The sequence below is a fragment of the Corynebacterium hindlerae genome, from assembly GCF_014117265.1.
GTDB lineage: Bacteria > Actinomycetota > Actinomycetes > Mycobacteriales > Mycobacteriaceae > Corynebacterium > Corynebacterium hindlerae.
On sequence record NZ_CP059833.1, the window covers coordinates 1,608,607 to 1,664,974 of the forward strand.

Annotated in this window: 53 protein-coding genes, 3 tRNA genes and 1 pseudogene (2 of these 57 running past the window's edge); 31 read left to right on the top strand and 26 right to left on the bottom strand. The window is 57.9% G+C overall.

Translation table 11 applies throughout. The features are described 5' to 3' along the window. Both HW450_RS07900 and HW450_RS07905 read right to left on the bottom strand, forming a co-directional pair. Positions 1 to 331, bottom strand: partial view of an HAD-IIB family hydrolase gene (locus HW450_RS07900; RefSeq protein ID WP_182385110.1) — the start only. Its footprint begins 443 nt before the window's first position; the window shows 331 of its 774 coding nt (coding positions 1-331); it begins with the start codon at positions 329 to 331; its stop codon lies beyond the left edge, outside the window. Positions 332 to 496: 165 nt separating this feature from the next. Further along, positions 497 to 757, bottom strand: a complete 261-nt coding sequence (locus HW450_RS07905) for a hypothetical protein (protein WP_182385111.1) — start codon at positions 755 to 757, stop codon at positions 497 to 499. A 355-nt stretch (positions 758 to 1,112) separates the two neighbouring features. Between HW450_RS07905 and HW450_RS13000 the strand changes: the two genes are divergently transcribed. Continuing rightward, complete coding sequence (locus tag HW450_RS13000) at positions 1,113 to 1,337, top strand: hypothetical protein (RefSeq protein WP_220463893.1); 225 nt, start codon at positions 1,113 to 1,115, stop codon at positions 1,335 to 1,337. A gap of 43 nt (positions 1,338 to 1,380) precedes the next feature. Here the strand turns inward: HW450_RS13000 and HW450_RS07910 are convergent, their stop codons facing one another. Beyond that, positions 1,381 to 1,584 carry a CopG family transcriptional regulator gene (locus tag HW450_RS07910; RefSeq protein WP_407926219.1) on the bottom strand — a complete coding sequence of 68 codons (204 nt, stop codon included), beginning with the start codon at positions 1,582 to 1,584 and terminating at the stop codon, positions 1,381 to 1,383. Between the two features lie 141 nt (positions 1,585 to 1,725). Here HW450_RS07910 and gyrA point away from each other — a divergent pair, with 141 nt between their 5' ends. From gyrA to HW450_RS07935, 5 genes are all read left to right on the top strand, one after another. After that, entirely contained in the window at positions 1,726 to 4,266 is a 2,541-nt protein-coding gene (gene gyrA, locus HW450_RS07915; protein ID WP_407926306.1) for a DNA gyrase subunit A, read from the top strand. Positions 4,267 to 4,269: 3 nt separating this feature from the next. Next, a complete protein-coding gene (locus HW450_RS07920) occupies positions 4,270 to 4,608 on the top strand; it encodes a DUF3566 domain-containing protein (protein WP_182385114.1) in 339 nt (112 codons plus the stop codon). Between the two features lie 79 nt (positions 4,609 to 4,687). Further along, positions 4,688 to 4,761, top strand: a tRNA-Ile gene (locus tag HW450_RS07925). An 11-nt stretch (positions 4,762 to 4,772) separates the two neighbouring features. Continuing rightward, positions 4,773 to 4,845: transfer RNA gene (locus HW450_RS07930), tRNA-Ala, on the top strand. A gap of 524 nt (positions 4,846 to 5,369) precedes the next feature. Beyond that, positions 5,370 to 5,573: a hypothetical protein gene (locus tag HW450_RS07935; protein WP_182385115.1), complete on the top strand. Its 204-nt coding sequence runs from the start codon at positions 5,370 to 5,372 to the stop codon at positions 5,571 to 5,573. Here the strand turns inward: HW450_RS07935 and HW450_RS07940 are convergent. Then, positions 5,570 to 6,880: pseudogene (locus HW450_RS07940) on the bottom strand (ISL3 family transposase). The gene HW450_RS07935 and the pseudogene HW450_RS07940 sit on opposite strands and share 4 nt — an antisense overlap. A 210-nt stretch (positions 6,881 to 7,090) precedes the next feature. Here HW450_RS07940 and HW450_RS07945 point away from each other — a divergent pair. Next, a complete protein-coding gene (locus tag HW450_RS07945) occupies positions 7,091 to 7,552 on the top strand; it encodes an ankyrin repeat domain-containing protein (RefSeq protein ID WP_220463894.1) in 462 nt (153 codons plus the stop codon). Here the strand turns inward: HW450_RS07945 and HW450_RS07950 are convergent. Further along, entirely contained in the window at positions 7,543 to 8,460 is a 918-nt protein-coding gene (locus tag HW450_RS07950) for a cation diffusion facilitator family transporter (RefSeq protein WP_182385116.1), read from the bottom strand. The two genes, HW450_RS07945 and HW450_RS07950, sit on opposite strands and share 10 nt — an antisense overlap. Positions 8,461 to 8,840: 380 nt before the next feature. Here HW450_RS07950 and HW450_RS07955 point away from each other — a divergent pair, with 380 nt between their 5' ends. Further along, positions 8,841 to 9,299 carry a CAP domain-containing protein gene (locus HW450_RS07955; RefSeq protein ID WP_182385117.1) on the top strand — a complete coding sequence of 153 codons (459 nt, stop codon included), beginning with the start codon at positions 8,841 to 8,843 and terminating at the stop codon, positions 9,297 to 9,299. Between the two features lie 42 nt (positions 9,300 to 9,341). Here HW450_RS07955 and HW450_RS07960 read toward each other — a convergent pair whose 3' ends face one another. Continuing rightward, positions 9,342 to 10,355: an ABC transporter substrate-binding protein gene (locus HW450_RS07960; RefSeq protein ID WP_232843217.1), complete on the bottom strand. Its 1,014-nt coding sequence runs from the start codon at positions 10,353 to 10,355 to the stop codon at positions 9,342 to 9,344. Between the two features lie 47 nt (positions 10,356 to 10,402). Between HW450_RS07960 and HW450_RS07965 the strand changes: the two genes are divergently transcribed. Genes HW450_RS07965 through HW450_RS07975 form a run of 3 tightly spaced genes read left to right on the top strand, consistent with a single transcriptional unit; the run spans position 10,403 to position 13,181 of the window. Then, positions 10,403 to 11,407 (top strand): iron chelate uptake ABC transporter family permease subunit, encoded by a 1,005-nt coding sequence (locus HW450_RS07965; protein ID WP_182385118.1) that lies wholly within the window; start codon positions 10,403 to 10,405, stop codon positions 11,405 to 11,407. Next, complete coding sequence (locus tag HW450_RS07970; RefSeq protein WP_182385119.1) at positions 11,407 to 12,378, top strand: FecCD family ABC transporter permease; 972 nt, start codon at positions 11,407 to 11,409, stop codon at positions 12,376 to 12,378. The genes HW450_RS07965 and HW450_RS07970 overlap by 1 nt, the downstream gene beginning before the upstream one ends. Further along, positions 12,375 to 13,181 carry an ABC transporter ATP-binding protein gene (locus tag HW450_RS07975; RefSeq protein ID WP_182385120.1) on the top strand — a complete coding sequence of 269 codons (807 nt, stop codon included), beginning with the start codon at positions 12,375 to 12,377 and terminating at the stop codon, positions 13,179 to 13,181. The genes HW450_RS07970 and HW450_RS07975 overlap by 4 nt, the downstream gene beginning before the upstream one ends. On the opposite strand, the gene HW450_RS07980 is transcribed toward HW450_RS07975, so the two are convergent. Next, a complete protein-coding gene (locus tag HW450_RS07980; protein ID WP_182385121.1) occupies positions 13,178 to 13,870 on the bottom strand; it encodes a hypothetical protein in 693 nt (230 codons plus the stop codon). The two genes, HW450_RS07975 and HW450_RS07980, sit on opposite strands and share 4 nt — an antisense overlap. Before the next feature lie 95 nt (positions 13,871 to 13,965). Here HW450_RS07980 and HW450_RS07985 point away from each other — a divergent pair, with 95 nt between their 5' ends. Together HW450_RS07985 and HW450_RS07990 are read left to right on the top strand one after the other, a co-directional pair. Then, positions 13,966 to 14,487, top strand: a complete 522-nt coding sequence (locus HW450_RS07985; RefSeq protein ID WP_182385122.1) for a peptidylprolyl isomerase — start codon at positions 13,966 to 13,968, stop codon at positions 14,485 to 14,487. 78 nt (positions 14,488 to 14,565) lie between these two features. Further along, complete coding sequence (locus HW450_RS07990) at positions 14,566 to 15,240, top strand: rhomboid family intramembrane serine protease (protein ID WP_182385123.1); 675 nt, start codon at positions 14,566 to 14,568, stop codon at positions 15,238 to 15,240. Positions 15,241 to 15,748: 508 nt separating this feature from the next. Here the strand turns inward: HW450_RS07990 and crgA are convergent. From crgA to HW450_RS08030, 8 genes are all read right to left on the bottom strand, one after another. Further along, complete coding sequence (crgA, locus tag HW450_RS07995) at positions 15,749 to 16,015, bottom strand: cell division protein CrgA (protein ID WP_182385124.1); 267 nt, start codon at positions 16,013 to 16,015, stop codon at positions 15,749 to 15,751. Between the two features lie 79 nt (positions 16,016 to 16,094). Next, positions 16,095 to 18,080, bottom strand: a complete 1,986-nt coding sequence (gene pknB, locus HW450_RS08000; protein ID WP_407926220.1) for a Stk1 family PASTA domain-containing Ser/Thr kinase — start codon at positions 18,078 to 18,080, stop codon at positions 16,095 to 16,097. 34 nt (positions 18,081 to 18,114) lie between these two features. Then, positions 18,115 to 19,518, bottom strand: a complete 1,404-nt coding sequence (locus HW450_RS08005; protein ID WP_182385125.1) for a serine/threonine-protein kinase — start codon at positions 19,516 to 19,518, stop codon at positions 18,115 to 18,117. A 15-nt stretch (positions 19,519 to 19,533) separates the two neighbouring features. Continuing rightward, positions 19,534 to 20,964 carry a penicillin-binding transpeptidase domain-containing protein gene (locus tag HW450_RS08010; RefSeq protein ID WP_182385126.1) on the bottom strand — a complete coding sequence of 477 codons (1,431 nt, stop codon included), beginning with the start codon at positions 20,962 to 20,964 and terminating at the stop codon, positions 19,534 to 19,536. Then, the gene (locus HW450_RS08015; protein ID WP_182385127.1) at positions 20,965 to 22,329 is read right to left on the bottom strand and encodes an FtsW/RodA/SpoVE family cell cycle protein; all 1,365 of its coding nucleotides are present in this window, start codon (positions 22,327 to 22,329) and stop codon (positions 20,965 to 20,967) included. After that, entirely contained in the window at positions 22,330 to 23,679 is a 1,350-nt protein-coding gene (locus HW450_RS08020; RefSeq protein WP_182385128.1) for a PP2C family protein-serine/threonine phosphatase, read from the bottom strand. Next, on the bottom strand, positions 23,680 to 24,135 hold the full coding sequence (locus tag HW450_RS08025) for an FHA domain-containing protein FhaB/FipA (protein ID WP_182385129.1): 456 nt from the start codon (positions 24,133 to 24,135) through the stop codon (positions 23,680 to 23,682). A gap of 2 nt (positions 24,136 to 24,137) precedes the next feature. Then, entirely contained in the window at positions 24,138 to 24,839 is a 702-nt protein-coding gene (locus HW450_RS08030) for a DUF3662 and FHA domain-containing protein (protein WP_182385130.1), read from the bottom strand. Positions 24,840 to 25,003: 164 nt separating this feature from the next. Between HW450_RS08030 and HW450_RS08035 the strand changes: the two genes are divergently transcribed. The 12 genes from HW450_RS08035 to HW450_RS08090 all read left to right on the top strand — a co-directional run bounded on the left by HW450_RS08035 (position 25,004) and on the right by HW450_RS08090 (position 40,290). Further along, a tRNA-Leu gene (locus tag HW450_RS08035) sits at positions 25,004 to 25,086 on the top strand. Between the two features lie 843 nt (positions 25,087 to 25,929). Then, complete coding sequence (locus tag HW450_RS08040; RefSeq protein WP_182385131.1) at positions 25,930 to 26,529, top strand: MptD family putative ECF transporter S component; 600 nt, start codon at positions 25,930 to 25,932, stop codon at positions 26,527 to 26,529. Next, positions 26,526 to 27,227, top strand: coding sequence for an energy-coupling factor transporter transmembrane component T family protein (locus tag HW450_RS08045; protein WP_182385132.1), 702 nt, complete (start codon positions 26,526 to 26,528; stop codon positions 27,225 to 27,227). Before HW450_RS08040 ends, HW450_RS08045 begins: the two co-directional genes overlap by 4 nt. Beyond that, positions 27,224 to 28,672 carry an ABC transporter ATP-binding protein gene (locus HW450_RS08050; protein ID WP_182385133.1) on the top strand — a complete coding sequence of 483 codons (1,449 nt, stop codon included), beginning with the start codon at positions 27,224 to 27,226 and terminating at the stop codon, positions 28,670 to 28,672. Before HW450_RS08045 ends, HW450_RS08050 begins: the two co-directional genes overlap by 4 nt. Then, positions 28,665 to 30,356 (top strand): ABC transporter ATP-binding protein, encoded by a 1,692-nt coding sequence (locus HW450_RS08055; RefSeq protein WP_182385134.1) that lies wholly within the window; start codon positions 28,665 to 28,667, stop codon positions 30,354 to 30,356. The genes HW450_RS08050 and HW450_RS08055 overlap by 8 nt, the downstream gene beginning before the upstream one ends. Then, on the top strand, positions 30,349 to 32,097 hold the full coding sequence (locus HW450_RS08060; protein WP_182385135.1) for an ABC transporter ATP-binding protein: 1,749 nt from the start codon (positions 30,349 to 30,351) through the stop codon (positions 32,095 to 32,097). Before HW450_RS08055 ends, HW450_RS08060 begins: the two co-directional genes overlap by 8 nt. Positions 32,098 to 32,107: 10 nt before the next feature. Further along, positions 32,108 to 32,722, top strand: coding sequence for a TetR/AcrR family transcriptional regulator (locus HW450_RS08065; protein WP_232843380.1), 615 nt, complete (start codon positions 32,108 to 32,110; stop codon positions 32,720 to 32,722). Between the two features lie 224 nt (positions 32,723 to 32,946). Then, positions 32,947 to 33,735 (top strand): YhfC family intramembrane metalloprotease, encoded by a 789-nt coding sequence (locus HW450_RS08070; protein ID WP_182385136.1) that lies wholly within the window; start codon positions 32,947 to 32,949, stop codon positions 33,733 to 33,735. Positions 33,736 to 33,810: 75 nt separating this feature from the next. Continuing rightward, entirely contained in the window at positions 33,811 to 35,283 is a 1,473-nt protein-coding gene (locus tag HW450_RS08075; protein WP_182385137.1) for a DUF3375 domain-containing protein, read from the top strand. Then, complete coding sequence (locus HW450_RS08080) at positions 35,284 to 35,871, top strand: DUF4194 domain-containing protein (RefSeq protein WP_182385138.1); 588 nt, start codon at positions 35,284 to 35,286, stop codon at positions 35,869 to 35,871. Continuing rightward, positions 35,868 to 39,212 (top strand): ATP-binding protein, encoded by a 3,345-nt coding sequence (locus HW450_RS08085; RefSeq protein ID WP_182385139.1) that lies wholly within the window; start codon positions 35,868 to 35,870, stop codon positions 39,210 to 39,212. The genes HW450_RS08080 and HW450_RS08085 overlap by 4 nt, the downstream gene beginning before the upstream one ends. Next, a complete protein-coding gene (locus HW450_RS08090) occupies positions 39,199 to 40,290 on the top strand; it encodes a Wadjet anti-phage system protein JetD domain-containing protein (protein ID WP_182385140.1) in 1,092 nt (363 codons plus the stop codon). Before HW450_RS08085 ends, HW450_RS08090 begins: the two co-directional genes overlap by 14 nt. A gap of 4 nt (positions 40,291 to 40,294) precedes the next feature. Here the strand turns inward: HW450_RS08090 and HW450_RS08095 are convergent, their stop codons facing one another. The 4 genes from HW450_RS08095 to HW450_RS08110 all read right to left on the bottom strand — a co-directional run bounded on the left by HW450_RS08095 (position 40,295) and on the right by HW450_RS08110 (position 42,209). Beyond that, a complete protein-coding gene (locus HW450_RS08095) occupies positions 40,295 to 40,693 on the bottom strand; it encodes a hypothetical protein (RefSeq protein ID WP_182385141.1) in 399 nt (132 codons plus the stop codon). A 67-nt stretch (positions 40,694 to 40,760) separates the two neighbouring features. After that, positions 40,761 to 41,360 (bottom strand): anti-sigma factor, encoded by a 600-nt coding sequence (locus HW450_RS08100; RefSeq protein WP_182385142.1) that lies wholly within the window; start codon positions 41,358 to 41,360, stop codon positions 40,761 to 40,763. Further along, positions 41,357 to 41,914 carry a sigma-70 family RNA polymerase sigma factor gene (locus HW450_RS08105; RefSeq protein ID WP_182385143.1) on the bottom strand — a complete coding sequence of 186 codons (558 nt, stop codon included), beginning with the start codon at positions 41,912 to 41,914 and terminating at the stop codon, positions 41,357 to 41,359. The genes HW450_RS08100 and HW450_RS08105 overlap by 4 nt, the downstream gene beginning before the upstream one ends. A gap of 34 nt (positions 41,915 to 41,948) precedes the next feature. Beyond that, positions 41,949 to 42,209, bottom strand: coding sequence for a hypothetical protein (locus HW450_RS08110; protein WP_182385144.1), 261 nt, complete (start codon positions 42,207 to 42,209; stop codon positions 41,949 to 41,951). A gap of 176 nt (positions 42,210 to 42,385) precedes the next feature. Here HW450_RS08110 and HW450_RS08115 point away from each other — a divergent pair, with 176 nt between their 5' ends. Further along, positions 42,386 to 44,014 (top strand): cytochrome c biogenesis protein CcdA, encoded by a 1,629-nt coding sequence (locus HW450_RS08115; protein ID WP_182385145.1) that lies wholly within the window; start codon positions 42,386 to 42,388, stop codon positions 44,012 to 44,014. A 2-nt stretch (positions 44,015 to 44,016) separates the two neighbouring features. Here HW450_RS08115 and HW450_RS08120 read toward each other — a convergent pair whose 3' ends face one another. Further along, on the bottom strand, positions 44,017 to 45,663 hold the full coding sequence (locus HW450_RS08120; RefSeq protein ID WP_182385146.1) for an FAD-binding dehydrogenase: 1,647 nt from the start codon (positions 45,661 to 45,663) through the stop codon (positions 44,017 to 44,019). A gap of 70 nt (positions 45,664 to 45,733) precedes the next feature. Between HW450_RS08120 and HW450_RS08125 the strand changes: the two genes are divergently transcribed. Then, complete coding sequence (locus HW450_RS08125; RefSeq protein WP_182385147.1) at positions 45,734 to 46,030, top strand: XRE family transcriptional regulator; 297 nt, start codon at positions 45,734 to 45,736, stop codon at positions 46,028 to 46,030. Positions 46,031 to 46,033: 3 nt separating this feature from the next. Here the strand turns inward: HW450_RS08125 and HW450_RS08130 are convergent, their stop codons facing one another. The 3 genes from HW450_RS08130 to HW450_RS08140 are packed head-to-tail and all read right to left on the bottom strand — an operon-like array spanning position 46,034 to position 49,221. Beyond that, on the bottom strand, positions 46,034 to 47,029 hold the full coding sequence (locus tag HW450_RS08130) for an App1 family protein (protein ID WP_182385148.1): 996 nt from the start codon (positions 47,027 to 47,029) through the stop codon (positions 46,034 to 46,036). Positions 47,030 to 47,046: 17 nt separating this feature from the next. Continuing rightward, positions 47,047 to 48,399 carry an L-aspartate oxidase gene (locus HW450_RS08135; protein WP_182385149.1) on the bottom strand — a complete coding sequence of 451 codons (1,353 nt, stop codon included), beginning with the start codon at positions 48,397 to 48,399 and terminating at the stop codon, positions 47,047 to 47,049. 42 nt (positions 48,400 to 48,441) lie between these two features. Then, the gene (locus tag HW450_RS08140) at positions 48,442 to 49,221 is read right to left on the bottom strand and encodes a CoA transferase (RefSeq protein WP_182385150.1); all 780 of its coding nucleotides are present in this window, start codon (positions 49,219 to 49,221) and stop codon (positions 48,442 to 48,444) included. Between the two features lie 47 nt (positions 49,222 to 49,268). Between HW450_RS08140 and HW450_RS08145 the strand changes: the two genes are divergently transcribed. The 3 genes from HW450_RS08145 to HW450_RS08155 all read left to right on the top strand — a co-directional run bounded on the left by HW450_RS08145 (position 49,269) and on the right by HW450_RS08155 (position 51,164). Continuing rightward, the gene (locus HW450_RS08145) at positions 49,269 to 49,868 is read left to right on the top strand and encodes a flavin reductase family protein (protein ID WP_182385151.1); all 600 of its coding nucleotides are present in this window, start codon (positions 49,269 to 49,271) and stop codon (positions 49,866 to 49,868) included. Positions 49,869 to 49,927: 59 nt separating this feature from the next. After that, entirely contained in the window at positions 49,928 to 50,632 is a 705-nt protein-coding gene (locus tag HW450_RS08150; protein ID WP_182385152.1) for a hypothetical protein, read from the top strand. Between the two features lie 82 nt (positions 50,633 to 50,714). Further along, entirely contained in the window at positions 50,715 to 51,164 is a 450-nt protein-coding gene (locus HW450_RS08155; protein ID WP_182385153.1) for a MauE/DoxX family redox-associated membrane protein, read from the top strand. A 95-nt stretch (positions 51,165 to 51,259) separates the two neighbouring features. Here the strand turns inward: HW450_RS08155 and HW450_RS08160 are convergent, their stop codons facing one another. From HW450_RS08160 to HW450_RS08170, 3 genes are all read right to left on the bottom strand, one after another. Further along, entirely contained in the window at positions 51,260 to 51,718 is a 459-nt protein-coding gene (locus tag HW450_RS08160; protein ID WP_182385154.1) for an endonuclease domain-containing protein, read from the bottom strand. A gap of 605 nt (positions 51,719 to 52,323) precedes the next feature. Further along, entirely contained in the window at positions 52,324 to 53,202 is an 879-nt protein-coding gene (locus HW450_RS08165) for an LLM class flavin-dependent oxidoreductase (protein WP_182385155.1), read from the bottom strand. A gap of 129 nt (positions 53,203 to 53,331) precedes the next feature. Then, positions 53,332 to 54,363: an alpha/beta hydrolase gene (locus HW450_RS08170; protein ID WP_182385156.1), complete on the bottom strand. Its 1,032-nt coding sequence runs from the start codon at positions 54,361 to 54,363 to the stop codon at positions 53,332 to 53,334. A gap of 653 nt (positions 54,364 to 55,016) precedes the next feature. Between HW450_RS08170 and HW450_RS08175 the strand changes: the two genes are divergently transcribed. Next, positions 55,017 to 56,368 carry the 5' portion of a DUF5979 domain-containing protein gene (locus HW450_RS08175; protein ID WP_182385157.1) on the top strand. 1,213 nt of this gene lie beyond the right edge of the window, so only the first 1,352 of its 2,565 coding nucleotides appear in the window; its start codon is at positions 55,017 to 55,019; its stop codon lies off the right edge, out of view.

Consider the following 56,368-nt stretch of genomic DNA (forward strand, 5'->3'; position numbering starts at 1 on the left):
CCCGGCTATCCAACGTGCAAGCAAAAACCGCTACATTGGACAGACCCTGCGCCAGGTCGACGAGGTCGCGTACACAGTCAGTCGGAATACTGCTGTGGTGGAGATAGGTGCCAGTGGCGTCGTAAAGCGCTGCCCCCGTGGAGGCTATGACATAGTCGCATTGGAGTGGTGTCCCGTCCAGCGCGTCACGCACGCCAGCTGGTGATTTTCCGGTGGCTATGACAGCTAGGTGCCCTGCGCGACGCCATTGTTCTACGGCCGTGCAGATGTGCTGGGCGAGCTGACGCTCAAAGTAGATTGTTCCATCGAGATCAAAGACTGCTACGGCCATATCCTTGACTTTAAAACACAAATCCCCTTGGGACACCGCTCTTGACGTCAAAAAACGGTCGCCGAAGGGGATCGGAAATGTTGTAACTCTTCCGCCACAGTAGTTAACTGCAATCACAACAGCCACAACTGTAACACAGCACTAAAGGGTAACGATAAAAGAAACTCATAACCTTTCGGTAACGGCGGCGCACAGCACATGAGCGAACACCTCATTACTGGAGGTCAGCGGTTGCAGTGCGCTGCAGCACGACGAAATGTAGTCACACTGCGCCTGGGGGGAGCTAAACACCGAAATTCCCGCGATGTGGGGGCGAGTGAGACTCGCTAACGCCACAATTGCACCAAGAGAACGGACCGAGGCGCCAGTTTCGGCGCACACGGCGTCGGCAAGTAGCAGCGTTTCCTCAGCGTCCACGGTTTCCATCAGCCTCTCTATTTAATCCGAATGAGATAAGTACCCTTGAGTGTTGGATGGGGCACGCAAGTCCCGACACCGCTGAATGATAATGCGAGACGGGCTGCCTCTTTCATGCAGGAGTAATAGCTGCCGATGAAGGATACAACGTGCTCTCCTACATTCTGTGTTTCTACGAAATCGGAAGTGATGACTGGACTGTGGGGCTCCGCTTGGACCGGGGTAGCAACAGCCGGTGTTGAACCTGTGATGATGGTGCAGGTCAATGCAGTTAACAACTTCTTCTTTGAAAGTGAAAAGATTCACATAACTGGTAAGTTAACTGATTAAAGTAAACATATATATACGTCTGGACGAATAACGAATGGCAAGACAGCAAAAATTATCAGACAAACTGAAAACACTTTCCATGCTCGTAGGGCACGAGGAATGTAGCGATACAGCGGCTTGGCTGGAGCTGTTTCATGTAAACGCACTCAACTCCGAAGACGAAAACGGTGAACTTTGCCAAGCTGTCCTTGTTGCGACACTAGTTTCAATCATTGCTCAGTTAGAAAAACGGATCTTTGAATTAGAGAAACAACGGTGAACCAGTTTCGGCGCACAGGACGTCGGCAAGCAGCAGCGTTTCCTCAGCGTCCACGACGCACCCGCCCGTGCAAGGCCGCATACGACGCGACTTCGCGCCGGGCAAGTTCCTGCAGCTCAGCAGATCGAACCGTGCGCGCCGCCTTTTCCACGATCGCCCGAGCGGCGGCCTCTTGCTTAGACACCCCGAGGGAATTTGCCAGCAGAGTGAGCGCGGCGTCTTGTTCTGCTGTGAGTCTTAACGTCATTGCCATGGTATCGGAATGATACCAGAGGCAGCGGTGCAACGGCTTAAAACGTAAACTAGAGGGGTCCCAACGAAGAAAAGGTGAAAAGTGAGCGACGAGAATCTCTTTGATCGCGTGCAACCGATCGACATCAACGAGGAGATGCAGTCGAGCTACATCGACTACGCCATGTCCGTTATTGTCGGCCGTGCACTCCCGGAGGTCCGCGACGGTCTGAAGCCCGTCCACCGCCGTATCCTCTACGCAATGTTCGACAATGGCTTCCGCCATGACCGCTCCTACGTGAAGTCCGCGAAGCCAGTCGCCGAAACCATGGGTAACTACCACCCACACGGCGACGTCGCCATTTACGACACCCTGGTGCGCCTCGCCCAGCCGTGGAACATGCGCTACCCGCTTGTCGACGGCCAAGGTAACTTCGGCTCCCGCGGTAACGACGGCCCGGCAGCCATGCGCTACACCGAATCCCGCATGACGCCACTGGCCCTGGAAATGGTCCGTGACATCCGCGAAAACACCGTGGACTTCGTGCCAAACTACGACGGCAAAACCACCGAACCCACCATCCTGCCGTCGCGCGTGCCGAACCTCCTGATGAACGGCTCCGGCGGTATTGCCGTTGGTATGGCCACCAACATCCCGCCGCACAACCTGAACGAGGTTGCCGAGGCCATCTACTGGATGCTGGACAACCCAGAGGCCACCGAAGCGCAGCAGCTCGAGGCCTGCATGGAGCGCATCAAGGGACCTGACTTCCCGACCGCCGGTCTGATCGTTGGCACGGACGGCATCAAGGACGCCTACACCACCGGCCGCGGCTCCATCCGCATGCGTGGCGTGACCTCCATCGAGGAAGAAGGCTCCCGCCAGATCATCGTCATCACCGAACTGCCGTACCAGGTCAACCCGGATAACCTCATCTCCAACATTGCGGAGCAGGTAGCGGCCGGAAAATTGGCGGGCATTTCGCGTATCGACGACGAATCCTCCGATCGTGTCGGCATGCGCATCGTGGTCACCCTCAAGCGCGACGCCGTGCCACGCGTAGTGCTGAACAACCTGTACAAGCACTCCCAGCTGCAAACCAACTTCGGCGCCAACATGCTGTCCATCGTCGATGGCGTGCCACGCACCCTGCGCATCGACCAGATGGTGCGCCTGTACACCGATCACCAGATCGAAGTCATCATTAGGCGCACCCAGTTCCGTCTGGACAAGGCCGAAGAGCGCGCCCACATCCTGCGCGGCCTGGTCAAAGCCCTGGACATGCTGGACGAGGTCATCGCCCTCATCCGCCAGTCCCCAACGGTGGACGAGGCCCGCACCGGCCTCATGGCCCTGCTGGAGATCGACGAAGATCAGGCAGACGCAATTCTGGCCATGCAGCTACGCCGCCTGGCAGCTCTGGAACGCCAGAAGATCGTCGATGAGCTGGCAGAGATCGAGCTGGAAATCGCAGATCTGAAGGACATCCTGGCTAAGCCAGAGCGTCAGCGCGCCATCGTCAAGGAAGAGCTTGAGGGGATCGTCGAAAAGTACGGCGATGATCGCCGCACCCAAATCGTGGCCGCAACCGGCGACGTCACCGAGGAAGACCTCATCGCACGCGAAAACGTCGTGGTCACCATCACCTCCACCGGCTACGCCAAGCGCACCAAGGTCGACGCCTACAAGTCCCAGCGACGCGGCGGCAAGGGCGTGCGTGGCGCCGAGCTCAAGCAGGACGACGTCGTTCGCCACTTCTTCGTCTGCTCCACGCACGACTGGATTCTGTTCTTCACCAACTACGGTCGCGTCTACCGCCTCAAGGCCTACGAGCTGCCGGAAGCATCCCGCACCGCACGCGGCCAGCACGTGGCAAACCTCATGGAGTTCCAGCCGGGTGAAAAGATCGCCCAGGTCATTCAGCTCCAGACCTACGAAGACGCACCGTACCTGGTGCTGGCAACCCAGCAGGGACGCGTGAAGAAGTCCCGCCTGCTCGATTACGAAACTGCACGCTCGGGTGGCCTCATCGCCATCAACCTCAACGAAGGCGACAAGCTTATCGGCGCAGCTCTGTGCTCCGGCGACGACGAGCTGCTCCTGGTCTCCGAGGAAGGCCAATCGATCCGCTTCAAGGCCGACGACGAGACGCTGCGCCCAATGGGCCGCGCCACCGCCGGTGTGAAGGGCATGCGCTTCCGTGGCGACGACCAGCTGCTTTCCATGTGCGTCGTCCGCGATGGCGACTTCCTCATGGTTGCCACCTCCGGTGGCTACGGAAAGCGCACCGACATGAACGAATACTCCGTCCAGGGTCGCGGTGGCGTCGGCGTGGTCACGTTCAAGTACAACGCCAAGCGTGGCAAGCTCATCTCCGCACTGGCCGTTGACGAGGACGACGAGATCTTCGCCATCACCTCCGGTGGCGGCGTGATCCGCACCGAAGTCAACCAGATCCGACCAACCTCCCGTGCCACCATGGGCGTTCGTCTCGTGGACCTGCCGGATGGGGTGGAGCTGCTGGCTATTGACAAGAATGTCGAAGCGGAAGGCGAGGAAGAAGCCGAAGCTGTAGCAACCGGAAAGGTGTCGGCACCAGCAGCACCGGAGACAGCACCACTGGAGACCCTCGAAACCGTAGTCGAGGCCACTGACCAGCCACGTGACGCCTCCGGCGTGCCACAAGAAGAGGACTAACACATGGCAGAACGTAAGGTAACCGTCCAACGAATTAACCCGCTGGCTGCATTCCGTACCGCGATGGTGCTGTCGCTGTCAGCGCTCGTGGCATGGATGATCTGCGTCAGCCTGCTGTATGCCGGAATGGGTGCAGCGGGAGTATGGGACAACCTCAACTCCGTTATTGGTGGCGCCGGTGGCGAAGGTACCGTCACCTTCACGCTGGTGCTGTCCCTGGCCGGACTGATTGGGGCGATCCTTGCGATCCTCATCTCAGTGCTCGCTCCACTCATCGCGCTGGTCTACAACGCAACCGTGGACCTGTTCGGTGGGCTTGAAGTAACGCTTAACGACGCCTAGCTGAACCTCACAAAAATAGGGCTTTACCTGCTGATTTGGTTTCTTGTTAAACGGTGGGTAAAGTTCTATTTCGTTCCCAGGGCCTATAGCTCAGTCGGTTAGAGCGCATCGCTGATAACGATGAGGTCGCAAGTTCGATTCTTGCTAGGCCCACACGGAACAATGGGGCATTAGCTCAATTGGTAGAGCATCTGCTTTGCAAGCAGAAGGTCAGGAGTTCGATTCTCCTATGCTCCACAGGTTAAGACCTCCAACCTTCGGGTTGGAGGTCTTTTTAGTTTTGAGGCACGGGGCTAAGGGGGGGGCTATAGATGCGGAAATCTTGTTCAATACCGCAATAGATGTCGCACCTGGGGCCTGACAGGTTGTTTGCGCGCTGGCCCCGACATTGCGGCCCCGAAGTTCGGGCTGGTGGAGGCATTTTTGGAGCAACCTCGGGGGAGTAATGTCGGGGCCGATTTTCACAGAAACCACTTGACACGCCCCGCACCTGTGCTAGCGGGTGGGGTTACTTATCTGTAGTGACTAAGAACCGGCCCCGATGCAAGACATCATTCACTAGACAGTTAATGACCGGCCAACAATACGTTTAAGCTTCATTGGCAGTTGATAGCGACTTGCCGCTGAATACGAATCCCTACGCCGATCCCATCCGTTGACCGGGGTGTTTAGCATTAAAGCCTAGGGATTTGTCCCGCGCGACAAATCCCTATCAGAGCCCCGATAGCACGAACTATCTCAATGCCTCTATTGTGGCGGACATGAACCGCCAGCTTTATGTCAGTGCAGTCCTGCCAATCGCGTTAGTGCTGGCTGGGTGCACACAGACGGGCGACCAAGCAGCTGCACCAGTAACTACACCAGCAACGGAGGTATCTCTCCTGGCACCACGTCCACAGGCAGACCGGGAGGTTCTTGAGTCTGCGAAAGAGGGGGACGTCGTTAAGCGGCTCTTCCGGTTTTAGAGTGCGTTGATCTTGTCCTGTAGTTGTCCGGAGTGGATCAGGCACCGCAAGATGTAGTGGTTGAGGTTTCGGAATCCCAGGGCGATCCCCCGTAGGTGCTCGAGCCTGCCGTTGATGGCCTCGACCGGCCCGTTGGACGCCCCGATATCGAAGTAGGCGAGCACATCTTCCCGCCGACGCCACAGGGTTCTCCCGAGTTGAGCCAGCTCCTCCAGACCTTTCGGCAAGCCTTTGCGCAGGGTGGTGATGATCCGTTCCATCAACTTCTTGCCTTCTGATTTCTGCGGGTGCCCGTATGCTGTGATCAGGTCCTGGTAGAACATCCAGGTGACCTCGAGTGCCACGTAGTCATCGTCGGTGGCCCACAGCATGTCCAGGCGTTGTTTCTGCCGCTCGGTGAGGTAGTTCGTCCTGGTCAACAGGGTGCGACGGTACTTATACAGCGGATCATCTTTGCGTCCGCGGCGTCCGGTGGTCTCTCGTTGGAGTCGTTGCCGGCACCCGGTAAGCTTCTCAGCCGCCAGATGCACCACATGAAACGGATCCATCACCTTGGTCGCGTCCGGGAGGACCTGGTCCACAGCACTGGCGTAGCCGGTGAACCCGTCCATGGTCACCACCTGCACCTGGCTGCGGAAACCGGGGTCGCGTTCCTGCAGCCACCCGCGCAGCACGTCCGCGGACCGCCCCGGTCTCATGTCCAGTAGTCGGGCGGGCCCGCGGCCGTCGACCAGTGGGGTGAGGTCCACGAGGATGGTCACCAGGTTCGAAGGCTAACCTCGGGTGTGTTTCCAGACGTGCTCATCGACTCCGAGGATGCGCACGCCGTCGAGGTGGTGCGGGTCGTCGTAGACGAGCTGGCGGCAGGCATCGAGTGCGACCTGGTTGACCAGGTCCCAGCCGATACCGAGTACTTTGGCGGTGGCAGACACACTCATCCGGTCAATGGCGAGGCGCTGGAGGATCCAGCGGGTGACTCGGTGGGTGAGCTTGGATCCGTCATCCGCGCAGGCCAGGGATGCCTGGAAGATCTTCCTAGAGCAGAAGGGCTCTGTGCACAGAAAGCGGGGGACGCGGACGTCCAGGCGGGTGGGGAACCCGACGACGGGAAGATCAACGAGCCGGCGCAGGGTGTGATCCCTCAGCTTGCCTGGGTGCCCGCAGTCCGGGCAGGTGTGGTTCACGGCCACCGGGGTGGCGTCGATGATGGTGATGTTTCCGGCGTCGGCGGCTCCGGTGATCGTGAGGCCGATTTCTGCGGTGCGGCAGATGGTGTCGGCGACGAGGTTGCCAGTAGTAGGCTGCACAGTAGGGTCCTGGTTCGGTTGGATGGAAGCTTCGCAACTCTCATCTTGTACCGGCCAGGACCCCTATATGTTGTGCCACCCCGAACCCCACCCCATGGTCAGCTACGCACTCTAAAACCGGAAGAGCCCGTTAAGCTTGCTGCAGCCCTAAGCTCAGGCGCAAACGTAAAGACAACCGACGATTTCGCCCGCACCCGGTTGCTATAGGCGGTGCCTAATGACCATGTGGAGGCTGCTCGGCTGTTGCTTGAGGCCGGGGCCAGCCCGGATGCGGTGGACAGGCAGCAGGACACCCCTTGGTTGGTCACGGGTGTCACCGGCTCTGTTGCCATGGCGCAGCTGCTGCTGAATTATCATCCCGATCTGACGCTGAAAAATCGTTATGGCGGAATCGCGATCATCCCCGCGTCAGAGCGAGGCCACGTGGAGTATGTGCGCGCGATGACTCGCAGCGGGATGGATCTGAATCACGTGAATGATTTGGGTTGGACCGCCCTGCTTGAGGCCGTGTATTGCGGCGACGGCAGCAAGCCGTATCAGGAGATTGTGCAGATCTTGCTCGATGCGGGTGCAGATCCGGGGATTAAGGACTCACAAGGCCTGGTGGCGTTGGATCATGCCCGGAGCAAGGGGCAAACGGAGATCGTGCAGATTCTGCAGTCTCACTCGTAACACGTGCGGGATGCCTCGTGTTCGCGGTGGTAGGGTGGCTCGAATTGGAAGGTCGAGTGCTCGATAGAGACGTCGAAGTGTGAGCCCACGCACCGTTGGAGCTTGTCCAGGATTATTGGGACTTGGCCGTTGTGGAAGGACCTTTCGGTGAGCACCACGTGTGCCGTGAGTACGGGAAGTCCGGAGGAGATGCGGGTGGCGTGAAGGTCGTGGACGTCCAGGACTTCCGGTATTGAGAGGATGTGCGCACGAACATCCTCAAGGGAGAGCCCGGGCGGGACCGATTCCATGAGGATTGCGCCAGCTTCGCGGAGGATGTGGAGGGCGCGGGGCAGGATCAGGAGCGCGATGAGGAGGCTGACAATCGCGTCGGCACGCGTGAAGCCAGTGGTGGCGATAACGATGGCGCTGATGATGACGGCGACGGAGCCGAGGGCGTCATTCAGTACCTCCAGCGTGGCGGCTTTCATGTTGAGGTCGTTGCCGTGGCCGCCACTGAGGACGAGGAAACTCACAATGTTGCCCACGAGGCCAACAACGCCGAACAAGAGCAGGCCTTCAGGATGGACCGCTACGGGGCTGACGAGGCGCCGGATCGCCTCCACCAGGGCGTAGCAACCGACCCCGGCGAGCAGTAGTGACTGCACCGCGGAGGAAATGACCTCGGCGCGTCGGAACCCCCAGGTGTAGGTGGCGGTCGCGGGGCGGAGTGCGACGGAGGCAGCGGTGAACGCGAGCAGCAGCCCGCTCGTATCGACGGCCATATGCCCGGCATCCACCACCAGGGCAAGGCTGTGGGTCCACCATGCGCCGATGAGCTCAGCGATGAGAATGCTGCCCGTTATGGTCAGGGCAATACCTATTCGGGTGTGGTTTGTTGCTGTGTGATGGTGATGATGTCCGGACATGTGACCTCCTGCGTTTTCAATAAACCACACTTTAATGAAAATAGGAAACTTAAAAGCTTTCAGGATTTCGGTTGCTGAAAATTAGTTGTCAATCATGGAGAGAGCTGTCAGTAGAATGTAAAAAGCCTGCTAGTGGACAGTCTGGAAGAGAGGCAACTTCTGAACTGGGCGATGGGGCGTAACAAAATAAGGAAATAATTAAACATGTACGGTCATATTCACATCAAACTCTCGGCTGGTGCTTGGAAAAATCCTTTGCAATTTAGCAAATTAGATGCGTAGATCTTGGTAAACCCTGATCATATTCTGGCTGAAACCTTCTTTACCTGGTGTTTCATTAAAAGCGTTAGAGAAAACCTCTCCTAGAAAAAGAGCCCCGGATGATGAAGAAACTTATTAACGCCACCGCAGCAGCACTCGCCCTCACTTTCGGCGTCGCAACCGCCCCAGCTGCAGATGCTTTCATCCTCCCGGGTTTCGCTGCAGAAAACCTCATCGCAGCAGAAGCTGACATCGCAGACCAGATCAATGGCATCCGCGTTGCGCATGGCTTGGCGCCACTCGGGTGGAACCAGTACCTGTCCGATATTTCTCGTGGCTGGTCTCAGACCTGCGCCAACCGCGATGTGCTAGCTCATGATCCGGTTGCCTTGCAGGTATCTGATCTGGAAAACGTGGCTGAAATGTACCGCAACCCTCGGGATGCTGTTAATGGGTGGATGAACTCCCCAGGGCACCGGGCGAACATTTTGAGCCCCTATGCCAAGACGATGGGTATCGGCGTGGCTAAGAATAACCTCACTGGTGGTTACTTCATCACCATGCGTGGCTCATACTAGGAGTTAATAAAAGTGGCCTGGCGTGAAGCCGGGCCACTTGGTTTATTTCTTGGGCAGTAGTTCTTTCAGATCGGAGACAATCTGCATGGCGCCTGTCGGGCCGAGGCCGAGGTACCACACGTCGTCGTTAACGCGATGAGCTTTGCCTTCGGCTACCGCGGGGAGCGCTTTCCAGGAGGAACTCTCGATCACGGCGGTTTCCCCGGTGGCTGCGGGAGTGCCATAGGAGGTGTAGAAGATAATCGAGCCATCCGCCTTGTCGATGGTCTCAGGGGAAATCTCCACAGCTAGTTCGTCGACATCCTGTTCAGCTGGTCGTGCCAGCCCAGCATCCTGCAAGATCACGCCGATGAGAGACTTGCGGCCATAAAGACGAAGCTTGCCTGGCATGAAGCGAACGAGGGAAACCGTCGTTCCATCTGGCACAGAATTGCCAAGCCCTGAGACAGCCTCATGGTACTGCTGCAGCTTCGCCTCTGCTTCTTTTTCCATACCAAGGGTTTCACCAATGAGAAGGAAGTTTTCTTTCCAAGGGAAACCGGGTCGGATGGAAAATACCGTAGGAGCAATCTGGGAAAGCTGTGGGTACAACTTGTCTGCTCGCAGTTGGTTCCCCAGGATCAGGTCTGGTTGCAGGGCTGCGACAGCCTCCACATTGACTTCGTTGATTGTGCCAACCGTGGTGACCCCTTCAAGTTTGTCCGCCAAGTAGGACGGAATGGGGTTTTCACCTTTAGAAGTGGTCATGCCGACGGGAGTGATACCCAGCGTGAGCACTCCGTCGAGCTCACCGTTTTCCAACACGACGATGCGCTTCGGCTTTTCTTTGATTTCGGTGGTTCCTGCGGCGTGCTTGACGGTGCGGGGGAACTGGCCAGGCTCCGCATCGCTACCAAACTTGGCCGTCTCGGTGTCGGCGGTACCAAACTTGGAGCCGCCGGTTGCGACATCCTTGTTGACCGGGCTGGCGGTGTTTTCCGGTTCGGGAGCACTGCAAGATGTGAGCGCGAGCGCTGCGGTGATGAGCAGCGCCGGGAGGGCTTTCATAACTGACATGAAAAATAGGTTAGCCTAACCTCTAGCTGGTCGGGTAGTCTGGTTCGGTGTTTTCTTCACAATGTCGCCTGCCACTCACCGTGGTCGTTGGACTAGCGCTCAGTGCACTGTGCTTTTCGACGCTGCTGTCCCTGATTACAGGTGCCCGAGCCATACCCATCCATGAGGTCTGGCACGCGTTGAGCGATCGGTCACAGGACCCGGTGTCTGCCATCCTATGGGATCGCCGCATTCCCCGGACTCTCGTGGCGATGCTCGCGGGCATGGCGTTGGGTTTGGCGGGAGCCCTGATTCAGGCCCTTACCCGCAATCCATTGGCTGACACCGGTGTGCTCGGGATCAACTCCGGGGCTGCCTTCGCAATCGTGGTAGGACTGGCCCTTGGTGCCACAGATACCCCGCTGATGCTGTTCCTCCTGGCGTTGGGAGGCGCTGTTCTGGCAGGTGGCGGCACATATGTGTTGAGCCGTGGCAAGGGTGCCAGTGCTGATCCGATGCGGCTGGTACTGGCGGGTGTCGCACTCAGCGCGATTCTCGGTGGTGTCGGTGATGGCCTGGCGCTGACCAATCCGCGGGCGTTCGACCGTCTGCACGCCTGGATGGTCGGAAATGTTGATGTTGGCTCCTACCAACCGGTTTATCTGGTTGCTGCCGGGTTGCTGGTGGGTGTTGTGCCAGCACTCATGGCGATACGTGGTTTGGGTGCGTTGCAGTTGGGGCAGGAGACAGCGGTGGCGTTGGGCACCCAGCTGGCCAAGACCCGTCTGATGGCGTTTATCGCCATCGTCATCCTCGCTGCTTCGGCAACTGCAGCAGCTGGGGTGATTGTGTTCCTAGGGTTGCTGGTACCGCACGTGGCGCGGTGGCTTGTTGGGCCGTCGTTTGGCCGGCTGCTGTTGGTATCGGCGCTGTTAGGCCCCTTGGTTTTGCTCGTAGCTGATATCGCTGGTCGATTGTTGCTGCCGGGTGAATTCCCTGCCGGAGTGGTGGTGTCCTTCGTGGGAGCGCCATTCCTCATTATTTATGCTCAACAACGACGAAAAGGAATCTGATGCGCGTACCAGTCGGACTGTCTTGCGCGGTGATCCTGGTGGCGGTGCTGGCTCTGATCCTCCCCGGCGCTGGCATGACTACAGCTACTGCTTGGGGTGCGTTGCTAGGAAATAACTCTGGTCTAGCACACACCGTAATCTTCCAGTGGCGGGCCCCGCGTGTGGTGACCGCGGTGCTGGTTGGGGCCGGTTTGGCGCTCAGCGGTGCGTTTTTTCAGTCGCTTACTCGCAATCCCTTGGGGTCGCCGGACATCATTGGTTTTTCTGCGGGCGCGTACACCGGCGTTATCGTCGCTTTGTTGGCTGGCTACGGCGGATTCGTCTACCAGATGGCAGGAGCACTGGTTGGTGGTTTAGTTACGGCGGTGGCGGTGTTGCTGCTGTCAGTGCGCGCGCGTATCGACGGCCTGCGCATCATCCTGGTCGGCCTCGGAATTTCGGCGATGCTGTCTGCGCTCAACCGGTGGCTCATTTCCCGTGGTGACTTAGACACGGTGCTCTCCGCCGCTAGTTGGGGAGCCGGTTCCATCAACGGAATGAGGTGGGGTATTGCCTTCCCGGCTTGTGTGTTCTTGGCGGTGGTGAGTGTCGGGGCACTGCTGCTGCGCCGACAGCTCGATGTGCTTGCACTGGGAGACGACACGGCTACCGGCCTTGGCCTGCGCACTAATGTGCTGAAGTTGGTGCTGCTACTTGTTGGCATTGTGTTGGTTGCAGCTACCACCGCGGTTGCTGGTCCCGTGTCATTCGTGGCGCTCGCGGCGCCTCACCTGGCGCAGGGAATCACCCGTGCGCAACGAACTCCGCTTGTTACCACGGGCTTGGTGGGGGCCTTATTGCTGCTAGTTGCCGATATTTTGGCGCAGCGACTCTTTCACCCGGTGCAACTGCCCGTCGGCCTGGTGACGGTAGTCATTGGAGGCCTGTATTTGTTGTTCATTATCGCTCACTCTGCAAGGAAGTATTCATGACCGCACTGCGCACCGAAAACGCCACCTTGGCCTGGGACAACCATGTGATCTCTCAAGATTTGTCGGTGTCCATCCCCCGTGGGGCATTCACTGCGATCATTGGGCCGAATGGTTGCGGTAAGTCGACGTTGCTGAAGAGCTTTGCGCGGATTTTGAAGCCTACCGCGGGTGGGGTGTTTTTAGGCGATTGTGATGTGAATACAATGCCGAGCAAGGGCGTCGCAAAGCAGCTGGCGTTGCTGCCCCAATCGACGGTGACTCCGCCGGATATCACCGTTGCAGAGTTGGTGCGGCGCGGCCGGTACCCGCACCAAAGCTTGCTCCGGCCTTGGTCCGCGGAAGATTCCCGGGCGGTGGAGGCCGCGCTGGAAGCGACGAATGTTGCGGGGTTGGGGGAGCAGCGGGTCACGGAGCTGTCGGGTGGGCAGCGACAGCGGGTGTGGCTCGCGATGGTGCTCGCGCAAAACACGCCGATGCTGCTTCTCGACGAGCCGACCACCTATCTCGATATCTCCCACCAGTACGCGCTGCTGGAACTCGCGAAAGCGCTCGTGACACAACTAAACCGCACAGTAGTTGCGGTGCTGCATGACCTACAACAAGCTGTGCGGTACGCAGACCACCTCATCGTCATGAAGGACGGTGCGGTGGTTGCGGGAGGCAGGCCGACAGACGTAGTCACCAGTGAACTGATCCGGGATGTATTCGGGATCGCGGTGACCGTGCATCTGCTGGATGGCCAGGTTGTGATTGTGCCGGCTACGTTACCGGCACCAGATGTGCGGATGTTGGGCGAATCTTAGCGCCCGTCAAAATCCTTCTCTGCATCCTCAGCCTGGTCCTCAAGGGAGTTAAGCTCGGAGACGTTTGCTTCGTCGGCTACGTCCTCGGCTACCTCATCCTGTGCCTTGTGTTCAGCCAGCTGCTTGTCCAGGTCTTGCAAGAACTCTGCAGAAACCTCTGACTCGTTTGGAGTCACGGTGGAGTAGACCAGGCGTGAGCCTTCGGTAGCGTGCTCTTCAACGCGTGGAGGGACTGTGCCTGCCTTCTCTGGGCGCAGCACGAACCAGTACAGAGCGGCACCCAGGGCACCAAGCAGCGCAGTAACAAGAGCAATGGCGCTGAACTTGCCGCACTTCTTCTTAGGAGCCTTCTTCAGTCCTAGTTTGACGGCGCGCTCATCAGTCTTTTTAGCGAGCTGCTGGGATGTCTTGCGGGTAGAGTCACGCAGTTCAGAGATTTTTTCCGAAGCTGCGGCCTCCGCGCGGGCCTTTTCCAGGCGAACCCGGGCATTTTCTGCGACCTTAGCGGCGGAATCCCGGCTTTCATCTAGGAGTGCCTTGCCTTGGTCGGCGAGATCCGACAGGTTGTAATTCTCGGCAACCTCAGAAAGTGCATCATATGCTTCTGCGGTTTTGCGCGTCCGGTAGTCATTGACCGCGTCAATAGCGGCTCGCGTGGTCTTGATAGCGAGGCGGACATTGTTATTCATTGTTCGTTACTCCTCTTCCCTTAGTTGATTTGGTTCTAATTCAAGCGTAGCGACAATGCAGGAATCGCGACGGAGAATGACGTAACATAGTGCCCATGACTCAAAAGACCGCAACCGCGACTTTGCACACTAACCACGGTGACATTGTCATCGACCTGTTCGGCAACCACGCACCAGAAACCGTGGCTAACTTCGTTGGCCTGGCTCAGGGCACTAAGGAATACCAGGCTGCAAACGCGTCCGGTACCCACGAAGGCCCGTTCTACGATGGCGCTATCTTCCACCGCGTTATTGACGGCTTCATGATTCAGGGCGGTGACCCAACGGGCACTGGCCGTGGTGGCCCGGGCTACATGTTCGGCGATGAAATCCACCCTGAGCTGCGCTTTGACCGCTCCTACCTGCTGGCTATGGCCAATGCGGGCCCTGGCACCAACGGTTCCCAGTTCTTTATCACCGTGGCGGCCACCCCGTGGCTGAACGGCAACCACACCATCTTCGGTGAGGTGACCGATGAAGCGTCCCAGAAGGTCGTCGACAAGATTGCTACCACCGCAACCGGCGCGATGGACCGACCTGTCGAGGACGTTGTGATTAACTCCATCACGATCTCCTAAACTTTCTGTTTCAACCTGCTTGAGCTTGCTTGTCGACGCCGTCGGCCGGCAAGCTTTTGTCATTTTGTGGAGCGTTAAATGCTGAAAGCTTGGTGGCGGCAAGCCCCAGTTACTGTCTTTTTCTGCAGCCTCATGATTGTCGCCTATGTGGCAACGGCCCTGCAGTCGCTGTCCTTAATGGAAAACCTTTCCGGTTCATCCTTGGGGAATGCCTCACTTTTGTATCTTCCCTTGATGACCTCGCCGTTAGGGCCGCTCCGAGCGCTCTTGTCTGCCTTCATGCATTTGGGTCCAGCGCATTTGACGCTCAACCTGGTGCTGCTGTTTCTGTTAGGCAGGGAAGTGGAGATCAGTTACGGCTCCCGGTTGTATCTGCTGGTCTGGCTCTTTGCCGCGATAGGTGCCAGCGCCGTAACCGTGTGGATGGATCCACTCGCCTCCACAGTGGGTGCCTCTGGGGTGGGATACGCGCTCATGGTGCTGTTCTTATTCGTGGTGCGTCGCCGCGGTGGTGACCTCCGTGGCCCACTGGTGCTCATCATCGCGAACATCATGTACACCCTGATAACGCCCACGGTATCGCTATGGGGGCATATGGGGGGATTGCTGGCGGGGCTAGTTTTGTCGTTTGGCCTGCAGTTTTCTTCTCCCGCGTATCGGTGGGTGGCCATATCGGGCATCGGGCTTGGGTTCATTGTTCTATTGCTGTGGAAAATCTCATTGTTCGCTACCAGCGGTTTTTGGGCCCTTTAAACTCCATACACACGTTATCCCCACCCACCCCGGTGGGGAATTTTTATGCCTAGTTATCCCCAGAGGTTATCCACAATGTGGATAACTACATTCTTGTAATTTCCGAAAAAGTCGTTCACTTCTTTGCCAGTATCCAGGCAATTTGCGCAATTCTTCGCACAACAGTGCGGTAGTGGACAAGTAGTACACAGAGTTATCCACAGGCTGTGGAAAATGTGGAAACTCGTATCTCTGAGTGCTATTCACAGTTTTGTCCCCAGCCTGTGGATAACTTACCGGAGATTATCCACAGGGGTGGAATAGCATCTGTGTAATTTACCTCAGAGAAAGCAAAAGCCGGATTTGGTAATGCAACTTGACGCCTAGGGCGCCAAAAGTACGGTTAGCATTACCAAATCCGGCACAGGTTATTCACCCAGAAAAAACAATGTCGGATTTGGTAAAGCAAATTGACCTCTAGCTCACTAAAACGTCAGTTTGCATTACCAAATCCGACACGCGGATGTCTCTAGCGCCACCCCATGGTCATCAGTAGCCCGATGATGAATAGTCCGAAGCCGATGCCGTAGTTCCATGGTCCCAGTTCGCGCATGAAGGAGATGTCTTGTCCGGCGAGGTAGTTCACTACGAGCCAGAGTAGTCCGGCGAGCATGAAGCCGAACATGATGATCTTGTACCACATGGGGGTGCCGGAGGAGCTGATCTTTACCGGGGTTCGGCTGGTTGCGGAAGAGCTTACCGGGCTAGAGGTTTGAGAAACTTTTGCTTTAGGCATTTTTTCACCTTTGTGGGACTTTGTGCGTTTAATTGGATTTCATTCTGCCAGGAGCACCTGGTGGGGGCAATTAGGGTGCTCATGGCAGTAGCTGGAATTCGTACACGTCGACATAGACGAGTGCGTCTTTGCCGAGCGTACCGCCGGCCGGTGGGTCCTGTTTGGCGATTTTTCCTTGATCGATCAGCGCGGTGGTGGCTACAGGGCGCTGCTGCAATGAGGTGTTTGGCGCAGTCCAGCCGGCTGCGCGTAGAGCGCGCAGCGCCTGGTTAGGCGTCATCCCCTGCAGTGATGGCATTGTTACGGCTGCCCCGTTGGATATAGTGACGTTCACGGCGGAGCCCTTTGGTAGTTTCTGCCCGGCCTCGGTGATACCGATGACGGTACCGTTTGGTTCGGAGGCGTCTACTACTCGGACCTGCGGAACAAATCCTAGTGAGGTGAGGTTTTCCTCGGCACTGTCCCACTTCATGCCAGTGATGTCGGGGACACGGACTTCTTCCACACCCTTGGAGATGGTGATGGACACCCGGGAGCCCTTCGACACCTGTGATCCGGCGCCTGGTGATTGTTCGATCACCTGGCCGGCTTCGACGGTATCGGAGGATTCCTGTTTGACGGTGGTATCGAGTTGCAGGCCGAGTTCACCGAGGATGGTGGTCACTTCCTCCGTGGTTTTACCAGCAAGGTCTGGTACCTCCACGATCTCCTTGCCGGAAGAGACAATGAGCCTGATGGTTGCCCCTTCACGGATCTGCGATCCTGCTGCCGGGTTGGTAGCGATCACGGTGCCCTTGGGCACGGTGGGGCTGGCCTCATCCTGCCGCTCCACTTGGAAACCTCGCTGCTGTAGCAGTGCGATTGCTTGGTCTTCCTGCTGGCCAGTGACGTTGGGGACCGCCACGGAGCGGGAGGTCTTGGTGTTTTCCAGGAAGAAGGTGTCATAGGCCCAGTAGCCACCACCGGCCAGGGCGCCGAGCACGGCGATCGTCGCGATGATCGTTCCCCATGGGCGCTTGGATTCGGGCTCCGCGCGGTGGCGTTTCGGTGCTGACGACGAAGGTGCTGACGACGAAGGCACTGACGAAGCTGTCGTGGATGCCATCGTTGCCGCTGTTGCTGGCGCTGGTGGTGCCTGCACTGTCTCCACGATTTGGGTTGGAGGGTCGGTAGGAACCGGATCGGTATTGAGGTGGTTGCGCGCGGCCATTGCTACCGAATTGCGCTGGATGCGACGCAAGTCTTCCGCGAATTCGGCTGCCGATTGGTACCGGTCGCCGGGGTGCTTGGCCATGGCGGTCAGGCACACCGAGTCTACGTTCACAGCGACGGTGGGGGACAGGCCGTTGATTCGTTCGGAGGGCGGAATAGGATCCTCTTGAACATGCTGGTAGGCAACAGCAAGTGGCGAGTCTCCCGAGAATGGTGGCTGGCCAGTGAGCAGCTCGTAGAAGACGCAGCCGGTGGCGTAGATGTCGGAGCGGGCGTCTGCTGTTTTGCCGCGTGCCTGTTCTGGCGAGAGGTATTGGGCGGTGCCGATGACGGCGGCGGTGGCGGTCATGGCGCTGGTGGCGTCGCCAAGTGCCCGTGCGATACCGAAGTCCATCACCTTGATGTCGCCGGATGGGGTGACCATGATGTTGGCTGGTTTGATGTCGCGGTGGATGATGCCAGCGTCGTGGCTGACCTGCAGCGCTTCGCAGACTGGGGCGAGGATGCCGGCGGCGTCCTCGGGTGGGAGTGGGGCGTCGTCGCGGATGATGGTGCGCAGGGTTTTGCCCACCACCAACTCCATCACAATGTACGGGACGGTGACGCCGTGAAGTTCGGTGTCGCCGGTGTCGTACACCGACACGATGGCAGGGTGGTTGAGGCTGCCGCCATTTTGGGCTTCACGACGGAACCGTTCCCGGAATCCTTCATCCCGGGCGAGATCGGCACGCATGATTTTCACTGCGACGTCACGGCTGAGAAGGGTGTCCTTCGCGCGATAGACATCGGACATTCCGCCCGTGCCGATCATCTCCCCGAGCTCATAGCGGGCGCCTAGCGAACTAAGTGGCACTGTGCCGATCCTCCTTCCTTAACAAGTAGTTGACTTATCCATTATTAAACAACGACGGTAAATTTGGTATTTCTAAATCCACAGTCTCAGTCGGTAGTGGCTCTTCAGGTACGGACACCTGCGGTTCGGTGGTACGAGGCGCCTGCGTCCTGGTTGGCTTCGGCGCACTCGTCGGTGCCTGCTGCGTTGGGGTAGATTCCGGTGCCGGTTCGGCAGTTTCGTAAATGGTGGTTGGCTGCGCAGGAGACGTTGTCTTCTTCGGACGTGTCGACGGTGGCTGGGTGACAACCGGCGCAGACGAGGTTGCTGGTGTCGTCACATGAACCGTCACTGGGGCTGGAGTAGGCGTAGGGGCTGAGTCCTTGCCACCGGCCAAGAACGCATATGCGCCACCACCAGCAGCGATAAGTGCCACGAGTGCGGCCGCCGCAATCCAGCCTCCCTTCGAAGACTTCTGTGGCTCCTCTGTGTTGGAGCTCTTCAGCACTTCCGCAGGGGTTCCCACCGGCATCACGGTGGTAGCAGTGTTAGTTGGCGCGTAGTGTGGCTCCGCCACCGGTGTTGGGCTGGGATCCTGTGGTCGCCGACCGAGTCGTACCTGAGAAACAGCTGCCGCGAAAGCGCCACCCTCGGCGAAGCGTCGCGCCGGATCCTTCCGCAACGCAATGGCGATGAGTTCGCGGGCCGGAGCAGAAACCGACACATCTAACGATGGTGCGGCGTCGCGAATATGGGATATCGCCACAGATACCGATGAATCGCCAGTGAAAGGCCGGTTGCCAGAAAGCAGCTCAAAACCAACCACACCCAGGGAATACACGTCAGAAGCGGCGGTAACCTGCTGGCCTTGCGCCTGTTCCGGAGACACATACTGGGCAGTACCTACCACCATGCCGGTGCGGGTCAGGGGGACTGCAGCGGCGGCTTTTGCGATACCAAAGTCAGTGATCTTCACCCGATCATCCGGGGTGATCATGATATTGCCTGGCTTGATATCGCGGTGGACCAGATTCATGGCATGGATCGTCGCTAAGCCATGTGCTGCTTGTTCGATAATCCCCAACGCCCGGTCTTCGGACAGCTTTCCCTCGCGCGCCAGGAGATCTGCGAGTGATTCGCCTCGGATGAACTCCATGACGATGTAGCAGAACTGGCGACCGCGGTCATCCGTGAGCTCGGAATAGTCGTAAGTGGCCACTACGTTCGGATGCTGAATCTGCTCTGCCGTGTGAGCCTCATTGCGGAACCGGCTGAGGAACTCCTGGTTGTCAGAAAACTCCGGCTTGAGGACCTTGATGGCTACCTCGCGGTTGCGCCGGAGGTCGTCGGCTAGCCACACAGTGGACATGCCACCGTGGCCGACGATCCACTGCAGGCGGTAGTTCTCGCCGATCAGCTGCTGGAGGGCGTCGATGCCTTCGGTGTTGTAGGAGGTCATGAGAGCTTCCTTTCCTTAGCGTGCGCTCCGCAGCGCAGCATCGATAACAGCACGGCCAATCGGGGCCGCTACGGAACCGCCCGTAGCGGCCTGACCCCGGTCGCCGCCATTCTTCACGACAACCGCCACCGCAACGTTCGCATCTGCGGTAGGCCCAAAGGCTATATACCAAGCGTGCGGGTTCGAGTTACGCGAATCCTCGCCATGCTCAGCGGTACCCGTCTTGGAGGCAATGTCGGCGCCAGTAGCACCGGCAGTCATCCGCTCCGACCCCTTCATCAACTCCGTGAGGGTCGCCGCGGTCTCCGGGGAGATGGCCTCGTTGAGCTCCTTCGGCTTCGTCTTCTTGATCGAGCGCAGGTCAGAGCCGAGGATCTCGGACACCAGGTGCGGTTCCATCCGCTTGCCTTTATTCGCCACAGTCGCGGCGACCACCGCATTCTGCAGCACAGACATGGAGATGTCACGCTGGCCAATAGACGATTGGCCACGAGCAGCGGGATCAGAGAGGTCTCCGATCGCGCCGGGGCTCATCGGCAGTCCCAGATCATAGGTCTGGCCAAGCCCAAACTTTTCCGAGGCTTCGGTGAGCGCCTTGTCACCGATATTGATGCCCATCTCCACGAAGGCGGTGTTACAGGAGCGTTCAAACGCCTGGCGCAGCGTGGTCTGCGCACCGCCACAAGACTGGCCACCGTAGTTTTCCAAGGTGGCGTTTGTGTTAGGAAGAGTAATTTGGGATGCCCCGGTGACCGGTGAGTTCGGGTTGTAGCCATGCGCCAAACCGGCAGCCGTGGTGACCACCTTGAAGGTGGACCCTGGGGGCAGTGTCTCCTGAGTCGCGTGGTTCAGTAGCGGCGAGCCCTCCTGGGCATTGATCTGTGACCAGTCGTCCTCGATGCTTGCCGGATTGTAGGACGGAGTTGAAGCCATGGCCAGGATTTCACCGGTTTTGGGGTTGATGGCAACCACAGCGCCTTCATAGCCTCGGCTAGCAAGCCCGTTATAGGCCGCTTCCTGCACCGCCGGGTTGAGGGTGAGTTTCAGCGACGCCCCAGTTTGTTCCTTGCCAGTAATGGTGTCCCACCAGCGAGAAGCGAAGAGGGAAGAGTCAGTGCCGTTGAGAACATCATTGTAGGAGGACTCCAACCCGGAGGCGCCATAGGTTTCGGAAAGGTAGCCGAGGGTGGCGCCATACGGGGTGACATCGTTCGGGTACTGGCGGGAGTAGAAGCCATCTTCGTTGGCCACTGACTGTGCGAGAACCTGTCCGCCGGCGGAAATCTGGCCGCGCGGGATGAGCTGCATCTTGTAGTAGCCACGCCGGTTGAGGGCGTTGTGGGCGTATTCGTCATCCTTGAACACCTGCACGATGGACAGATTCACCAACAGGATGAGGACGAGGACCACGCTGAAGACAGCGGAGTTGCGGATGGATCGGTTCATTTAGCGCACCGCCTCGTGGAGCTGGGTGCTGGTGTCATCGTGGTTGGCCACTACCTTTGCGCCTTGGCTGTAGGGGCGTTGTGCGGAATCGGAAATGCGCAGCACCAGGCCGAGCAGAATGTAGTTCGCCATCAGTGAGGAACCGCCAGCTGACATGAAGGGCGTGGTGAGACCCGTCATGGGCATCAGGGCCGAAATACCCGCGGTGACCACAAAAATCTGGATCACCAGCGTTAGGGACAGGCCCGCGGCGACGAGCTTGCCGTAGGAGTCCTTCACCTGCAGCGCGGTCCGCATGCCACGAGAGACGAAAACCATGAACAGCACGAGCACAGCCGAGAGGCCAACCAGGCCCAGTTCTTCGCCTACGGTAGACAAAATGAAGTCCGACCAGGACACAGGAACAATGTGGGGATAACCCTGTCCCAGGCCAGTTCCCATGATCCCACCCCAGGACATGCCGAACAGCGCCTGGGCGAGCTGACTGCTGGTCTCCCAGTTGCCCACCGGGTCCAGGAACAGGCTGAAACGCGCCTGGATTTTGTTGGAGATTTGGAAGATACCGAAACCGCCGATGGCCACCAGCAGCAGGCCGATGAGCAGCCAGGAGGCCCGGTTCGTGGCCAGGTAGATCATTCCGAGGACGGTGGCGAACAGCAGTAGGGCGGGGCCGAAGTCATTTTCGCCGGCCATGATCACCATCGCGATTGCCCACACCAGCATGATGGGGGCGAGGTCTCGCAGGCGTGGGAATTCCATGCCGAGGAAGCGGTAGCCCGCCACGGTGAACAGGGCTCGTTTGTTAACCAATAGTTGTGCGAAAAACAGCAAGAGCAAGATCTTGGAGAATTCGCCCGGCTGGATGGAAAAGGGGCCGAGTGTGATCCAGATTTTCGCGTCGGCGACAGTGTCAGGCTGAATAGGCCAAACCATTGGCAGGGCGAGGAGAACCAGCCCGATAACACCCAAGATGTATGAGTAGCGAGACAGCACTTTGTGGTCGCGGATAATGACCATGACCAGCACCATCATGATTATGCCGACGAGGGTCCACATCACTTGGCGGGTGGCAAGCGCTGTTTCTTTGGCAGCGTCAATCCGGTAGATCATGATCAGGCCAAGCCCGTTGAGCAGGGCAGCGACGGGGAGCATGATCTGGTCGGCAAGCGGAGCCAGGAAACACAGCGAGAGGTGCGCGACAGTGAACACGCCGATGTAACCGAAAATGATGTAAAGGACATCCTTGGTCAGCTCGTTGCCCACCGCAATTTCCAGGTTCACCATGGCCACGCCGATAATGATGGCGGCCAGAATGAGCAGGCCGAATTCAAGACGTCGGGACGTCAAACGCTGAAAAACAGACATCTATTTCGCCACCTCCCGGCAGTTTTGGCCAGGTTTGTTCAGGTCGGTGGCCGACTCGCCTCCCTCGGGCTTAATGCACACGGGGAGTAGTTCGTCGGCAAGCCGGCGTACCTGCTGGATGACGTCGTCGTAATGGCCGGCAGGCATGGCGCTTATCGACGCCCGCGCGTCCGGCTTCACGTCGTTCAGGACGAACGGGGTGCAACCGCCCTCGCCCTTATCGACGATCTTGAGCTTGCCATCCTGGTCTAAACACGCGACCTGGTACACCTCATGCAAGGGCTTGCCGAAGACGGTCTTGTCAAAGCCCTGCTCGACCACGATGTGGCCTGCGTCCGTGGTGGCCACGAAGAACGTGTTTTTCTTTTGCTGCACTGCGAAGTAACCAAGGCCTGCTAGCAACCCGATCACGACGAGGGCTACGAGCAGGCCAATCCAGGGTTTCCGCTTGGCGGTGTTCGCCGCCTCCGGGACCTCGAATGGCTCGATGACCTGTGGCTGCCGCTCTTGTTTTGTGCGTTCCACCATGGTGGCAGCACGACCCGCGGCAGTGTCGGGGCGTGGTTCCTCCGGTTCCCCGGCGTTCAGCGCGCCCGCCGTCATGGGGGTGATGGGCAGCTCCGGGCCGGTGTAGTCATCGGATTCGATGACGTCGGCGATCACCACGGTGACGTTGTCGGGACCTCCGGAGCGCAGGGCGAGCTCGATCAGCCGGATGGCAGCTTCCCGAGGGGTGCCCTCGGCTAGTGCCTGCTCAATGGTGGTGTGGGTGACTGGGTCGGAGAGGCCATCGGAGCACAGCAGGATACGGTCGCCCACCTGAGCGTCGAGGATCTCCAGCGTGGGTTCTACCGGGTTGCCCGTGTATGCCTTCAAGATCAATGAGCGCTGCGGGTGGGTGGAGACGTCCTCTTCGTCCAATTCCCCTTCGTCCACCAGGGACTGGACGTACGTGTCGTCGCGGGTGATCCGCTCTAGTGTGCCGCCGCGGAGTCGGTAGCCACGGGAGTCTCCGACGTGGAGTTTTCCGAAGCGGGTGCCGTCGAAAAGCAGCGCGGTGCAGGTGGTGCCCATGCCGGCGGTCTCTGGTTTTGCGTCGACCTCGCTGGCGATCGCGATGTTCGCGTCGTCGGCGATGGAGCCGAGCATGGCGAGCATGTCGTTGTCGTCAGGGTCTGCGTCGAGAACCCGCAGGTGGTTGATCATGATTTGGGAGGCTACTTCGCCTGCGGCGTGGCCACCCATGCCGTCGGCAAGTGCGAGCAGGTGCGGGCCGGCGTAGGCGGAGTCCTCGTTGTTTCCGCGCACCAGGCCACGGTCGGAGGCGACGGTGTAATTAAGCTTCAGCATTTACGGCTCCAACCTGACGGTAGTGCGGCCAATCTTGATGTCGCTGCCTAGGCGGACACGTTCTGGCTGCTCAATACGCATTCCGGACAGGAACGTGCCGTTGCGGGACGCGAGGTCCTCCACAAACCAGTCGTTGCCACGCTTGAAGAGGCGAGCGTGCCGACCGGAGGCGTAGTCGTCGCCAACCACGAAGTCAGCATCCTTACTGCGGCCCAAGGTGACCTCTTGGAGAGTGGAGACATCCATATGGGAGCCTGCCAGCGGGCCTTCGACGATCTTCAGGAGATGGGGGGCACCGCGCTGGCTCTTCTTCGGGAGCATCGGCCGTGGCTGTGCGACCGCAGCGCCAGCCGACATGTTCGCATCTTTGCGCAAGGTGTGGGCAATGCCGAGGATGAACAGCCACAACAGCACGAGCAGGCCAACCCGGAATATGAGCAAAATACCGATGTCCATGCTTAACCCTTTGTAAATCGTACTTCGATGCGCGAATGCCCCAGCGTAATCACGTCGCCATCCGCGAGCATCCAGTTGTCCACCGACATGTCATTGACCGTGGTGCCGTTCGTGCTCTGCAGGTCTGTGAGCACTGCATCCTCACCATTCCATGTGATTTCGGCATGCTCGCGGGACACGCCCGTATCCGGCAGCCGCAGGTCAGCGTCAGAGCTGCGACCAATAATGTTCGAACCCTCCCGGACGGCGTAGGTGCGACTGGAACCGTCCTGCAGCAAAAGGTTGACATGCTGCTTACCGACGCTCCGGGGCGTCGGCTCCGGTTTCACCTCCGGAATGTGGGTGGAGGACTCCACCTTCAACTGGCCAGTTTTCAGGGCCTCATCAGCGACAATAGTGATAGAGACCGGGCCAGCGGCCATCCACCCTTGGTTCCGGATATGCCGTTGCATCAGATCCGTAAAGCCCTCAGCAAGTTTTGGGTGCTGCTCGCTTAAATTTGTGGAATCCTGCGGGGACACGTGCACGACATAGCGGTTTGCGGTCTCGACATACCCTTCATACGTATGGACACGGTTATCATCCGCCTCCTGCTTCAGGGCCTCTTCAATCTCTGCCGGGACCAGCTGGCCACCAAAAACCCGAGCTAAGCCGTTATCCAGACCCCGCTGCATTGCCGAATCTAGCTTGGCAAAACGATCCATCAAACCCACGGGCGCACCTCCTTCCTCTATGCTTAACGTGTCCAGTATAGGGGTTTGTTCCCAATACTCCGGTTTCCTGTTGGGTTTTTTGCCTATCTACCTGCCGATTTGTAACTTTTCCGGTAGTGCATGCTAAGTTAGACGAGTCGCAATTGATGTTGCTCGGGCGAGTGGCGGAATGGCAGACGCGCTGGCTTCAGGTGCCAGTGTCCGTAAGGACGTGGGGGTTCAAGTCCCCCTTCGCCCACAATGAGCGGTTAGTTAGCCGCTAAGGCCGGGGGCCACACTTTTTGAGTGTGGCCCCCGGTTTCTTTTGTTTTTGGGGTGGTGTCGCTGGGGTCTTTGGGGTCCTGGTCTTGCTACTTAAGCCTGATTTTCTCGTTTGACCCTGGTCTTGCTACTTAAGCCTAATTTTCTCGTGAAACCCGGGAAGTATTTCTCGGGTCTCGGGCCAAAAATAGCGAAATAGCAGATGTGAAGCCCAAAAAGTTGCCGAAACCCGGGGAATGCTTCCCGAGTTTTACAGATCAAGAAAAGAACCGTGGTCCGTTCGGCGCTGCTTCTATCTGATGGCACCTTGACGTATTTCGATGTTGGTGTTGCTAGGCGGTAGGGAAATTGTTCTCGGTCTTCCACCTCAATGTGTGAGAGTTGAGCTTTGGCGGTGGAAGTGGGCGCGACATTGACTCTGGGCTGGTTGGTTGAGAATGGGCCTGACGGGCTGCTTATGCATTGGCCCCGACATTACCCTCCCGAAGTTCGGGGTCGTGGAGGCATTTTTGGAGCAACCTCGGGGGAGTAATGTCGGGGCCAAGCCTCCAGACAACCAACATCAGGGCCAAGTTTTCAGGCATCCGATCTTGGGATCGAAAGGTACCTGAGATTACCGCCTTTATCGTTTAACGGCACGGGCATCGCAGGTCACTGAATACACCACGCTCGCGGATGCATCCGATGCAAAGTGGCCGTTTGCTGGGCAATGGCGATCAATCACCCCCGTTAGCTACCCTAGGCCTTAACGCCGAACATAGTTCGGGGTTAGGGTAGGCTCACATAAAGAATTGGATTCGACCTGCACCTGAGGTAGCTCATGACTTCGAAATTAACTTCGCAAACGCTCACTACGAGGGACCTGATAAATGCGGGCATCTTCTCCGCGCTGTACTTTGTCCTCACATTTGTTACCGGCATGGTGGGTTTTGCCGGTCCGCAGTTCATGTTCGTGGGCTGGGCTATCGGAGTGATCGTCAACGGCATCGTGCTGGCACTGTATGTTGCACGCACACCGAAGCTTGGCGCTCTCACGATCCTCGGCGGCATCAACGGTGTGGCTTTCATGCTCACTGGACACTACGCCTGGTCCCTCTTCGGTTGCCTCGTTTTGGGGTTCTTCGCTGACGTTATCCTCACCAAGCTCAGGTTGAGCATCAATCAGACCTTTCCGCTGGCATACGCCGTGTTTTGTACGTGGATCACGATGCCATTCGTACCGTTGATCTTGGACACTGATTCCTACTACGTAAACATCGCGGACCAGATGGGCCAGCAATACGCTGATGCGATGGCGCAAATCTTCCAGCCGTGGACTATTGGGATCCTCGGGATTGGTGCCTTCATCTTCGGCATCATCGGCGGGATCATTGGGCTCCGGGTGAGTCGCAAGCATTTTGAAAGCGCTGGTCTGCTGTGAGTCGCGTCCAGCTGGACCCCAGAACGGTTTTACTGTCCGTTTTCCTCATCAACTTAACTGCACTCAGCTACGGCTCAACTCCGACACTGCTGGCTTGTATTGCAGCGAGCGCCCTCGCCTTAGCCACGATCAAGCCCCGCTATGGACTCCTCGCCCTGTTGGTCTTTGGCTTCTTTTACCTGGGCTACTGGGGCCTTTTGCAACTGCCACCTTCGCAACTGTTCGCGTTCAGCGCCACTCTTTTCGCGTGGTTTAGCCGTTTCACCATCAGCATGTCCATCGGTGCCTTTGCACTCTTGACGCTGACCCCTTCTACACTCACCTCAGCGCTTCGGCGGATGCGTCTGCCTGGTTGGGCAACCATACCTCCGGCTGTGTTTCTTCGTGTGCTCCCCATCATCGCTACTGAGGCTCGCGCAATCCGTGACGCGATGATTCTTCGCGGCCTGCAACCTGGTTTCAAAAGTTGGGTCACACAACCTACTCAGTCATCGGCCATGCTCGTTATTCCGTTGTTGGGCGCTGTCGTCCGCGCGGGTGATGAGCTGGCATCCTCCGCGCTGGTGAGAGGTTTGGGTGGCGCTGCCTATCCCTCCACTACGGTTGGCCTTTCCTTCAAGCTTGCCGACGCCGTTGCGCTGTGCGTGCTTGGGCTCATCGTTGCTTCCGTGTGGCTTCCAGTGCAGGTTTTGCCATGACGAGACTATCTGCCAGGAATCTAACTTTTACTTATTCGCAGGGGGCACGTCTTGGCGATGCCGGGGTGTCGGATGTGACCTTTGATGTGGAGCCTGGGCAGTGTGTGCTGGTCACGGGCGATTCTGGTTCTGGGAAATCCACACTGCTGAAGCTACTGAACGGTCTTATTCCGCATTTTCACCCCGGCGAGCTTAACGGTGACCTAAGGGTTATCTGTAACGAGGTCGCGATTGTGCCGGCGGAGCAGCCGCTGTCTCGCGCGATTGAGTTTAGTGCGACTGTGTTCCAGAACCCGCGCACCCAATTCTTCACCGAAAGCGTCGATGCGGAGCTTGCTTTTGGGCTGGAAAACCTTGGTATTGCGCCGGAAGAAATCGAGCGCAGAATCCAGACCGCGGTAAGGGCGCTCGGAATTGAACAGTTGCGTGGACGCAAACTCAAGCACCTATCAGGTGGGCAGTTGCAAACGGTGGCGTGTGCGTGCGCGTTGGTCTCACCGGGTGGGCTGGTGCTTTTCGACGAACCAACCTCAAATCTCGACACCGAGAGCATCGATACCTTAACCGACGCGCTGCGCCGTCTGAAACAGCTGGGAAAAACGATCGTTATTGCAGAACACCGGCTGTTTTATCTGAAAGGTATTGCTGACCACGTTCTTTACCTACACAGCGGGCAGATAATGCATCGGTATACCGCGGATGAATTCTTCCAGTTAAGTGATGAAACGCGCCGACAACTGGGCCTGCGGAGTTTTTGCCGACAGCCTAGGCCGGTACCCACAGGGTCGATGCGATCAAATGCACCTGGTTTAGAGATTCATGACGTGCGTTTTTCCTACGGCACGCGCGAAGTTCTGAGCATTGATCAGGTGGGGTTCCGTGCCGGTGAGGTCACAGCGCTCATCGGCCCCAATGGGTCTGGGAAAACCACGCTGGCCAGGATCATTTGTGGCTTAGCTACTCCGCAGCGCGGTGGCAGTATCCGCCTGGGCGGTGAGGAAATTGGGGCAGGGGCGCGTCGTAAAGCGTCGCAGTTGGTGATGCAGGACGTCGGACGGCAACTGTTCGCAGCGACGGTGACCGAAGAGGTCACCTTGGGTTTGAGCAAAAAGAAGCGCGACCAGGTAGATGTTCCCCAAATCCTGCGCTCCCTGGAGCTAGAGCACGTTGCCAACCGCCATCCCCAGTCGCTTTCCGGGGGTCAACGGCAGCGTCTTGCTATCGGCGTCGCAGAGGCAGAGCAGGCCCAGGTGTACGTGTTTGACGAACCTACCTCCGGTGTGGGCTGGCGTCACCTGCAGTCCATATCCACGCTGCTGCGTTCCCTGGCGGACAGTGGCGCGGTGGTCATTGTCATTACGCATGACCACGAACTCATCAAAGAATCCGCTACCCACATTGTTGATTTGAATGAAGTGAATAGAAAAGGACAACGAAATGTCTGACACACCACAGGACGCCTCGCGGGCGAAGCTCAAGGCCGGTCAAGTCGCGCTGAAAAAACTCCTCGCACCAGTGCAGCCGACTATCTACTTTGGGCAGCTGCTCGCGCTGATCTCCTCGCTGCTCGCCGTAGCACCGTACGTCGCGCTGGTGGTATTGGGCAGCGCGCTTTTCGACGGCGAGACCGATCGCGCCAAGACCATAGCGAAATGGCTGATTATCGCCTTCCTGGGCCAGCTGGGGTGTTATTTTCTGGCGCTGCTGATCACCCACCTTGCGGACGTAAAGCTAGTGGGCATTATCCGCCACCGGATTACCAGCACTATCTCACGGGCACCGCTGTCTTGGTTTAGCCAGACCAACTCGGGCAAGGTACGCAAGGCCATCGAAGATGACACGCTTACTTTGCACACTCTTGTCGCGCATGCCCCGGTGGAGCGCGTCGCGGCGATCGTCACCCCGCTGTCTCTGCTGGTGTACGCGTTCATTTTGGACTGGCGTTTGGGTTTGCTTTCCATCGCTACGGTCCCCATTTATCTGGCCATTCAGGCGTATTCCATGAAGGACATGGGGGCCAAGACTGCTGAGATGGACGGCTACCTCGCTAAGGTTTCGGCCACCGCGGTGGAGTTTGCTGAGGGGATTTCCGTTGTGAAGGCATTTGGTACCGTCGGCAAGGCACATGCCCGGTATCTCGATGCGGCGGCGCGGTTCGCAGACTTCTACTACGAGTGGGTTAAGCCGTTGCTCCGGGTGAGTGCAATTTCTGAATCGGTGATTGCGGTTCCTGTGCTGCTCCTCATCAATGTCGGTGGGGGATCGCTGCTGGTCGCCACGGGTGAAGTCACGGTGGCTGAAGTCATTGCAACGACGCTGATTGCGCTTGTTATTCCCGGCACTATTCAGACCGTGGGCATGATGATGTGGTCGTACCAGCTCGCTGGAAATGCTGCACTGCGCCTGGAGGAAGTAATGAACATTTCACCAGTGGCAGAAGGGACAGTAGAGCTAGATCCGAGCAAGCGAGACAAGACTGTGGAGTTTCATGCGGTGAGCTTTGGTTACGATCCCACAACCCCGGTATTGCAAGACTTCACCGCGACGCTGCAGCCTGGCACGGTAACAGCACTGATCGGCCCCTCTGGTTCGGGTAAGTCCACCGCGGCCACAATGTTGGCACGATTCCAGGATCCTGACTCCGGGAAAGTCACCATCGATGGCGTTGATATCCGCGAGCTCACCTTTGACAGCCTGTACCGCACAGTGGCGTTCGTACTGCAAGATCCGCACCTGTTGCGCATGAGCATCCGCGACAATATTCGCCTCGCCCGGCCGGAGGTCACCGATGAGCACATCTGGGAGGCAGCACAGGCTGCACACATTGCTGAGGATATCCGCGCGCTGCCAGCCGGGCTCGACACGATCGTGGGAGAAGATACCTCGCTATCGGGAGGCCAACAGCAGCGAATTTCCATCGCCCGGGCGATCGTGGCAGATACCCCGATCTTGATCCTGGACGAGGCTACCGCCTCAACTGACCCAGATTGCGAAGCGGAAATTCAAGCGGCCCTCACTGAGCTGGTAGCTGGCAAAACCGTGCTGGTTATCGCTCACAAACCAGAGTCCATCAGAGGAGTGGACCAGATCATTCAGCTCGACCCTGTGAAGGAGACCACCAATGTCTAGCTCGCGTCTTCGTGATCCTTTCCTCGTTCGCAGCATGGCGAAGCTGCAAAGCCCCGAGGGCCATCGCCTGGGCAAAAGGTTTAGGCTGTTGAGCTTGCTTGTTGGGCTTCTCGACGGCCTAGCCGTCCTCGCCTTGCTCCCCCTGACCAGTGCACTTGTTGCTGGCTCAGCGCTTGCCTCATGGCTTTGGGCGCTGCTGGGCATTGCAATCGTGGCTTTTGCGTTGCGGTTCTTCGCCACGATGGCGTCATACCACAACGCGCTGGATTTCATACGCACTGCGCATAGGACCGTGGGGGACAAACTCGCCACACTGCCACTCGGTTGGTTTGGCCCCGCGCAAACTGGCGGACTGTCGCGCCTAGTATCTGACCGTTTCATGCAGGCCGCTGAAGTAGTAGCTCATATTCAGGGCACCATATACCGTGACGGCGCAGCCCTGATAACGCTGCTCGTTGGCACATGGGTTTGGAATCCCCGGCTGGGGCTGACTTTCTTGATCATTGCCCCGTTTGCGCTCGGCATCATGCAGCTTGCTGCGTGGATTCGGCAGCAGGCCTCGGAGCGTGCGCTGCCCGCTAACAAGGAGCTATCCAATCGAATCGTGGAGTTTGCGAGCCACCAAGCTGCGCTTCGTGCCGCGGGACGCTCCCAGGAATTTCCGCCACTGCAGCAGGCACTGGAATCCGATCATAAGGCGCGGGTTCGGGAGCTGTGGCTCTCCACCTTCGCCTTGTTGCTCAATGGAATAGTTGTCCAGGCTTTTGTTGTCGCGTTGATTACCGTCGCTGCTGGACTGGCTACCGAAGGCGCGCTGTCACCGCTGCAGACCATCGCAATCATTGGCATCAGCTTACGTTTCACCCGCTCCCTGGAGCAGATTGGTTCTTCCTATGTGGGGTTGGATGTGGCCCGCGCCGCTATCGCTGAGACTGCTGTGATAACTGATTCTCCTTCACTGCCGGAGCCCGCCGAGCCAACACTGGGTGATGGCTCGGGCAGCGTCGAGCTGCGCAACGTCACCTTCGGTTACGGCGCTAGGAAAGTGCTGAATGACGTGAGTTTCAAGGCAGAACCGGGAACCGTGACAGCCATCGTGGGTCCGTCCGGTTCCGGAAAGACCACTATTGCTCGATTGATTTCGCGATTCTGGGACGTCGATTCAGGAGCGGTGCTTGTCGACGGCGTCGATATCCGCCAACTCGGCACCGAACAGCTCATGTCCCGACTATCCATGGTTTTCCAGGACGTTTATCTTTTCGATGACTCCCTGATATCCAACATTCGGGTCGGCCGCCCCGACGCCAGCGACGAGGATGTGTACCGTGCTGCAGAACTTGCCGGCGTCACCTCCATTGCCGAACGACTCGGTTGGGAAACTCCGGTTGGCGAGGGCGGGCGGCTCCTCTCCGGAGGCGAGCGCCAGCGCGTCTCTGTAGCCCGAGCCTTGCTGAAACAAGCGCCCATTGTGCTGTTCGACGAAGCTACCTCGGCACTCGACGCCGAGAATGAGGCGAACATCCTCGCCGCTATGGACCAATTGCGAAGCGAATCAACCTTCATCGTGATCGCACACAAACTGGACACCATCCGATCTGCCGGACAGATCATTGTCCTGGACCACAATGGTTGCGTGAGCCAGGTAGGAACTCACGAGGAGCTCTACGACGCCCCTGGTGTGTACCAGCACTTTTGGAAGCGTCGTGAAGCAGCGCGTGGCTGGGCGCTATCCAGCAGTTAATATGCTCATCATGGTATCTGTGGGAAAACGCACTGGTCCTAAACCTCGCTTCAGCGAAGCAGACGCCGTTGCTGCTGCGCTGGAGCTAGGGTTGGACACATTTACGTTGGCCGGTGTAGCCAAGCGCCTGGGGATAGGCACCTCCTCGCTCTACCGGGTCATTTCCTCCCGGGATGATCTGGTCACGATGTGTCTGCGCCGAATCTTGGGGCAGCTGAAACATAGCTCTAAGGTCGCAGCGTGGGATAAGCAGCTGGTAGAAGCCGCGGAAAGCCTGTGGGATCTCATGGAACAGTATCCAGGGCTCGATCACACATTCATTACTTCACCAGGTCTTGTCGTGCAGCTGCAAGATTTCTTCCAAGCACAAGCATCGCGCCTGGTGGAAGGCGGTTTCCCCGGGGATATCTCTCGGATTGAGTTTGCGCTGGACTTCATTTTTGATACCACAATTTCAACCCACTACCAGCTGATGGCAGTCCGGCGAGACTTTCAAAAAATGAGTGAGGAGGCTACAGACACCACCACGTTCTTCACACCAGAGGATTCCTGGCTGGACCGTGGCTGGCTGGACCGCAAAATCGCATTCATCATCGCAGGGCTCAAGGAGGGGCTGGATGTGTAAGGGCCCTTCGGGGGCTAGGTGAAGATCTGCTTTACTGGCTAAAACCCGGGAAGCATTCCCCGGATCTTGGGCCAAAAACAGCGATATAGCAAGTGTGAAGTCCAAAAAGTTACCGAGACCCGGGAAATGCTTCCCGGGTTTTGCGCTAGCGAGGCACCGGGAGATAACAAAGTGCGCACACCCCCAGGGCAACATAAACTGCGTAGAAAACGAAAGGAATGGAAATGGTCTCCACTACTGCTATAGCGTGCATGGTGGCAACGCTGCTGCTGTGCATTGCGATTCCTGTCGGCGGCATTGTCGCGGTTGCTCGGCGTAATAAGCAGGTCATGCTCCCATTCGCGGTGGGCATGTTGGCGTTTTTTGTGTCGCAGGTGGTGCTGCGGATGCCGCTGATGTCGCTGCTAGCTGGGTTGGCGCCGGACCCTGTGGGAAAGTTCGTCAGTTCCATTCCGGTAGCTAGTTTTTCCGCTGGGTTATTTGAGGAAACAGCGCGCATGGTGTTTATGTTGCTGCTGCTCAAGGGGCTGCATCGTCTGGTGGACGGTGTGGCTTTTGGCCTGGGCCACGGTGGGATTGAAGCCCTGCTGCTGGTGGGCATGACGATGTTCTTTAACCTCGCCATGTCTTTCATGATCAATATGGACAAGTGGGACGTGGTGGCCAAATCGCTGCCGCCGGAGGCAGCTGAGCAGATGCGTACGGCACTTACGCAAACCCCGGCCACGGAGTTTTTAGTCGGTGGCGTAGAGCGTATTTGGGCGATTGGCCTGCATATTATGTGCTCCTTGATCATCATGATGGGCGTCGAGAAGCAGAAGCGTGCGCTGGCGTGGGTGGTGGCCGTCCTGGTCCACGGGTTCACCAACCTCGCTGTGCTTGGGGCGATACAGCAAGGCGCCAACGTGTGGCTTGTTGAAGCTGCCGGTCTGGTCGTCATTGCTGCGCTGCTCACCGCGGTGGTTCGGTACGCGCGGAGGGTGTTGCCAGCAGGCTTGCCGACGCCCCGCTAGCTTCTCGCTGGTACGGCTAGCGGATCGTCTTATGGCTGCATAAGGGAGCCCGCATCCCTTGCTAGATTTAAGTGCATGAATCGCATGACTCCGATTGCGGACGCTGTCACTATGCTGCGCCTAGCCGACGACTCCCCGGCATGGGCGATGCTGCGAGCCACAACTGCGCCCGCCATCGTTGCTATTCTCAGTGCGATATTTAAGGGTGATAATAGGCAGGTTACTGGCACTGAACTGATCCTGGCCGTGGAGCCAATGCTCATTGATATCCGAGAGCAAACAAGCTTGGAGCTGCCGAAATCGGCCACTGCCTACGTCAATGACTGGGTGAAAGCGGGATATTTGGTTCGTCGCAGTCCACAAGGCACCCGCGATGAGTTTTACGAATTATCTACCGATGCGCACGTAGCTATCGAATACGTGCAACAACTCCTCAATCCACAACGCAGCGTGACCCGTTCCCGCCTAGGAACGCTCCAATCGAACCTGCTTGAGTTGGCTGCCGATACGGATCCAGACGAAGCGACAGCTATCCGACGGCTGGAGCAGCAGCGCGATAAGCTGCAAGAACGGATAGATCAAATCAGAATGACCGGGGCAGAGGTCATCACTGATGAGGAAGCCGTAGAGCGCGCCCGTGAGATACTAACCTTGGTCAGTGATTTGCCCACCGATTTTTCTCGCGTTAGAAGTGACATTGAGGCGGTCGATCGAAAACTACGCGAATCGATCGTGGAGGAGAAACTGGGCGCAGGTGAGGTACTGGATAACGTATTCCGGGGCGTGGACCTCATCACCGATTCTGAGGCAGGTAAAGCCTTCAACGGGTTTTACGAGGTATTCCTTGACCAGGAACAATCGGCACAGTTTGATGCCACTTTGGAAACCGTGATGTCCCGTGGTTTTGTTGAAAAGCTCAGCGTGACCGAACGTGCCGAGCTGCGTGGGCTCATGGACACCCTCGATACGTCTTCCGGTCAGGTACACGATTCCATGACAGGGCTATCGCGCTCCTTGCGTCGTTTTGTCCAGTCTCGGGAAGCTGAATCGCAACAGGCACTGACAAAGGCCATTAACCAGGCGCAACAGCTAGCCTTGAAACTCGCCCAACAGGGAGTGGAGGCACGGCGCCTCACGGGCATCGAACTGGAACTGACTACCAGGCAACCCCGCTCCCTATCCACCTGGGTGCTACACAACCCAATGGACTACCGTATTGACAGCGAAATACACCTTAACGAGCCTGGTGAGATTGACCTGGCGGCGATGCGACAGCGGATCCGAGAATCAGAAATTGACTGGGCGGAACTCACCGAAGCGATCGACCATGCGATTGAGAAAGACGGAAGGGCGTCGATAAGCGACGTGCTCACATTACACCCCGCCACCCAGGGCCTCGCCAGCATCGTGGGGCTGATAAAACTCGCCCACCAACACGGCAAACGTGCAGACGGAACCGAGCTGCTCACCTGGGAGAGCCCTACCGGAAAGAAGCTCCAGGCACGATACGCAACATATGAATTTACGGCCCCGATAGGACGCGGATAGATGGACAACAAACTTCACGAGACAGACACCGGCACACTCACCGGAGCTCAACGACGCGCCCTCGCTGAACTCATCCGCGGACCCTACATCTCCCACCTGAACAAACCCGAAGTTTTCCAAACAGTGTCCGCCTCCCGTGAGGTGCTCGGCGAACAACTCGACAACCTCTTCCTCACGCTCATCGTTGATGACAACGCCGGAGTCGCCTACGTCAAAGCGTGGGATGAAAACGTCGCCGAACAACGAGCACTGCTGCGCACCATGTCCTTAACCTTCATGGATACCGTCGTCATCCTGCACCTACGCCGTGAACTGGTGACCACCAACCCGAACGAACGCACCATTGTTGATGAAACAGAAGTCTTCGAAGCGACCCTGCCGTACCAAGCTGCCGGAGGCACCGACCACAGCTCACGACGAAAAAAATTCGATGCCGCATGGAACAAAATGAAAAATAACTCCATCGTGATCAAAACCCCTACCGAAGGACGATTCGAAGTATCCCCAGTACTGCGCATCATCTTCTCCGCAGAAGAGATCGCCACCGTCACAAAATCCTTCGAAACGCTCCTGGAGGAACACACATGATCACTGGCCAGTACCGCCTCGACACCATTCAAGTACACAACTGGGGCACCTTCGACGGATTGCACAATGTAAAGGTCGCGCGCGCCGGGTATCTCATCACCGGCCCTTCCGGCTCCGGAAAATCCACGCTCATCGACGCAGTATCCACCATCCTCGTACCGCCGGCCAAGCTCAAATTTAACGCCGCTGCAGACTCCGGAGGCAGTTCCGGACGAGACCTAGTCACCTATTGCCGGGGAGCTTGGCGCCGGGAGCACTCGGAAGAAGCAGACGAACTCACCCGCTCCTACCTGCGGCCCGGGGCCACCTGGTCTGGAGTGATGCTGCGCTACACTGACGGTGCCGGAAACACCGTCAGTGCCTGTCGGCTCATGTACCTTTCCACGAAGGTGCACGCTAACCAAGACATCGTCAATCTGTTTCTGTTGCTGCCACGGGAAGCCGAGATCCCGGAATTTGAGCAACTCGCAGTAGATGGGCTCAATATCACCACGGCGAAGAAAGAGTTTCCGGAAGCCCTAGCAGTACAACGCACCCACCCTCAGTTCGTCAGTGCGCTGCGCCGTCAGTTAGGCATTGCTGATGAAGGAGCCCTTGAACTATTACACCGCACCCAATCAGCAAAAACCCTCGGTGACCTGAACTATTTGATGCGCAACTTCATGCTGCCTGAGCCAGAAACTTTCAGCATTGCGCATCAGGCGGTAGAAAACTTCACTGAACTCCAAACGGCCTACGCCACCGTCGTTACCGCCCGCGAGCAGATCGATCAGTTAACCCCCATCCGAACCGCCGCCCAAGAACGAGAACAGCTCACCGCCCAGACTGCGGAAAGAGAAGCCGAAAAAGCAGGGCTGCCGGCCTTCGTGTACCAGCAGAAACAATCATTTGCCCAGGCAGAATTGGAACAATGCCAATCTGAACTCACCGCGACAGAGGCACTGCACTCATCCCTGGACAACAACATCGCTGCGCTGCAGACGGAACGTGATCGACTTTCTGCGTTGATCCATGGAGAAGAAAGCTCCGGGCTTGTCGCAGCAACTGCAGAACGTGACAAAGCTGCCGATCAACTGCGCATCATCAATCAGGCAGAAAACGACTTTGCAGCACGCTTGGCAGACATTTCCGCTACAATGCCGGGCACAGTTGAGGAATTCACCAACCTTAGACTCCAGCTAGAAAATGACCTCCAGGACGTTGCCACCCAGAGTGAAAACAACCGCAGCAAGCTACAAACCGTGTACGGTGACCTGCGAGAACTGCACAACGAGTGCGATAGTCGAATAACAGAACTGGAGGCAATCCGTAAGTTCCAGTCCACCATGGACTCGAAACTGCTCGACGTCAGAGCGATGATCGCTCGGATCACCGGCATCCGAGAAAAAGAGCTTCCCTTCGTGGCCGATCTGATCAAGATTAGCCCAGATCACCTGCGCTGGCAGGCAGTAGCAGAGCGGGTCATGGGCGGTTTTGCCCGCAAGCTGCTCGTCCCCGAAGAACACTATGAACAAGTGTCCGCTGCGGTTGAAGGGACGCATCTGGGAGCGAAGCTCCAGTACATCCGCTTCAACAACCAGCTGGAACACAGCAAGCCGTCCCCTTTTACCGCTCAATCGCTGGCGACAAAAATCGACGTGCAACCCGGGAAGTACCACGATTGGATTCAAGCGCAACTGTCGAAACAGTTTGACTACGTATGTTGCGAAACTCTCGACCAAATGCGTGAGGCACGTCGCGCAGTGACCGTCCATGGCCAGGTGAAGCATTCCCCCACGGAACATGTGAAAGATGATCGTTTCCGGATTGATGATCGCTCGCGGTGGGTGCTTTCTGGAAATGTGGACGATAAGATCGAGGAACTTCAGCGCATCATTTCGGTTGTGAAGCGAAGCATCTCCGTTAAAGAGCAAGAAGCAACCCGCATCCGTACCGCCTTGGATAAAGCCAGCAACCGAACTGCCACGGTGAAGCGACTGCTGGAAACTACAGATTTCGTGGCCATCGATGTAACTGCAGCACAGGCTGCGTTGGATAACGCCCAGCGGGTTGTTGATGAACTCACCGATGGCAACCAAACGCTCACTGCACTGAAAAAGCAACAAGCGAAAAACGAATCAGCTATTTCGGAAGCGCAACAGCAGTTGAGAAAGCACGACCAAACAATGGGGCAGCTGCTGTCGAAAATCGAGCAAGCCGAAAAGCAGCTCGCCAATGCTAGCGCCTGGCTCGCTGAAGCCCCTGAGCTCAATCAAGAAGTAGCAGAGCGCCTGAATCAGCGTTGCGAAGCAATCGACCGGTCAATCCGAGCAGATAACATTGATCGGCTGCATGACACTGTGCTCAATAAGCTCAGCAATGAACTAGCCGCGTTGCATCAGCGCGCAACGCGCCAAGAGGGTGTCATGGTCACTGCCATGCAGCGTTACCTGGATAAATGGCCCCAGCGCGGTGGTGATCTTACCGCTGAGATCGCCTGGCAAGCAGACTTCCTCGCTGAATTGGAGCGTCTGGAATCTGACGATCTGCCCCGCTTTGAAGAACGGTTCCGGGAGATGCTTCAGGAACAAACCAACAAGCACTTGGGTAGATTGCGTCGTCTGATTAGGGAAGCCGCTTCTAAGACGCGGACCTCCATTCAGCTGATCAATGATTCTTTGGCAGCAGTGGACTTCTATCCGGGGACTCACTTGCAGATTGAAGTGCGTGATGCGCAACCGGCAATCGCTCGAGAATTCGTGACACTGCTTGACGAGGCCTTGGCCGGCAGCCTCACCGACCCGGATCGGGAAGAAAGCGAACGTCGGTTCCATAAGCTCAAAGCCGTCATTGAAGCCGTGCAACCATCTGATCGCACCACTGCCCGGGAGCGCCGACTGCGGCTGGATACCCGCGAGCACGTCAAGTTCCTGGGTGTTGAGTATGCCTCAGATGGTAGCCGGGGTGCAGTCTATGACTCTGCGGAGGGGCTCTCCGGTGGTCAGGCCCAGAAATTGTCCTCGTTCTGCTTGGCAGCAGCTCTGCGGTATCGGCTTACCGGAATGGGGCTCACCGCAACTCAAGCGAAGAAATCTACCGTGGTTGCTGGGGATGCGGTGTATCCGAAGTATGGCACGATCATCCTCGATGAAGCCTTCGACCGTGCAGATGCTGAATTCACCCGCGCCGCGATGGAAGCCTTCGGGCGCTTCGGCTTCCATATGATCCTGGCTACGCCCGAGAAACTTCTGCAGACCGTGCAGGACTACATTGGCGGTGTCCTCATGGTCGAATGTCCGGATCGTAAGCGTTCTCGCACCAGCGCGTTAGCAATTGAGGAGGCAGTTGATGAAGGCTCCTAGGGATGTCGTCACGCGTGCTGCCACATTTTATGAGCGCAACCATCGCGCCTGGTTGGGTGGCGAATTTGCGCCTCTGACGATCAGCCTGCAACCGCCGAGCGGTCGGGCAGCCGAGCTTGACGACGGCCAATCCACCAAAACCTGGTTGAAACAATGGTCCACAAGCACGATTCCGGTGCACCGGGAGCAGCGCAAACTGGGCTACTTAGGATCCTATGACCTGCCAATGCGTGTTGTTCTCGACAGTCCGGAAACAGCTGCTGCGGTCGCCGGGAAGTCGCAGCATTGGCAACGGATTAACGAACTGATGGACAGATTCACGGCCGAGCTTGGCGTGAGCGTACGCGCACCGCTGGTCGAAAAACTCACCGCTTGGCAAGGGTGGAAAGATGTCACCGTGGAGCAATTCATCGACGTTATCCGGTGGTTCCGTAGTTACGACTCCCGCGAATACTACATTCGGGAACTGCCAATCCTCGGGGTGGATTCCAAATGGATTGATAGGAATCGCACGGTAGTGACTGCCGTCGTAGGAGAGTTACTTTTTCGGGAGAAACCCGTGATGATTCAGCTGCGCAGCCTCGATGACAGCCTTACAATTCATGGCCTGTCCCACCTCAGCTGCGAACCGCAAAACCTTGGTGTCCTGCCAGGCCAGCGCATAGTTTTTGTTGAGAACTACATGACTTTTCTGGCGCTTCCTCCGATTGCCGGGGCCGTAGCCATTTATGGAGGTGGCTTGCAAGCGCACTCCATTGCAGCGCAACTACCTGGGCTAGCCGACAAGGAGATACTCTACTGGGGCGACATCGATACCCACGGTTTCTACATCTTGGACCTTGTGCGCCGTAAGCTACCGCACACCCGATCCGTACTGATGGATTTACACACAGCGCGGATACATGAACTGATGGCTGTGGAGGAACCAACACCGAAGCGCTTCCAACCACAATACCTTACCCCGGCGGAGGTCGAGACGCTGGAGTTTTTGTGGGAACGCTCCGCTACTAGTGCGCTCCGGATCGAACAGGAACGCATCTCCTTTGACCATGTCAACCGGGTGCTAGGGGCACTTTGACCCCCTAGCAAACCGCCAGCGGTTCCCGGTTGCCGTCGAGCAAGGTGATAGCCAGCTGGCGGCCGTGTACCGTGGAGGGTAGTGCCACCTCCCAATGCTTTCCGCGGCGCTGCACAGTGGGCTGCTCGCCGAAGCTGATGTGCTCCCAGATATCGGCGGGCTTATCAAAAGGCACCGCTGTCGCACTCAGTACCGCGTCCTGGGTGCGCAGCTGAAATTCGGGACGGCTTAAGGCCCGGAAGTTAATAATCGCCGACATGAGACGTGGCAAGTCCTCGTCGGTGGCGGAGGTGCACACCGCAAACGGGAGGGCTTTATTCAGCATGGGAATATGCAGCGGATCCGTCAGCAGAAAAGGATCGACAAAGGTAAGGGTACTAATTTCAGGAATATTGGTAATCACGATTGCATAGATTAGCCAATTTTACGCGGGTTGTCGCATATTTAGGACGCTGGGGGTGGAAGCCCAACTACAGCGACACTTCGGCGAGTACCGCTCCGGACGGCTGCGCGCTACCGGCCATCGGCTCTTCCGTAACCATTACCTTCATGGTGTCGCCGGGGAGTGGCATCCACACATCGTCGTGGGGTTCGGGGCCGATCACACCAGCCGATTCCATACTGCCGTCAGCCATGACGGCCCACACCTGGGCACCCATCCCGTCGCCTACGGCGGGGATACCGTCAACCATCGCGCCGCCTTTGCCCATCGACTGCGACACCACAATGTCAAGCTGTGCACCCATTGCATTCGCTTGGGATTGCCGCGCATCGCTGGCGGCCATGATGCTATCCATCTGCTGGTGTGACGACGTTTCAGTAGACAGCCACGTAAGCGACCCCACCAGCAGCGCGGAAACAGCAGCCAAGGTCAGTAGTGGCGCAGCCAGGCGCCTTCGCAGTGGCTTGACGACGCCCACTGCTTCCGACTCTTGTGGCTCCTGCGGGATCTGCGGAGTCTGCTGAATCTGCGCGAAAATGTCCGCCTTGAGCGATTCGCTTGGTTTAAGTGGCGGCGCGGCCCGATTGAGGAGGTCTTCGATATCCTCCGGAAACTCAGGTCGGGTCATCGCACACCTCCTAGGGCTTTGTTGCTGCTCAGGGCATTTCTTAGTTTAGTGAGGCCATCACGAACGCGTGTTTTCGCGGTGCCGAGCGGCACACCAGTGGCTTGCGCTATTTCGGAGTGAGTCATTCCGCTGAAATATGCGAGCAGCACTGCGCTGCGGTGTGGCTCTCCAATAGAATCGACCAAGCTCCGAATCTGGTGTGCTTCCAGCTCCGCTACGGCTTCTTCTTCAGCGGGGGACCAGACGGTAACTTGCTTGACGTAATCGGCGGTATCGCGTCGTTTAGCTGCAATGTCGGAGCGGAGCCGGTCGATGGCCCGGGACCGCGCCAGCCTGAGCGCCCAGGAGCGGGCGCTGGACTTGGCCGGATCAAATGAAGCGGCGGTCCGCCACACCTCAATGAACACTTCCTGAGTGACCTCTTCAGCCTGTGGGCGATCCTGAATCACCTGGTACACCACACCCAAAATCTGGGGCGCAAGCTCGTCATAAAACTGGCTGAAAGCGTGCTCATCACCCTGGGCGACTTGAAGGAGCACACTTTCCAGATCCATAGCCAGAGAGTTTACAACGTGCGCGCGCAAAAGGTTACTTCATCATCGCAGTTTCGGACGGCATCATCCCCTCGGAGGACATCATGGCGTCCTCGGATGGCTTCATCATTTCAGAAGTCATCATCTCGGAGGTCATCATCGAGTCCGATGGTTGCATCTTCTCGGAGGTCATCATGCCGGTAGGCTCCGGGCTCATCTTGGCGTCATCGGTGTTGTTGCAGGCTGCTGCACCGAGTGCCAGGGTGGCGCAAGCTGCGACCAAACCGAGCTTGGTGGCGGTAGTACGTGCAAACATAACTTTCTCCTTACGTGGTACGTGGCACAAGCGTGTTCTTGTGCGTCATTTAGTAGTTCGGAGGGGTGGTGTTGATCGGATTGGATCGGATGGAAAATTTTTTCTCCAATCCGATTGACCGGAGGTGTCGAACTACTGGGTGAGAAGAACATCAGGTGATTTGGAAAGGACTGGCCGTGTTTGAGTTAGCAGTAATTGGTGTGGTTGGCGGCCTGGTCACGGGCATTTCGCCGTGCATTTTGCCGGTGTTGCCGATTATTCTGACGGCGTCAGTGGGCAGGAAGCCAACGCATGTGGTTGGGGGACTGACGTTAAGTTTCGCGGTAATCACGCTGCTGGGCACCGCGGTGTTGGACGCGCTGGGTCTACCAAAGGATGTGCTGCGCTGGGTGGGGATCACCATGCTGGCGTTGGTCGGCGTGGGGATGATCGTGCCGCGGGTGGGGCAGTGGCTGGAGGCGCCGTTTTCGTTGATTCCGCGCCCCTCCGGTGTGCATAGCGGAGCGAAGGAAAAGGGTGGTTTTGTCCTCGGCCTGGCGTTGGGCGCGGTGTATGTGCCGTGCGCAGGGCCAATCCTGGCGGCGATTAGCGTTGCTGGTGCCACGGGCGACATTGGGCCTTCCACCGTTGTGCTCACATTAGCGTTTGCCGTTGGCACCGCGCTGCCGTTGCTGGTGTTTGCCCTGGCTGGGGGCAAGATCGGTGAAAAGGTCGATGCGGTGCGTCGCCACTACCGTGCCATTGGTGTGTTGTTGGTGGCGTTTGCTGTGGCGCTGGCGCTGAACGTGCCGGAGAAGCTGCAGCGTGCGGTGCCGGACTGGACAGCAGGGGTGCAGCAGCAGTTGGGGAACAATGACGTGGTTAAGGGCGCGTTGTCTCACGGCGGTGGGTCTCTCGCCGCCTGCCGAGGAGCTGACCCCGGCACATTGCACGACTGTGGCGCTGCCCCAGAACTGGCAGGCATCACGAACTGGCTCAACACCCCGGAACCGGTGACGCTCACGCAGGGGCAGGTGACGTTGGTGGACTTCTGGGCGTACGCCTGCATCAACTGCCAGCGCGCCGGGGAACACATCACAAAGCTTTACGACGCCTACGCCCCTGCCGGATTACAAGTAGTGGGGGTGCACGCGCCGGAGTACGGGTTCGAGCACGAGACCGCGAACGTGCAAGCTGCCGCCGAGCGAGAAGGGATCCATTACCCAATCGCGCAGGATAACGACTTTGTGACCTGGAAGAACTTTGACAACCGCTACTGGCCAGCACGCTATCTGGTGGATGCCCAAGGCAATGTACGACATATCCACGAAGGGGAGGGCGCGTACGCGGAGACCGAGCAGCTGATCCGCGAGCTGCTGCGCCAGGCTAACCCGAACGTGCAACTGCCGGAACCGGTAGAACACGGCGTCACTGAGTTAACGCAGCACCGTAACCCGGAAACCTACTTCGGGCATCAGCGGGCGCGTTACTACACCAATCCCAACTACTCCCAAGGCACGCAGGAGTTTCAGGCAGTCACCCCGGACGTGGGCTTTTATACCCTCAATGGGCAGTGGACCATCAACGACGACCACATTGTTCCCGGCCCAGGGGCCTGGTTAGAGGTGGGCGTGCACGCGGCCCACGTACAGGCTGTGGTGTCAGGCGAGGGACAGCTGAAAGTTCAGCTTCCTGATGGCTCGCAGCGCAGCTTCCCGGTGCAAGACGGCACGATTGATGTGCTGCGCCAGCAAGCACCCATCGACGGGATCATCAAACTGATCCCTGATGAAGGTACCAGGCTGTATTCCCTCACCTTCGGATAGCGCTAACTGCGTGCCAGCGCCTCACCAACTCGCTTGCCGGAGTGAATACAACCGCCGAGGAACGTCCCTTCCAGTGCGTTCTTGCCGTGCATGCCGCCTCCGCCGAATCCGGATGCTTCGCCACAGGCGTAAAGCCCAGGGAGCACATCACCGGAGGCGGTGAAGCACCTGCCGGAGAGGTCAGTTTCAATACCACCGAGCGTCTTGCGGGTAAGTACTTGCAGGCGCACCGCGATGAGCGGGCCATGGGACGGATCCAGGATTCGCCCTGGTGGGGCGCAGCGCACGATCTTATCGCCCAAGAACCCGCGGGCGGTGCGGATGTAGTTGACCTGAATGTCCTTGGAGAAGGGGTTGGCGAGCTGGGAGTCCCGATCTTCCAGCGTTTTACGTAAATCCGACAGCGAGACCGGCACAGGGGCAAGCTCATTCATCCCCGCCACCAACTCTTCCAAGGAATCAGCGACCACCCAGTCCACGCCGTTATCCATGAAGGCTTTGACCGCCACGTGCGTCCCTGGCGTGACTTTCCCGGCCAGCTTTCGGAAGGACTTATCCGTCAGATCCGGATTCTGCTCCGAACCGGAGAAGATAAATTCCTTATCGGCAATCGCCTGGTTGAGGATGAACCAAGAATAGCCATGACCAGTGCGGCCGATATGAGAAAGCGCCGCGAGGTTATCGGAGCCGGGGAATAGGTGCGTCGGCAAGCGCTTGCCTTCGGCGTCGAGCCACACCGACGACGGCCCCGGAATAATCCTAATGCCGTGACCAGGCCAGATCGGGTCCCAGTTGATCATGCCTTCCGGGTAGTGCCACATGCGGTCCGTGTTGATCAGTCGCGCGCCAGCAGCGGCCGCAACATCAATGCCCCGGCCATCCACGTGCGCCGGCACCCCGGTAACCACGTCCTCAGGGCAGGGGCCCCAGCGATCAGACGGCCACATCTGGCGAACCTTTTCCAGGTTTCCACCAATGCCACCGGTGGCAATGACGACGGCGTCGCCACGGAGTTCAAACTTTTTCACCACGTCCGAGGGGGAAGCTGCGCCGCGGTTCAGGTCATCACAGGGAACCAGGATGTCGCCACGTACGCCCACCACTGCGCCTTCTTCCACGATCAGCGAGGTAACGCGGTGGCGGAAATGGAACTCCACCCGGCCTTGCTGCTCCATCTTCTCTAGCGGTTCTCGGAACACCCGCACCACCTCCGGGCCGGTACCCCAGGTGAGGTGGAAGCGGGGAACAGAGTTGCCGTGGCCGGAGGCATCGCCGGAGCCACGCTCTGCCCAGCCGATGGTCGGCAGCACGTTTAGGCCCAGTTCCCGCAGGTAGGAGCGTTTCTCTGTGGCTGCGAAGTGCACGTACTCGCGGCCCCATTGGCGCGGCCAATGGTCATGGGGTGCATTGTCGTACTGGGCGGAGTTCTCCCAGTCACGCCAGGCGAGCTCCTCGGAGTCGTGCACCCGCATGAGCTTTTGTTCGGGGGAGCTCACATAAAACAGTCCGCCCAGTGACCAAAATGCTTGTCCGCCCAGGTTGGCGCGGTTTTCCTGATCCAGGAAAACAACATGTTTCCCGCCCTTGGCAGCCTCAAAACCAGCGACCAGCCCGGCCAAGCCGGTGCCTACGATAATGACTGTTTCCATGGCACAAGTGTAGTGACCTCACCCTGATTCTCGCGCTCCGCGAGGGAAAAAATCTTTTAAGCTATCAACCATGTGGCAACCATCTGACAAGTGGCAACGACGACACACCCAAGACCATGCCTATCGCATCGTGGTGCACGTACCCGCGCTTACCGACGCCGCCTGGGAGCGACTCCGGACTGAAAACGAAGCCTCGGACGACCGCATCGATTTCGGCGGGGTGTATCTGGAACGCCTCACGGGAAACGAAGTAGCGGCGGTCAGTGGCGGTGAGGACGCCTTTGACTCCCTCGATTACGCATTAAATGACATGTTGCGTGGGGCAGCAGGCGACTTCACCGTGGTGACCGAAAAAGTACTGGACTAAGCCCTAGGATTCGCCTAGCTGCTGGATCAGTTCGCGTCCGTTGGCCCCTTGGATCCACGGCACGGGGGAGCTAGCGGTGGAGCTTTCGATGGGCGTCGCGGAACCGTGGGCGAGGACATGTTCGCCTGGGGTGAGCTGACGGATCGCGACGAGCGTAATCCGATCGGGGTGCTCCGCCACAAGGTTGCCGTAGGTGAGCGGGTCATGCTGCCCGTCATCGCCGACGAGGATCCAGTGGATATCAGGGAAATCAATGATGAGGTTCCGCAGCTGCACTTTCTTGTGCTCTTGCCCGCTTCTGAATAGGCCGGTGGGGGTGGGACCCCAGTCAGTGAGCAGCAGTGGGCCACGTGGGAAACCGTGGTCGGCGAAGAACTTCACCAGGGCAGGGAAGGTGTTCCAGGCTCCGGTGGAGAGGTAAAACACGGGGAGGTCCGGCCCGAACTTTTCCCGGAGCGCCTCGTAGAAGGAGGCCATCCCGTCGACTGGTTTGCGGGCATTGGTGCGCAAGAACCAGGAATTGTACGCGGCGATGAGGGCGCGGGGCAGCATGGTCACCATGACGGTGTCATCAATGTCGGATACCAGCCCGTACTTCACCCCGGGTTGGAGGACGAGGACGTCGCAGGCGACTGATTGGCCACCTTCGACGTCGATATGCACCTGCTGCCAGCCCGGGGCGAGCCCGTGGTCGCGGATGGGCACGTCAATATAACCGTTGGTGCTGGTACGGGCCCTCACTACCTGGCGGCCGGCGCGGATCGTGACGGGGTGATCGGGTACCTGCAAGGTGAAAAACTGCCGAAAGCCTCGCTCCGCCGCAACCTTGATCGGGCGCGGGTTGCGCATCAGTACCCGCGCGAGCACGCGGATGCGATCGGCGTCACCGTAGCCAAAGTAGCTCTCTAACTCCGGTGTCCAACCGGCTTTTGCTGCACGTTTGCCACCCACGCTGTTGATCGTGTTTTCAATCGCGCGCGCAATGTCAGCAATACCCATGCGACCCAGGGTAGCGCTTAGCTGCGAGTGTGGCAGCCGAGCGTCGCTTCCCGACGCAGCGCCGCCGTCGCTATCTCCTTCGCAATGGTCACCGCCGCCGCATCCGGCAGCTGGCTTAGGGCGTCCAGAGCGCTGAGTAGACCCTCGCGGGTGCGGATAATCCCCACGCCTGCGGTCATGGTGCTGCGGAGTTGGCGCCATTGGGTGTCGGTAAGCTGCGCTCGGGCGGTGGTGTCCTGACGGGGTGTGCCGCTGAACCCGCCGCGGTGAACGTCCTCGGCAACGCGTTTGCCCACCACGAGCCCTTCGAGCAGGGAATTCGATGCTAGCCGGTTTGCGCCGTGCAACCCGGTGCAGGCGCATTCGCCAGCTGCATACAGTCCTTGGACCGTGGTGCGCCCATGCGAATCTGTCGCGATCCCACCACAGGTGTAGTGCGCCGCTGGCCGAACCGGTAGTAGATCCCGTGCTGGATCCAGACCGATCGTGGCTGCACCTCGGGTGACATTGGGGAACCGCTTTCTCACATTGCGGATACCGCGGGCATCCAGGAAGGCCTCCCGGCCGTAGATCGCACGAGCAACCACATCGCGTGGCGCCAAGTCATTGTCTGTCAGCCGGTTGCCCTCCCGATCCACCAGGTGGGCTCCCTCACCCCGCAGCGCTTCCGTGAGCAGGGGCTTTTGCCCGGATCCGGGGATGTCAAGCACAGTTGGATGGAACTGGATAAACTCCATGTCTTTCAGTTCAGCACCGGCGTCCTTAGCCAGAGCCATGCCTTCGCCGTGCGCGCCGGGCGGTGCGGTGGTGGCCTCAAACAATTGCCCGCACCCACCGGTAGCAACCAGCACGTTCCTCGCCTCAACGGGGCCTTGGTCCGTGAGCACTCCGGTGGGAGTGATGGCGCGGGCCTGTGCCGTGATGACCTGCGCGGTTGTCGCGGCGATGAGGGCACGTTCGATCTCTGCGCCCGTGGCATCGCCGTTGGCGTGAATGATTCGTCGTCGAGAATGCCCGCCTTCCAACGTTCGATTAAACACTCCATCGACCTGGTCAAACTGGGCACCGTGCCGGATGAGCCACTCCACGGCATCCGCACCACCAGCGATGATGTCCTGGGTGTGCGTGACATCGTTATGGTGTGCCCCGGCTGTGATGGTGTCCTCGGCGTGGAGTGAGGCGGAATCGTCGGTGGTGGTGTCGGGCAACCCCACGACCGCCAGGCCACCTTGGGCGAAGTGGGTAGCCGCGCCGGGGAAGCGGGGCCCGGACTTGTCGATGATCACTGGGGTCAGTCCGAGTTCCACAGCACGCAGAGCTGCGGAAAGGCCGGCAATGCCACCGCCGATGATCGCAAGGTCGAATTCCATAGGGAAAGGGTACGCCTCGGGGTGGCGGTGACCAGCATCGGGTTAGGTCACCTCGGAGATGGGGACGTCCTCCTTTCGGGCCCAGTCGAGGATTTCGGTGACGGTGGCGCTCGATAGCCAGCCCAGGCGGCCTTCCATCCGGCTGGCGAAGTGCGGTTCGAGGGCAGCGACGGCCACCCACCCATCTTTCGCCTGGTAGAGGCCGTAGTTGTCCACGCCACCGTTGAGGAGGCCTCCGGGGGCAGTGATGCCGTAGCGCAGCGGGGTGGCGGCGTCGAGGGCGGCTTGCTTGAGTCCGATGCGGGTGTGCGAGCCGCGACCGGTGCGGGCCTTTTCGAGCAGCATGGCGAGCGCAGCGGAGACGGCCTGTTCGGCGCCCATGAGGTCTCCGAGCAGTACTTTTGGCAAGTGCGGTGGGGTAAGGGTGCCGGCTTCGGCCTGGTAGGTGAGGTCATGGCCGGGGTGTTCCGGGTTGTCTACATCGCCGACGATGTCCACGTGGCACAGGTGGGAGAGGTCGATGGTGTCCAGCCCCATGCGGGTGAGGGCGGAGGGACGGTGGGAGGTGATCAGCACGTCCGCGCTTGCTAAGAGTTCGCCCAGCTTAGCGACGCCGTCGGCTGTTTTCAGGTCCAGGGTGAGCAGATCGTAGTGGCTGGAGAGCTCGGCGAACCATTCTGGGGCGATGTGCCGAAACGGGTCGCCTCCTGGTGGTTCGATACTGGTGACGTGGGCACCGAGCTGGGAGAGTCGGGCTGCAGCCCAGGGGCCGGGGAGGTTGACGGCGAGGTTGATGACGGTGGTGTGAATAAGTGGTTGCATAGGGCGAGCTTACCCACTTTAGTGTGGTGCATGGCACACTATGAGTTATGTATTTTTACGAGCCAACGAAAGATATTGGGCTGCCCTATTCTCCGGTGAATGCGATCATTGCGCCCCGGCCGATCGGGTGGATCGGGTCCCAGGACGGTGATGGCGTAGCGAACCTGGCGCCGTATTCCTTTTTCAATGTGTTTAACCGGCGCCCGCCGATCATTGGGTTTTCCACGATTGGTTACAAGGATTCCATCCGCAATATTGAGGCCACCGGCGAGTTTACGTGGAACTTGGTGGATGAATCGTTGGTGGATGCGATGAACCAGTCGTCGGCACGCGTGCCGGCGGAGGTGGATGAATTTGAGCTGGCAGGTTTGGATAAGCGTCGGGGCAGGATCGTGGCGGCTCCGCTGGTGGATAGGGCGCGGGCTGCGTTCGAGTGTCGGTTGTCGCAGGTGCTGCGTTTGACGACCGCGGATCAGGCGGAGCTGGATACCTGGTTGGTGCTCGGTGAGGTCGTCGGCGTACACATTGATGATGAGCTGCTGGAGGAGGGGTTGTTTAACACGGAAAATGCCCGGCCGGTTGCCCGTGGTGGTGGCCCGGCGACCTATTTCGAGCTGGGGGAGAGCTTCGAACTTTTCGGCCCTTAGGTTGACACACCCCTCCTTAGGAAATTAGGTTAGCCTTACCTGATTGTTTGAGGAGTGTCATGAACAAAGCCATTCGGAGCCAGGCCTGCCGCATACTCGCCGGAGCGGGCGTCATGTCCATGACGCCCTACCACGTTGACCCCGGACTGAAAATAGACATCACGGCACATGGCCTCGACGTGCGCGGAAACCTCGTGGTGAGCTGCCTTGCCAACGAAGTCCTTTACTTCGAGGACATGGATGTGCGCATCGACGCCATCCTCAAGGCCCCCGAGTACGCCGTCGATGTAATTTCCGCCAGCATGCACGGCATCGGCGAGATCGAATGGATGGAGTTCGTCGGCCCGTTCCGCATGGGCCATGTTCACCTGGACCGCGTGTACATGCACCAATGCGCGCGCCCCACCGCCTTCGACGTGGTCGACCTCGTCCCGCAGGCGCTTGACCTGCCGGAAGTATGCATAGATACGCTGGGGGCGCGCGAAGTAGTCGGGGAATTCACGGAGCAGCAACTGCGCGGACTTATCGACGCCGCCTGCTCCGAAACCCTGCACCGCAGCAGCGCTCTTATCAGTGAACTAAACGGCAGAGTCAGTCGCTGGGATGCCACCCACGTGGTGGATGTCTCCGAATTTGGCATCACCTTGTTCCACACCTCACGATGCGGGCTCATCTCGGCATTCATCGCCTTCGAACAGCCGGCGAATACCCTGGATGAGCTGAGGGAACGGTTGAGCCGGGTAGTGGCTATTTCCGTGTCTTGAGTCCTGGTAGTTTGCCCCGGATACGCTGGGGATTTACCGCGCAGCGCGAAGTTGTAGACATGACTGCAATATACTTTCCGCTATGCATAAACTCTTGGACGTCATCTCCGCCATCGCGCGATTCTATATGGCGTATGTGTGGATTCATGCCGGGACCGCGAAGCTCGGCAAACACATGGAGATGACACAGGCCATCACTGCCTACCAAATCTTCACCCCGGAATGGTCAGGGTACCTCGCCCAATTGATCGGGCCTCTCGAGATTGCCGGTGGCGTCTTCCTACTGCTAGGCCTCTTCCTGCGTAGTGCCGCCAAAGTCTCCTCCGTGGTGCTCGTGCTCTTCATGATCGGCATTGCCCAAGCATGGGCCCGGGGCCTCGCCATCGACTGTGGCTGCTTCAACGTAGACGGCATTAGCGACGCACAAACCATGGATTACGTCAAAACTCTCGCCCGCGACGCCGGCTACCTCTTCCTCACCGGATGGACCATCTGGCGGCCCTTCCGCAGGTTTGCGTTGTACGCGGGGTAGCTTCAGGGTTTGTGGCGAATTTGCCCCATGTTAGGAAAACCGGGCAGAGCGCGACCTGGCGTTTTACTGTAGCAGGTTGTCTAACGTGGGGCAGATTATGAGCGGTGGGCAAGAATCCGTTCCAAACGAGCGGTCAACGCGTTCGGATCTCTGAGTTGTTCCTTAGTTATTCGGAATGACAGCCAACCCTGGAGCGCTAGAAGCTGGTCAACCCGTTTATCGTGTGCGATTTGTTTTGGAGTGTTGTGATGCTCGCCGTCATAGAACACTGCAACTTTGTGCCGTTCACTAGCAAAATCTGCTTTGGTGAATCGCCAACCCTTTTCGTCCAGAAACTCGTATTGCGGGGTCCAATTGGCAAGACCCCGAATCATTAGTCGGGACACGGTTTCCGCGGGAGAATCAGATCTATCGCAGCTCAATGACCACAGTTGTTGTAGGAGCGAGCGGGGGAACCTACCAAATGAGATGGCCAGCATTTCACTCAGACTCACCTGAGTCACCTTACGAAAAGCATCTATTACCTGCACAGACATCACTTCTTGAGGCGTCATAGCTGGGACGTGTGGGGTCCACCATTGGTGGCGCCCTTGTCGAATATCGATGAGGCAATCTAGTAACGCACGATCCGCTTGAAGAAAGCGCGCTCGTGGACGATGTTGGCGCCAGACTTTGATTCCTAATTCCAAGCGGCATGCCCGTTGCTTTAGAGCAGGATCACATGCGAGTGATTTCGACCTCACATGCAGGTGAACAGGGGCATTGTGCTGGAAGTAATTGATTCCAAGTAATGTGGCGGCTGCCCAACCACCTAAAACTGAGCTGGGGAAACGAATCTGTGAGGCGTATGCCCTCGTCAAAAGGGGCAGTTCTGAGGGGCCGCCAGGTGGAAAGTCGGTTTCCGGTAGATATACCCCACGGGTCACTCGGACATAATTCCGGCGAAACTGGGTGGGAGTGATGCCTTGATTCAGGATTTGGGCTTTGGTTTTAGGTAAAGGGTTCATACTTAGTTAGACTGCTGAACCCTCTCGAATGGTTGCATCCAGCGGAGATTCTCCGGAATTTGCCCCATGTTAGGAAAATCTGCGCGACGTGAACTGGGGTTTTGTGGTCACCCCCTACCTAACATGGGGCAAATTATGGCACCGTCCCTGGGTTACCTTGTGGCCAATGCTTCCCGCACCTGTGGTACCACTTCCGTAGCGAAGAGACGGAGGCATTCCATGGCGGATTCGTGATTGCATGAACCACAGTTGTAGCGCAAAATAATGCGGCTGAGCCCCAGATGCTCGACTACCGTGGCGATCTTTTCGGCAACAGATGCTGGTGATCCGAAGAAACCAGCGTCATGGTCGAACTGTTCGAAAGGTTGCGAAGAAGGCTCCTGTTTTGTGTTAGCGATAAACCCAGGAACAAGTAGACCTAGGGGCAAACTTTCCTGCCCAAAACGCGAGATTGCTGCGTGGTACATGTCCACGAAAGGTTTCCAATCGAGGGGACTACCACTGTTTACCCGCAGTAGTAGTGGGCAATTGTATTGGGCGGATTGGAGAATCGCATCAGAGCGACCCGCAACCTCGATCCACGTGGCGTGGTGTGGACTGGAATCAGTGAGGTCGTTCCAGGCCGCCAGGTGGTGATTGAACTTGCTCTTTGTAGATTCTACGGTGGCGCGTTCCTGGTCACGGTTGATCACCACTTCAATGCGGTTACCGGTGATCTGCTGTAGGTCGTTTCGTTGTGCGTTACGAGTGTTCAAGTCAGTGCGTTCGATGTCGCTAATGGAAGCAGCAAGTGTGATGTCGCTGGTGGCCGCGGCAAGCTGATGTAGCAAATCGGCGAGGTCCATCCCCAACATGTCCACAGCGAAGTCCTCGCTAAAACCAAAAACATCAAGGCCAAGCTGATCAGCAAGGACCGCTTGTTCGATGAGATTATCGCGTAGGGCGCCGACGGGCGGCGCGGAGAAACTGGGTGAACGGAAGAACGATACGCCGAACTCTAAAGAGGTAGAAGAAGCTTGCGAGAAAGGCATATGAACCTACTTAATTACAATAACCGGTAAGTATTATTATATATCGAAATGGGGAGTGAGAAACCAAAAGATCTCAGTAACGAACAAAGCATAAAACCCCCGAAAGTCGGGGGTTGCAAATAGTCGGAATTAGCCTACTGCCCAGAGCACGTCGCCCTTGTGGTCATTCATGTAGCGACCCCACGGCTGCCAGGTGTGCAAGCCCGCACCGAAGTGGCGGTTTACATGAAGGCCCTGGTTACGGGCTTTGTTTGTGAAGGACTCGGTGGACATATTGATCAATGTCTCGCCGTGAATAGCGATGGCATTCGCTCCCAGAGGGCCAGGGTAGGTCTCGCCGGTGCCAGGCAAGGAATTGCCGGACCACACGTGAACGTTGACACCGCCGTCGCGAAGCTGTGCAGCGTTGGCTACCGGGTCAGCATGCAGGGCGCGGGCGCTCGCCTCCACAGGGTTCCAGCTCCACCAATCCCAAATGAACGCGCCCGAGTTGATGAGCATGGCCACACTAAAGCCTGCGATCATGCCCACGTGGGTCGCCATCGCCGGGTCGATGAATCCGGAAATTGCGTGCGCCTGACGGAACTGATCGGGGTGGTGCGCCGCCAACGTCAGCGCCGGGATCGCGCCCATGGATACACCTGCGATCGCGTTACGCTGCGGAGATACGCCGAAGTGCTGCTGTAGGTAGCCGGGAAGTTCATAAGCGAGGAACGTCTCCCACATCGGGCGCTGCGGCTCGGAGCTGAGGCTGCTCGTGGCTGGAGCGGCCCAGTCGGAATAGAACTGACCAGCGCCACCGGCAGGCATGACCAGAGTGACATTCTCATTCACATAGTCCGCTGGGGTAGTGGAGTGGGAGGCCCAGTTGGAATCGCGCTCGCCAACCTGTGCGCCGTCGAGTAGGTAGAGGCCACCGTTGCCACCGGCACTCGAGGCCTGGATGTAGACCAGCATGTTGCGACCGTTGGACGCAGACCACACTTCGCAGGCCTGGATGAAGTTACCTTGCGGAGCCCACGAACAGCCCGGTCGGAGCCACCCACGGTTATCGGCCTGCGCGGTAGGGGCCAACGCGAGCGCAAGCGCGAGAGCGGTAATGGCCGCGACAATAATGCGCGCCCACATGTTACGTGAGTGGCTGATGTTACTGGTGTGCATGCTAGTAAGAATATCCTACGGTCCGGGAATTGCAAGAAGATCCTTGCAATAGTTTTAATGGAGAAAATGAATCAGTATTTACAGTAGCCTTCCGGACTCGATTTGGGAACAATTGGCACCCTCGAGTGAATCATGTCCCATTTTTGCTAATGCTTGCTGCCGTAGTGCTAGGGGCATTGCTGGAGATAGATTTCCACTTCGGTTTTGTCAGGCGTGATGAATGCCACTCTTAATATGACGCAACATATTATGGGATGTGAATTGGCTCACTTTAGGGGTGTCTGCCATATAATTTAGGGGGTATCTAAGTGGCGACATGGTTGTTACCTACCAGTCCGTAAGCTATAAAAAATAATAACTGTACCTTAATGATCTATTGGCAACGCTCAGCTTTTGTTGGTGGATCTGGAACAATGGGGCGGTTTGACTTTTGCACTCGCTCGCTTTGGGCGACGAAGATAACTGAAAGATTGGAAATGTAATGACCCTTGCGCGTTTAAGGTCGCAAAAATTGGGGGGGGGGGGGCGTCTTTGCGATTCTTGCAACGATCGGTCTCATCTTCTCATTGCTGGTGTGGTTCCCTAGTGTGGCACATGGGCAAACCTGTGGTGGAGAATACAGCAATTTAACCTGGAGGACTGGTAGTCCAGGGGTGACAAACGGAGTTTATAACGACTCAGGCGCGAGAGCTGAGGCTCAGTTTGATTGGTCTGTTTCTAGTGCATCAAAAGAGGGCGATACCTTCTCCATCACGTTGCCTAATGAGCTTGTGACAGTAGGCACTGGTGAGCTTCGTCTCCTAGATGAAGGTGGTAATCATGTTGCTACCGCCAACATTGAAGCAGGCAAAAAAGAGGTGGTTTTCACTTTAACGGATTATGTGGATACTCACTTCTCAGTGAAGGGACAGGCGTATTTTACTGTCGAATGGGATCGCAATGCTCCAGGTTTGAGTACAGACGGATTTGGTAGCAACGAACAGCCAGGATCACTCAACTTCAGTGGGTGCGGTAGTGGCACCCTACTGGGTGTGTATCCGCCGGATGGCCCCGGAGGAGTCACCCATATCAACTCTAAGAATGGAAACTACTACGGAGAATCCATTCAAGTAGACGGCAAAACCGCCCACCTTGTTACGTGGAACATCGCGGTTGCGAGTGACAGTGGAACAAATGATTTCACCGTCACGGATACGGCACCTGAAGGATATAAGTTTGCGTGCTCCGGTAAGTACAGCAATGGGTATGCGCCGGTAGTAGTTGATGCCGTCCGCACCGAAGGCGTTATTCCTGATCGCCACTATGTGGTAGACGGCGCGGGCCGTACTGCCAGCGGGTCTAGCAATCTTACGGATGTTACGAGCGAGGTAGTTCCTTTCGGTTACGGCTACGAGATTAACTGCACTGAAAAAGAACTTAGCGTTCGGTTCCCATATGGTGTCGACCCATCAACAGGACCTCGAATCACCGTCACTACCTTTACCGATACGCTGCCACAACCTGGAAGCAAGGTGGTTAACACTGCCAATGTGAACGGAAAAACCGTCTCCGGTGAAGTGGTCATTCCGTCCGCTGGCGGCTGGGGAGAAGGCAAGCTTGGAGGATTTGCTCTCCGTAAGATTGCCACTGGCTTAGGATCTAACCCTGATAAGCAGTACAACTTTGAGTGGAAATGCACACACGCTACTAAACCTGAGAAAAAGGGCACAAAAACCCTGAAGACAGGGGAGGATTTCCACATTGCGGACGTGGAAAAGGGTTACACCTGTGAAATTTCAGAACAAGATGCTTCTGTAACCGGACAAAACCTCAGTACTACTTGGCTCGTCGACGGTAAAGAAGCCGAAGCTCCGGTTAAGTTCGGTGTGCGCGAACAGGGCACTGAGGCTGTCATTATCGATGTGAAGAATGCGTACACCCCTAAACCAGAGGTGGGTGGGTTCAAGATCGTGAAGACCGTCAAGGGGCTGCCCGCGGATGCACCAGCTAAGGACTACTCCTTTAG

Excerpts from the sequence above, each read along its gene's own strand:
- HW450_RS08060 (WP_182385135.1), top strand. The coding sequence starts at position 30,349 with ATGTCTAGCTCGCGTCTTCGTGATCCTTTCCTCGTTCGCAGCATGGCG.
- HW450_RS07985 (WP_182385122.1), top strand. The coding sequence starts at position 13,966 with ATGACTCAAAAGACCGCAACCGCGACTTTGCACACTAACCACGGTGAC.
- HW450_RS08140 (WP_182385150.1), bottom strand. The coding sequence starts at position 49,221 with ATGCAACCACTTATTCACACCACCGTCATCAACCTCGCCGTCAACCTC.
- HW450_RS07980 (WP_182385121.1), bottom strand. The coding sequence starts at position 13,870 with ATGAATAACAATGTCCGCCTCGCTATCAAGACCACGCGAGCCGCTATT.
- HW450_RS08080 (WP_182385138.1), top strand. The coding sequence starts at position 35,284 with ATGGACAACAAACTTCACGAGACAGACACCGGCACACTCACCGGAGCT.
- crgA (WP_182385124.1), bottom strand. The coding sequence starts at position 16,015 with ATGCCTAAAGCAAAAGTTTCTCAAACCTCTAGCCCGGTAAGCTCTTCC.
- HW450_RS07960 (WP_232843217.1), bottom strand. The coding sequence starts at position 10,355 with ATGTCAGTTATGAAAGCCCTCCCGGCGCTGCTCATCACCGCAGCGCTC.
- HW450_RS08145 (WP_182385151.1), top strand. The coding sequence starts at position 49,269 with ATGTATTTTTACGAGCCAACGAAAGATATTGGGCTGCCCTATTCTCCG.
- HW450_RS08165 (WP_182385155.1), bottom strand. The coding sequence starts at position 53,202 with ATGCCTTTCTCGCAAGCTTCTTCTACCTCTTTAGAGTTCGGCGTATCG.
- HW450_RS08125 (WP_182385147.1), top strand. The coding sequence starts at position 45,734 with ATGTGGCAACCATCTGACAAGTGGCAACGACGACACACCCAAGACCAT.
- HW450_RS07905 (WP_182385111.1), bottom strand. The coding sequence starts at position 757 with ATGGAAACCGTGGACGCTGAGGAAACGCTGCTACTTGCCGACGCCGTG.
- HW450_RS08005 (WP_182385125.1), bottom strand. The coding sequence starts at position 19,518 with ATGACCTCCTACAACACCGAAGGCATCGACGCCCTCCAGCAGCTGATC.
- HW450_RS08065 (WP_232843380.1), top strand. The coding sequence starts at position 32,108 with ATGGTATCTGTGGGAAAACGCACTGGTCCTAAACCTCGCTTCAGCGAA.
- HW450_RS08040 (WP_182385131.1), top strand. The coding sequence starts at position 25,930 with ATGACTTCGAAATTAACTTCGCAAACGCTCACTACGAGGGACCTGATA.
- HW450_RS08155 (WP_182385153.1), top strand. The coding sequence starts at position 50,715 with ATGCATAAACTCTTGGACGTCATCTCCGCCATCGCGCGATTCTATATG.
- HW450_RS08020 (WP_182385128.1), bottom strand. The coding sequence starts at position 23,679 with ATGCTGAAGCTTAATTACACCGTCGCCTCCGACCGTGGCCTGGTGCGC.
- HW450_RS07910 (WP_407926219.1), bottom strand. The coding sequence starts at position 1,584 with ATGACGTTAAGACTCACAGCAGAACAAGACGCCGCGCTCACTCTGCTG.
- HW450_RS08090 (WP_182385140.1), top strand. The coding sequence starts at position 39,199 with ATGAAGGCTCCTAGGGATGTCGTCACGCGTGCTGCCACATTTTATGAG.
- HW450_RS08010 (WP_182385126.1), bottom strand. The coding sequence starts at position 20,964 with ATGAACCGATCCATCCGCAACTCCGCTGTCTTCAGCGTGGTCCTCGTC.
- HW450_RS08030 (WP_182385130.1), bottom strand. The coding sequence starts at position 24,839 with ATGGATCGTTTTGCCAAGCTAGATTCGGCAATGCAGCGGGGTCTGGAT.
- HW450_RS13000 (WP_220463893.1), top strand. The coding sequence starts at position 1,113 with ATGGCAAGACAGCAAAAATTATCAGACAAACTGAAAACACTTTCCATG.
- HW450_RS07975 (WP_182385120.1), top strand. The coding sequence starts at position 12,375 with ATGACCGCACTGCGCACCGAAAACGCCACCTTGGCCTGGGACAACCAT.
- HW450_RS08085 (WP_182385139.1), top strand. The coding sequence starts at position 35,868 with ATGATCACTGGCCAGTACCGCCTCGACACCATTCAAGTACACAACTGG.
- HW450_RS08135 (WP_182385149.1), bottom strand. The coding sequence starts at position 48,399 with ATGGAATTCGACCTTGCGATCATCGGCGGTGGCATTGCCGGCCTTTCC.
- HW450_RS08170 (WP_182385156.1), bottom strand. The coding sequence starts at position 54,363 with ATGCACACCAGTAACATCAGCCACTCACGTAACATGTGGGCGCGCATT.
- HW450_RS08070 (WP_182385136.1), top strand. The coding sequence starts at position 32,947 with ATGGTCTCCACTACTGCTATAGCGTGCATGGTGGCAACGCTGCTGCTG.
- HW450_RS08130 (WP_182385148.1), bottom strand. The coding sequence starts at position 47,029 with ATGGGTATTGCTGACATTGCGCGCGCGATTGAAAACACGATCAACAGC.
- HW450_RS08025 (WP_182385129.1), bottom strand. The coding sequence starts at position 24,135 with ATGGACATCGGTATTTTGCTCATATTCCGGGTTGGCCTGCTCGTGCTG.
- gyrA (WP_407926306.1), top strand. The coding sequence starts at position 1,726 with ATGCAGTCGAGCTACATCGACTACGCCATGTCCGTTATTGTCGGCCGT.
- HW450_RS08050 (WP_182385133.1), top strand. The coding sequence starts at position 27,224 with ATGACGAGACTATCTGCCAGGAATCTAACTTTTACTTATTCGCAGGGG.
- HW450_RS07970 (WP_182385119.1), top strand. The coding sequence starts at position 11,407 with ATGCGCGTACCAGTCGGACTGTCTTGCGCGGTGATCCTGGTGGCGGTG.
- HW450_RS07935 (WP_182385115.1), top strand. The coding sequence starts at position 5,370 with ATGAACCGCCAGCTTTATGTCAGTGCAGTCCTGCCAATCGCGTTAGTG.
- HW450_RS08150 (WP_182385152.1), top strand. The coding sequence starts at position 49,928 with ATGAACAAAGCCATTCGGAGCCAGGCCTGCCGCATACTCGCCGGAGCG.
- HW450_RS08100 (WP_182385142.1), bottom strand. The coding sequence starts at position 41,360 with ATGACCCGACCTGAGTTTCCGGAGGATATCGAAGACCTCCTCAATCGG.
- HW450_RS08120 (WP_182385146.1), bottom strand. The coding sequence starts at position 45,663 with ATGGAAACAGTCATTATCGTAGGCACCGGCTTGGCCGGGCTGGTCGCT.
- HW450_RS08110 (WP_182385144.1), bottom strand. The coding sequence starts at position 42,209 with ATGTTTGCACGTACTACCGCCACCAAGCTCGGTTTGGTCGCAGCTTGC.
- HW450_RS08055 (WP_182385134.1), top strand. The coding sequence starts at position 28,665 with ATGTCTGACACACCACAGGACGCCTCGCGGGCGAAGCTCAAGGCCGGT.
- HW450_RS07950 (WP_182385116.1), bottom strand. The coding sequence starts at position 8,460 with ATGTCCGGACATCATCACCATCACACAGCAACAAACCACACCCGAATA.
- HW450_RS08075 (WP_182385137.1), top strand. The coding sequence starts at position 33,811 with ATGAATCGCATGACTCCGATTGCGGACGCTGTCACTATGCTGCGCCTA.
- HW450_RS07920 (WP_182385114.1), top strand. The coding sequence starts at position 4,270 with ATGGCAGAACGTAAGGTAACCGTCCAACGAATTAACCCGCTGGCTGCA.
- HW450_RS08105 (WP_182385143.1), bottom strand. The coding sequence starts at position 41,914 with ATGGATCTGGAAAGTGTGCTCCTTCAAGTCGCCCAGGGTGATGAGCAC.
- HW450_RS08160 (WP_182385154.1), bottom strand. The coding sequence starts at position 51,718 with ATGACGCCTCAAGAAGTGATGTCTGTGCAGGTAATAGATGCTTTTCGT.
- HW450_RS08015 (WP_182385127.1), bottom strand. The coding sequence starts at position 22,329 with ATGTCTGTTTTTCAGCGTTTGACGTCCCGACGTCTTGAATTCGGCCTG.
- HW450_RS07955 (WP_182385117.1), top strand. The coding sequence starts at position 8,841 with ATGATGAAGAAACTTATTAACGCCACCGCAGCAGCACTCGCCCTCACT.
- HW450_RS07990 (WP_182385123.1), top strand. The coding sequence starts at position 14,566 with ATGCTGAAAGCTTGGTGGCGGCAAGCCCCAGTTACTGTCTTTTTCTGC.